At 33.6% G+C, this 57671-nt stretch carries 46 protein-coding genes, 4 tRNA genes, 1 other RNA gene and 1 pseudogene (2 of these 52 cut by a window edge); 18 read left to right on the top strand and 34 right to left on the bottom strand.

The genetic code is table 11. The features are described from left to right. The 4 genes from GCQ56_RS10245 to GCQ56_RS10260 form a co-directional block, all read right to left on the bottom strand. Positions 1-199 carry the start of a ComEA family DNA-binding protein gene (locus GCQ56_RS10245; protein WP_152734377.1) on the bottom strand. Its footprint begins 893 nt before the window's first position, so 199 of the gene's 1092 nt are visible here — the first part of the coding sequence; its start codon is at positions 197-199; its stop codon lies off the left edge, out of view. 63 nt (positions 200-262) lie between these two features. Then, positions 263-1630, bottom strand: a complete 1368-nt coding sequence (locus GCQ56_RS10250) for a sodium-dependent transporter (protein ID WP_152734378.1) — start codon at positions 1628-1630, stop codon at positions 263-265. 148 nt (positions 1631-1778) lie between these two features. Then, positions 1779-2855 carry a class II fructose-bisphosphate aldolase gene (fbaA, locus tag GCQ56_RS10255; protein ID WP_152734379.1) on the bottom strand — a complete coding sequence of 359 codons (1077 nt, stop codon included), beginning with the start codon at positions 2853-2855 and terminating at the stop codon, positions 1779-1781. Positions 2856-2982: 127 nt separating this feature from the next. After that, on the bottom strand, positions 2983-5373 hold the full coding sequence (locus GCQ56_RS10260) for a BamA/TamA family outer membrane protein (RefSeq protein WP_152734380.1): 2391 nt from the start codon (positions 5371-5373) through the stop codon (positions 2983-2985). Between the two features lie 106 nt (positions 5374-5479). On the opposite strand from GCQ56_RS10260, the gene GCQ56_RS10265 reads away from it, so the two are divergent. Next, positions 5480-6250, top strand: coding sequence for an RNA methyltransferase (locus GCQ56_RS10265; protein ID WP_299993536.1), 771 nt, complete (start codon positions 5480-5482; stop codon positions 6248-6250). Here GCQ56_RS10265 and GCQ56_RS10270 read toward each other — a convergent pair. The 4 genes from GCQ56_RS10270 to purL all read right to left on the bottom strand — a co-directional run bounded on the left by GCQ56_RS10270 (position 6247) and on the right by purL (position 11613). Further along, positions 6247-7821: an NAD(P)/FAD-dependent oxidoreductase gene (locus GCQ56_RS10270; protein ID WP_152734381.1), complete on the bottom strand. Its 1575-nt coding sequence runs from the start codon at positions 7819-7821 to the stop codon at positions 6247-6249. The genes GCQ56_RS10265 and GCQ56_RS10270 overlap by 4 nt on opposite strands. A 28-nt stretch (positions 7822-7849) precedes the next feature. Further along, entirely contained in the window at positions 7850-8554 is a 705-nt protein-coding gene (locus GCQ56_RS10275; protein ID WP_152734382.1) for a porin family protein, read from the bottom strand. Positions 8555-8597: 43 nt separating this feature from the next. Further along, on the bottom strand, positions 8598-9326 hold the full coding sequence (ubiE, locus tag GCQ56_RS10280; protein ID WP_299993533.1) for a bifunctional demethylmenaquinone methyltransferase/2-methoxy-6-polyprenyl-1,4-benzoquinol methylase UbiE: 729 nt from the start codon (positions 9324-9326) through the stop codon (positions 8598-8600). A 133-nt stretch (positions 9327-9459) separates the two neighbouring features. Beyond that, positions 9460-11613 carry a phosphoribosylformylglycinamidine synthase subunit PurL gene (gene purL, locus GCQ56_RS10285; RefSeq protein ID WP_152734383.1) on the bottom strand — a complete coding sequence of 718 codons (2154 nt, stop codon included), beginning with the start codon at positions 11611-11613 and terminating at the stop codon, positions 9460-9462. Between the two features lie 156 nt (positions 11614-11769). Here purL and GCQ56_RS10290 point away from each other — a divergent pair, with 156 nt between their 5' ends. After that, the gene (locus GCQ56_RS10290) at positions 11770-12528 is read left to right on the top strand and encodes an SDR family NAD(P)-dependent oxidoreductase (protein WP_152734384.1); all 759 of its coding nucleotides are present in this window, start codon (positions 11770-11772) and stop codon (positions 12526-12528) included. A 1-nt stretch (position 12529) separates the two neighbouring features. On the opposite strand, the gene GCQ56_RS10295 is transcribed toward GCQ56_RS10290, so the two are convergent. Together GCQ56_RS10295 and GCQ56_RS10300 are read right to left on the bottom strand one after the other, a co-directional pair. Continuing rightward, positions 12530-13180 (bottom strand): SDR family oxidoreductase, encoded by a 651-nt coding sequence (locus GCQ56_RS10295; protein ID WP_152734385.1) that lies wholly within the window; start codon positions 13178-13180, stop codon positions 12530-12532. Between the two features lie 23 nt (positions 13181-13203). Continuing rightward, on the bottom strand, positions 13204-16092 hold the full coding sequence (locus GCQ56_RS10300; RefSeq protein ID WP_152734386.1) for a PAS domain S-box protein: 2889 nt from the start codon (positions 16090-16092) through the stop codon (positions 13204-13206). 269 nt (positions 16093-16361) lie between these two features. Between GCQ56_RS10300 and GCQ56_RS10305 the strand changes: the two genes are divergently transcribed. Continuing rightward, positions 16362-16925, top strand: coding sequence for a hypothetical protein (locus tag GCQ56_RS10305; protein WP_152734387.1), 564 nt, complete (start codon positions 16362-16364; stop codon positions 16923-16925). Positions 16926-17190: 265 nt separating this feature from the next. On the opposite strand, the gene GCQ56_RS10310 is transcribed toward GCQ56_RS10305, so the two are convergent. Beyond that, entirely contained in the window at positions 17191-18927 is a 1737-nt protein-coding gene (locus GCQ56_RS10310) for a BamA/TamA family outer membrane protein (RefSeq protein WP_152734388.1), read from the bottom strand. A gap of 163 nt (positions 18928-19090) precedes the next feature. Here GCQ56_RS10310 and GCQ56_RS20615 point away from each other — a divergent pair, with 163 nt between their 5' ends. From GCQ56_RS20615 to miaA, 8 genes are all read left to right on the top strand, one after another. Then, positions 19091-19219: a hypothetical protein gene (locus GCQ56_RS20615; protein ID WP_255473193.1), complete on the top strand. Its 129-nt coding sequence runs from the start codon at positions 19091-19093 to the stop codon at positions 19217-19219. A 222-nt stretch (positions 19220-19441) separates the two neighbouring features. Next, positions 19442-20449 (top strand): type I glyceraldehyde-3-phosphate dehydrogenase, encoded by a 1008-nt coding sequence (gene gap, locus GCQ56_RS10315; RefSeq protein ID WP_152734389.1) that lies wholly within the window; start codon positions 19442-19444, stop codon positions 20447-20449. A gap of 187 nt (positions 20450-20636) precedes the next feature. Beyond that, positions 20637-23189 carry a bifunctional aconitate hydratase 2/2-methylisocitrate dehydratase gene (locus tag GCQ56_RS10320; protein WP_152734390.1) on the top strand — a complete coding sequence of 851 codons (2553 nt, stop codon included), beginning with the start codon at positions 20637-20639 and terminating at the stop codon, positions 23187-23189. Positions 23190-23309: 120 nt separating this feature from the next. Then, positions 23310-23996, top strand: coding sequence for a hypothetical protein (locus GCQ56_RS10325; protein ID WP_152734391.1), 687 nt, complete (start codon positions 23310-23312; stop codon positions 23994-23996). A gap of 63 nt (positions 23997-24059) precedes the next feature. Continuing rightward, positions 24060-24359 carry a DUF2752 domain-containing protein gene (locus tag GCQ56_RS20780; RefSeq protein WP_152734392.1) on the top strand — a complete coding sequence of 100 codons (300 nt, stop codon included), beginning with the start codon at positions 24060-24062 and terminating at the stop codon, positions 24357-24359. Positions 24360-24477: 118 nt separating this feature from the next. Further along, positions 24478-25551 carry an acyl-CoA reductase gene (locus tag GCQ56_RS10335; protein WP_152734393.1) on the top strand — a complete coding sequence of 358 codons (1074 nt, stop codon included), beginning with the start codon at positions 24478-24480 and terminating at the stop codon, positions 25549-25551. Between the two features lie 3 nt (positions 25552-25554). Next, positions 25555-26124: an IS1096 element passenger TnpR family protein gene (locus tag GCQ56_RS10340; protein WP_152734394.1), complete on the top strand. Its 570-nt coding sequence runs from the start codon at positions 25555-25557 to the stop codon at positions 26122-26124. An 83-nt stretch (positions 26125-26207) separates the two neighbouring features. Beyond that, on the top strand, positions 26208-27107 hold the full coding sequence (miaA, locus tag GCQ56_RS10345) for a tRNA (adenosine(37)-N6)-dimethylallyltransferase MiaA (protein ID WP_152734395.1): 900 nt from the start codon (positions 26208-26210) through the stop codon (positions 27105-27107). A 256-nt stretch (positions 27108-27363) separates the two neighbouring features. Here the strand turns inward: miaA and GCQ56_RS10350 are convergent. The 4 genes and pseudogenes from GCQ56_RS10350 to GCQ56_RS10365 all read right to left on the bottom strand — a co-directional run. Continuing rightward, positions 27364-28140 (bottom strand): annotated as a pseudogene (locus GCQ56_RS10350) (glycosyltransferase); the annotation flags it as partial. 2 nt (positions 28141-28142) lie between these two features. Beyond that, positions 28143-28919, bottom strand: coding sequence for a methyltransferase domain-containing protein (locus GCQ56_RS10355; RefSeq protein WP_370452665.1), 777 nt, complete (start codon positions 28917-28919; stop codon positions 28143-28145). A 52-nt stretch (positions 28920-28971) separates the two neighbouring features. Continuing rightward, positions 28972-29919, bottom strand: a complete 948-nt coding sequence (locus GCQ56_RS10360) for a glycosyltransferase family 2 protein (RefSeq protein ID WP_152734397.1) — start codon at positions 29917-29919, stop codon at positions 28972-28974. Between the two features lie 9 nt (positions 29920-29928). Next, positions 29929-30486 carry a DUF4199 domain-containing protein gene (locus tag GCQ56_RS10365; protein ID WP_152734398.1) on the bottom strand — a complete coding sequence of 186 codons (558 nt, stop codon included), beginning with the start codon at positions 30484-30486 and terminating at the stop codon, positions 29929-29931. Positions 30487-30741: 255 nt separating this feature from the next. Between GCQ56_RS10365 and ffs the strand changes: the two genes are divergently transcribed. The 7 genes from ffs (at position 30742) to GCQ56_RS10400 (ending at position 32854) form a co-directional block, all read left to right on the top strand. Continuing rightward, positions 30742-30840: signal recognition particle sRNA small type (gene ffs, locus GCQ56_RS10370), an RNA gene on the top strand. Positions 30841-30869: 29 nt separating this feature from the next. Beyond that, a tRNA-Thr gene (locus tag GCQ56_RS10375) sits at positions 30870-30943 on the top strand. A gap of 69 nt (positions 30944-31012) precedes the next feature. Further along, positions 31013-31086 (top strand) — tRNA-Thr (locus GCQ56_RS10380). 27 nt (positions 31087-31113) lie between these two features. Further along, positions 31114-31185 (top strand) — tRNA-Thr (locus GCQ56_RS10385). An 11-nt stretch (positions 31186-31196) separates the two neighbouring features. After that, positions 31197-31270 (top strand) — tRNA-Thr (locus GCQ56_RS10390). A gap of 139 nt (positions 31271-31409) precedes the next feature. Further along, a complete protein-coding gene (gene fsa / locus GCQ56_RS10395) occupies positions 31410-32066 on the top strand; it encodes a fructose-6-phosphate aldolase (protein WP_152734399.1) in 657 nt (218 codons plus the stop codon). A 176-nt stretch (positions 32067-32242) separates the two neighbouring features. Next, complete coding sequence (locus GCQ56_RS10400) at positions 32243-32854, top strand: L-threonylcarbamoyladenylate synthase (protein WP_152734400.1); 612 nt, start codon at positions 32243-32245, stop codon at positions 32852-32854. A gap of 72 nt (positions 32855-32926) precedes the next feature. Here GCQ56_RS10400 and GCQ56_RS10405 read toward each other — a convergent pair whose 3' ends face one another. The 19 genes from GCQ56_RS10405 to nifJ form a co-directional block, all read right to left on the bottom strand. Beyond that, entirely contained in the window at positions 32927-33202 is a 276-nt protein-coding gene (locus tag GCQ56_RS10405) for a hypothetical protein (RefSeq protein ID WP_152734401.1), read from the bottom strand. A gap of 285 nt (positions 33203-33487) precedes the next feature. Continuing rightward, the gene (locus GCQ56_RS10410; RefSeq protein ID WP_299993521.1) at positions 33488-34936 is read right to left on the bottom strand and encodes a TrkH family potassium uptake protein; all 1449 of its coding nucleotides are present in this window, start codon (positions 34934-34936) and stop codon (positions 33488-33490) included. A 59-nt stretch (positions 34937-34995) separates the two neighbouring features. After that, complete coding sequence (locus GCQ56_RS10415; RefSeq protein ID WP_152734402.1) at positions 34996-36444, bottom strand: TrkH family potassium uptake protein; 1449 nt, start codon at positions 36442-36444, stop codon at positions 34996-34998. 85 nt (positions 36445-36529) lie between these two features. Then, positions 36530-37870 (bottom strand): Trk system potassium transporter TrkA, encoded by a 1341-nt coding sequence (trkA, locus tag GCQ56_RS10420; protein WP_152734403.1) that lies wholly within the window; start codon positions 37868-37870, stop codon positions 36530-36532. Positions 37871-38041: 171 nt separating this feature from the next. Then, positions 38042-40117, bottom strand: a complete 2076-nt coding sequence (locus GCQ56_RS10425) for a ComEC/Rec2 family competence protein (protein ID WP_152734404.1) — start codon at positions 40115-40117, stop codon at positions 38042-38044. A 100-nt stretch (positions 40118-40217) separates the two neighbouring features. Beyond that, positions 40218-41240: a DUF6588 family protein gene (locus GCQ56_RS10430; RefSeq protein ID WP_152734405.1), complete on the bottom strand. Its 1023-nt coding sequence runs from the start codon at positions 41238-41240 to the stop codon at positions 40218-40220. A gap of 171 nt (positions 41241-41411) precedes the next feature. Continuing rightward, on the bottom strand, positions 41412-41966 hold the full coding sequence (gene def / locus GCQ56_RS10435; protein WP_152734406.1) for a peptide deformylase: 555 nt from the start codon (positions 41964-41966) through the stop codon (positions 41412-41414). A 28-nt stretch (positions 41967-41994) separates the two neighbouring features. Next, on the bottom strand, positions 41995-42417 hold the full coding sequence (gene ruvX / locus GCQ56_RS10440) for a Holliday junction resolvase RuvX (protein ID WP_152734407.1): 423 nt from the start codon (positions 42415-42417) through the stop codon (positions 41995-41997). 99 nt (positions 42418-42516) lie between these two features. After that, positions 42517-42804 (bottom strand): hypothetical protein, encoded by a 288-nt coding sequence (locus GCQ56_RS10445; RefSeq protein WP_152734408.1) that lies wholly within the window; start codon positions 42802-42804, stop codon positions 42517-42519. A 233-nt stretch (positions 42805-43037) separates the two neighbouring features. Continuing rightward, positions 43038-43586: a PepSY-associated TM helix domain-containing protein gene (locus GCQ56_RS10450; RefSeq protein ID WP_152734409.1), complete on the bottom strand. Its 549-nt coding sequence runs from the start codon at positions 43584-43586 to the stop codon at positions 43038-43040. A 1577-nt stretch (positions 43587-45163) separates the two neighbouring features. Then, on the bottom strand, positions 45164-47881 hold the full coding sequence (gene ppdK, locus GCQ56_RS10470; RefSeq protein ID WP_152734413.1) for a pyruvate, phosphate dikinase: 2718 nt from the start codon (positions 47879-47881) through the stop codon (positions 45164-45166). Positions 47882-48215: 334 nt separating this feature from the next. Continuing rightward, on the bottom strand, positions 48216-49229 hold the full coding sequence (locus tag GCQ56_RS10475) for a dihydroorotate dehydrogenase-like protein (protein WP_152734414.1): 1014 nt from the start codon (positions 49227-49229) through the stop codon (positions 48216-48218). Positions 49230-49481: 252 nt separating this feature from the next. Next, positions 49482-49916, bottom strand: coding sequence for a hypothetical protein (locus tag GCQ56_RS10480; protein WP_152734415.1), 435 nt, complete (start codon positions 49914-49916; stop codon positions 49482-49484). A gap of 533 nt (positions 49917-50449) precedes the next feature. Further along, on the bottom strand, positions 50450-51313 hold the full coding sequence (locus GCQ56_RS10485; protein ID WP_152734416.1) for a thiopeptide-type bacteriocin biosynthesis protein: 864 nt from the start codon (positions 51311-51313) through the stop codon (positions 50450-50452). Positions 51314-51322: 9 nt separating this feature from the next. After that, complete coding sequence (locus GCQ56_RS10490; protein ID WP_152734417.1) at positions 51323-53539, bottom strand: lantibiotic dehydratase family protein; 2217 nt, start codon at positions 53537-53539, stop codon at positions 51323-51325. A 57-nt stretch (positions 53540-53596) separates the two neighbouring features. Then, on the bottom strand, positions 53597-53812 hold the full coding sequence (locus GCQ56_RS10495) for a hypothetical protein (protein ID WP_152734418.1): 216 nt from the start codon (positions 53810-53812) through the stop codon (positions 53597-53599). A 51-nt stretch (positions 53813-53863) separates the two neighbouring features. After that, on the bottom strand, positions 53864-54991 hold the full coding sequence (locus GCQ56_RS10500; protein ID WP_193323764.1) for a lanthionine synthetase C family protein: 1128 nt from the start codon (positions 54989-54991) through the stop codon (positions 53864-53866). A gap of 236 nt (positions 54992-55227) precedes the next feature. Next, a complete protein-coding gene (locus GCQ56_RS10505) occupies positions 55228-55431 on the bottom strand; it encodes a hypothetical protein (RefSeq protein ID WP_152734420.1) in 204 nt (67 codons plus the stop codon). Positions 55432-56521: 1090 nt separating this feature from the next. Next, positions 56522-57671 carry the 3' end of a pyruvate:ferredoxin (flavodoxin) oxidoreductase gene (gene nifJ / locus GCQ56_RS10510; RefSeq protein WP_152734421.1) on the bottom strand. It continues 2390 nt past the right edge of the window, so only the last 1150 of its 3540 coding nucleotides appear in the window; its start codon lies beyond the right edge, outside the window; it ends in the stop codon at positions 56522-56524.

Genomic DNA, 57671 nt, shown 5'->3' on the forward strand with positions numbered 1-57671 from the left:
TTGATTGTTCGATAGAAGAAATTAAAGATTGAATCTCTTGCTGCTTATCCTTAACCAGAATTTTTGATTCAGAATTAGAAGAACTAAAAAAAACTGGCACAACATACACACCCAACAATACTATTACAAGGATTAACAATCCTCTTTTTTCAGATGCTGAGTATGAAAAATATTCCTTTATGATTTTCCTTATTTTCATAAATAAAAAAAAGTGTTATTTGAAAACAAATAACACTTAACAATATTATAAAAAAGATTACTCTTAGCCAAAATTAAGTACCTCAATACCATTCAAAAACACAATCGCTATCGCTACAGGTGCGATAAATCTTACCAAGAATATAAAAACAGTTAAAACTGGTTTAATCACAACCGATCCTTTTGATAACTCTTCCTGAATTTTATCTTTACCCAAATACCATCCAACAAACAAGGAAATAAACAAACCTCCTAATGGAAGGAGCATATTGGCTGAAATCCAATCGAGTAAATCAAAAAAGTTTAAATTAAAAAACTTGTATTCTCCTAAAATACCCATTGATAACGAACAGAAAAGCCCAACAATTGATATTAATACAGTACTAATAATTGTAGCAGTTCTTCTTTTAATTTTTAATTCTTCCTTAAAATAAGCAACAACTACCTCCAGTATAGAAATAGATGAAGTTAAAGCGGCTACTGTAAGCAACAAGAAAAATAGGATAGAAAAGAAATAACCGCCAGGCATTTGCTGAAATACATTGGGCAAGGTAATAAATACAAGACCTGCTCCTTTATCTGGCTCAATACCAAAGGCAAATACTGCAGGAAATATTGCAATTCCAGCAAGAATCGCAATAATTGTATCAGCAATTGTTACCTGTACAGCCGTTTTTGTGAGATTATTTTTATCACTCACATAAGAACCGTATGTAATTAAAGTTCCCATACCTAAACTTAAAGAAAAGAAAGCATGACCTAATGCACTCAATACACCTTCAGCCGTTAACTTTGAAAAATCAGGATAAAACAAAAATTTTAATCCTTCCGAAGCACCCTCCAATGTCACGGCCCTTAATCCCAAAACGATAATGATCAGGACGAGTAAAGGCATTAAAAATTTCGCATATTTTTCTATACCATCTTTAACACCAACAATTACAATTGCCATAGTTAAAATCATAAAGAACAATTGATACAAAACCGGTGTTAATGGCAATTCAGTAAAATTAACAAACATCGTCTCCAGCTCGCCTGGACTTTTAGATGCGAAACTATTCGACAGTGCTTTTATCACATAATCAATACTCCATCCAGCTACAACACCATAAAAAGCTAAAATCATAAATGCTGCTGCAACGCCAAGCATTCCAACAAATTTCCATGGAGATCCAGGAGCCAGTTTTTTAAAAGCACCAAAAGCGTTACTTCTAGCCCTACGCCCTATGCTAAATTCAGATAACATTACGGGCAATCCGATAAGTGCAATAAAGCCGAGATATACGAATAAAAATGCTCCACCTCCATACACACCAGTTATATATGGGAATTTCCATATATTTCCTAAACCTACAGCTGATCCTGCGGCTGCAGCAATTACTCCAAATTTACTAGCAAACAGATCACGAGCTTGTGTGGGCTTTTTATTCATACAAAACAATTTTTATTAGAAATTTTAGTGCAAGTCCAAATTTGCAAAATTAAAGTCCTATTTCCTAAAAGCTTCACAATTTTAGAACATCTATAAACAAAAAAGACCCGGATGATATCCGAGTCCTTTATAAAAATATTTTAATCGATTAGTTACGACCAACTGCGTTCAAATCGTTGAATGCTTGAACAAGACGATCCTTCATCGAAACTTCACCTGCACGCATCCAAACACGTGGGTCATAAAATTTCTTATTTGGCTTATCGTCTCCATCAGGGTTACCAATCTGACCTTGCAAATAATCATGGTTCTTAGCTTCGAACTCACGAATACCATTCCAACATGCCCACTGCGTATCTGTATCGATATTCATTTTAATAACACCGTAAGAAATAGCTTCACGAATTTCTTCTAGGCTTGAACCTGATCCACCGTGGAAAACAAAATCAACAGTATTGTTTGCTACTGAGTATTTTTCAGAAATAAATGACTGAGAATTCAATAATATTTTTGGAGTTAAAACAACGTTCCCTGGCTTATAAACACCATGAACATTACCAAAAGAAGCTGCAATAGTAAAACGTGAAGATACTTTTAATAAAGTTTCATAAGCTAAAGCTACATCTTCTGGCTGAGTATACAACAATGAATTGTCCATATCTGTATTATCAACACCATCTTCTTCACCACCAGTACAACCCAATTCAATTTCAATTGTCATACCGATTTTATCCATGCGCTCTAAATATTTTGCACATGTTCCGATGTTCTCCTCAAGAGATTCTTCAGATAAATCTAACATATGAGAACTAAACAAAGGCTTACCGCATTGAGCAAAAAATTCTTCACCAGCAGTCAACAATCCGTCGATCCAAGGTAATAATTTTTTTGCAGCATGATCGGTATGAAGAATTACTGGAATACCATAATGCTCCGCTACTGCATGTACATATTTAGCACCTGCAATTGCTCCAATAATAGCAGCGCTTTGTCCTTCTGCCTTCATTCCTTTACCTGCAAAAAATGAAGCCCCACCATTCGAGAACTGAATAATGATAGGAGAATTAACCTCTTTAGCAGCTTCTAAAGCAGCATTAATAGAGTTAGTTCCTACTACATTTACAGCTGGAATTGCAAAACCTTCTTCTTTAGCAACCTGAAATAATTTTTGCACATCATCACCGGTAACCACACCCGGTTTAACAACATCTAATACTCGTTTCATAATAATATAATTTATCGGATAGTTCTTAAAAAAATCTTTGGAAAGTTCAATTTTACCACGAAGTTAAAAAGAAATAATAGAATTTGCACCGTTTTGGCAATAAGAAAATTACGCAAACGAATGCAATTTAAAAAGGATAACCAATACCAATATTGAATGTCAGCTGAGAGAATTTAAATGGACGATTTGCTATGATCCATCTTTCGCTCTCACTTAAAGATGGATCACGTAATTTTAATCCTAAATCTAATCTAAAAAGAATAAAGTTTAAATCAACACGGGTACCAAAGCCTGTCCCTAAAGCAATTTCTTTATAAAATCGATTAAATTGAAAATCGGCTCCCCCTCTATCGTCCTTTTCCGAAATAGCCCAAATATTTCCTGCATCAAGAAATAGTGCACCTTCTAATGCCCAGAACAGTTTAAATCGATATTCAATATTCGCCTCCAACTTAAAGTCTGCCGTATTGTTTGGATAGGTTGCATCTTTGTCTATATACGAACCTGGACCTAATGAACGTACTTGCCAAGCTCGAATACCATTAGCCCCACCTGAAAAATAACTTTTTTCAAAAGGCAAAACTTTTAAATTTCCATAAGGATATCCAAGTCCGACAAATAAACGATATACCATTGTATTGGCACTATTAATATGCTTATTAAAACGGTATTCTATATCTCCTTTTAAATATTGTGCATATCTAATTCCTAAAAAGTCATGATAGGTTCCTTCCAATTCGCCATTTGAATTGTAATCATTTGTCTCCGATCTACCAAGCAAATTATCTATCGCTTTAAGGGAATTTCCCGCCACTTCAAAATTAAGCCTTAGGTAATTGTAATCTCTTGGTATATTTATATTCTGATCATTATAAGTGTAAGAATATCGAGTCGTTGCGATTACGTGATCTGTAAATGAATTCTGAATGTATAAATTATCGATATCATCCAAAAAATCATCACTTAAATCTTTTACATCCACAAAATTAAGCTCAACCAAATTTAAAGTATGTCTTGTATATTTTGATGATTTCCAAAAATACCCAAAACTCGCATCTGCAATAGTACGTGTATAATCTGGGCGCTTTTGATAATTATACGACATTGAGAATACCGTCCGTGGATTATATGATTTTCGAAATTTCTCAACATTAAAAAAGGGCATCAAAAATTTAGGAATACTTAATTTAGACTCAACACCATATTCAGAAGAATTAAAATCTGTTTGCTCATTTGCTTTTACAGTCTCTCTAGCTGTCGAAAATTGCACATCCAAAATTTCAGCTCCTCCAAACAAATTTTTATGCTGATAATTCAGATTTCCTGCAAATCCAATATTTCCAGAAGAATTTGTTCCTTCCAATTCAAATGAATAATACTGTAAATTATGTGGTGTTAACTGAATTATACAATTCAACTGACCATAAGTGCTATCAACATTATTCTTACTTTCTTCGAATTTTATATTTAAAAATTTAAATTGATTTAAAGACTGAAGCCTACTGTAAGTTTGCTCAACAGTAGTCAAATTATAAGTATCTTCCTTTTTAATCAATACTGATGATAAAAGAACTTCAGGTTTGATATTTAATTTTTTCCTGAATATAAAATCTACCCCTCTATGCGATAAAGTGTCTAATTCTAAAAGGTAAGTTGAATCATTCGTCAAAACCATTTTAGGGTCATATTCAGTAAATATTTGAACTTTGTTGATCTTATATTTTTTTCTTGCTTTTTCATCTTCAGGAGTCTTTAAACCAACAAAGACATCCATTTGTTGCTGCTTATTGGTACTATCCATCATAAAATGGATATACTCTCTTGAAAAATTAAAATACCCCTGATTCTTAAGAAGTTTAAAAATCCTCATTCTTTCTTCACCTAAAACATCAGAATCTACTTTTCCTCCAGTTTTTAATTCAGAATTTTCACTATCATCAGCAACATAATTTCGAATTAATGTCGAATCCGGCATCTCCTCTTCTTTTTGATGTGCAGTCAAGAAATTATATGGTACCTCTTCTGGCTTGTGATATACATTACGATATCGGTAGGGTTTGTTGGCTGTTATATTGTAATAAACTTTAGCTTTCTTTTTTCTAAAGGCTACAGAATCTGTTACAACTGCATTATAATATCCTTTTTTCTTAAGGTATAATTGTAACTGAGTTAATGACCTTTGCGTTTGAAAATCTTCATACACAACTGGTTCCTCACCAATCCTTTGCAACCACTTATTGAAGCCTTTTTCTTTATTTTTTCCTGATAAATTATACAATCCTAAATGAAAACGCCACATTCCCAAAATTTTCAAATTGGGTTTTTGCTTTACATTTCTCTTCAAATCACTTGTTGATATAGAATTATCATCTATTTTAACAACAACTTTATTTAACAGATATTCATTCTCGCCCACATACTTTGTGGTAGAACAAGAAGCAAAGCCAAGAAGCAGACTCAGCAATAAAATTAAAATCGGGAAATTATAACTACTTTTGTATTTTAAAATTGATTCCAAGAATATAGAGCGTATTTTCGTTTAAAATACCACAAAGATACTTAACTTCAGTGATATATTTTTGGACAAACCAGGCTTTCATTAACAAATTTTCAAATAAATTACCGTGCTGTCAAAAAATCAAATCAAGTTAATTAACAGTTTACAAAAGAAAAAATACCGAGATCAACATCAACTTTTCGTTGCAGAGGGAGATAAACTGGTTATTGATTTGTTGCAATCAGGTATTGAAGCAAATTTTCTAATCTATTCTAAAGATTGGAAAAACACACATTCAAGCACTCATTTTAAAAATATTGAGACAAGAATTGAAACAGATTCATCTCAACTTAAAAAAATTAGCACACTTAAAAACCCATCACCTGTATTAGGTGTATTTAATATACCTAAAATAGAACTGAATACTAAAACCATTTCAAATAGTTTATCAATTGTTTTAGATGACGTTCAAGATCCAGGAAATTTGGGAACTATTATTCGCATAGCTGATTGGTTTGGAATCAAAAATATCTTTTGTTCGCCCAATACCGTTGATCTTTACAATCCCAAAGTAATACAGGCGACTATGGGTGCGATTGCCCGAATTAAGCTGAGTTATACTCCTCTTGATGAACTCATCGCAAAATACAAATCAGATAATTTCCCAATTTATGGAACATTTCTGGAAGGTGAGACCATTTACAATTCCTCATTACAAAACAATGGATTCATTATAATGGGTAATGAAGGAAAAGGAATATCTGAAAACATTGCAAAACAAGTAAGCAATAAACTGTTCATTCCCAATTTTCCAGCTAACCAAGAAACTTCCGAATCATTAAATGTATCAGTTGCCACATCAATAATTTGCTCTGAATTTCGCCGAAGGGAGTTTTAATTCTGCTCTTCGAGATTTAGAAATCGGTCCACTGCATTTGCACACTGTTCTCCATCTATAGCTGCCGATACAATTCCTCCGGCATAACCAGCACCTTCTCCGCAAGGGAATAAACCCGCAATATTTATATGCTGTAAACTTTCTCTATCACGCGGAATTCTGACAGGAGAAGAAGTTCTCGATTCAACACCGAGTATAATCGCTTGATTTGTTAAATATCCATTCGATTTTTTCCCGAAAGCCTTAAATCCCTCCTGCAGTCGATATCGAATGTGATCTGGTAGCCATTTATGCATTTCGGATGATACAACACCTGGATGATAAGAAGTTTTTGGTAAGGAGTCACTTTTTCTATTTTCAACAAAATCAACCATACGTTGAGCTGGTGCTGTTAAATCTTCTCCTCCCTCGATAAATGACTGTTCTTCCAGATCTTCCTGAAATTTTAAACCTGCCAAATTTCCAAATTCAGAGTATTTTTCCAAATCTTCGGTGCGAATTTCAACCGCCATTCCCGAATTAGCATATGCTGTATTTCTATTTGAAGAAGACATACCATTTACAACTTGCTGCTTTTTCCCAGTAGCCGCTGGAACAATAACTCCACCCGGACACATGCAAAATGAATATACTCCTCTCTCATTTACCTGATGTACAAAACTATAACTTGCAGCAGGTAAATATTTACCTCTTCCATTAGGGTTGTGATATTGAATCTGATCGATTAGTTCTTGAGGATGCTCTATACGCACACCCATAGCAAACGATTTTGCTTCAATATCAATTCCCGATTCATCTAATTTCCGATAAACATCTCTCGCGGAATGACCTGTTGCTAAAATAACAGCAGAAGCCATAAGAGTATCTCCCGATTCTAATTTTACACCAACAATATTCTTCCCTTCAAGAACATAATCAACAACTTTTCTAGAGAAATAAACCTCTCCGCCTGCTTTAATAATACTCTTTCGAATATTTACAATTACTTTAGGAAGAACATCAGTACCAATATGCGGATGTGCATCAAACAAAATATCATCCTGTGCTCCGTGAAAATGAAGAACATTTAATATTTTTTTTAAGTTGCCTCTTTTTTTCGATCGGGTATATAATTTGCCATCAGAAAAAGTTCCAGCTCCACCCTCTCCAAAAGAATAGTTGGATTCTGGATCAATTTGACGTGATCTGTGAAGTTCACCCAAATCTTTTTTACGATCTTCAACACTTTTACCTCGTTCTAAAACAATCGGACAAAAGCCCAATTCAATTAAGCGAAGAGCCGCAAACAAACCTGCAGGTCCCGCACCAATCACAATAACTTTTCTCGAATTTTCACAATTTTCATAAACAAAATCAGATCCTTCAGAAGCAGTCATTTTTTCATCAATAGAAATTTTAAATCTCAAATTAACTTTGATATTTCTTCGTCTGGCATCAATAGATTTTCGTAGAATCTTAATTCCATTTATTCTTCCAGGTTTTACTTTCAATTTACTTGCCAATATTGGCTTATAAAAACACTCCTCAGAAGCCTCTTTAGGGCTCAACACAACATCAATCTCTGTAATCATTTCTGGAAAATTATAGGTCAAAAAAATTCTATTCGAAATGAAAAGAAAGAGTAATTATCTTAGAATTCATTCCTCGTATGGCATCGGTGTAGCCTTCGTAACCGGGGTTCTCTATGTCATATTTATGATTTAAAATATCTCTTAAACCAATTGCAAATTTCAATTCTGTTGCCAACTTAAAATATGGCAAATAAAAATCAACACCAGCACCTAGTTCCAAATAAAAATCGGTAGTATTCAATCGAATCAACATGTTATTATCCGGATCTAAAGCATCCTGAGACTGAACGTCAATTTTATAGCTAGCGCCACCAATTAAATAAGGACGATAATTATTTAGCCTTCGAGCTCGATACTTTAATAGTAATGGAAGATTAACTAATACAGATTCTACTGTTACTTCATCTTGAGGCAGGTTTGAATATTTTATTGTTCTTTCTCCGAACTCTAATCCTGGTAAAAATCGTAGCGACCAATTTTCATGCAAACGTAAATCTGATACTATCCCAACCGAAAAGCCAGGAGAAAATACTACTTGCTCAGCTCTAGCATTTGACAATCCAGAATTATACAGCGCAAAGTCCATATTATTTATCGCCAAAGTAAATCCAAAATGCAACCATTTCTGATCTACCTTTTGATAATTCAAGATACTTTCAGGATTATACCTGCTCTGCGAAAAGGCAGAAGACATGCTAATTACGCATAAGAGTATTAAGAGTATTTTTTTCAAGCCAGAGAATTTGGTTTTTATTATTAACCTAAAAAGACAAATTTTATTGTACAGGTTTCGTTCCTATATAAATTGATGCAATTCCAAAACTCAATTTAATTTGTTTTGTATCAATGAAGCCACACTCATTATATATCTTCAAAAAATCAGCTCCATCAGGAAAAGCATCCACTGATTCCGGCAAATAAGTATATGCCGAAGAATCCTTCGAAACCATTTTACCCCAAAAAGGTAATATTCTGAAAAAATAAAAATTATAGATTTGCTTTATTGGGAAATTTCTAGGTTTCGAAAATTCAAGAATCACAACTTTTCCACCAAGACGTACAACTCTATTCATTTCTTTCAATCCCTTTTCAAGATTCTCAAAATTACGTACACCAAAAGCCACTGTAATGGCATCAAAAGAGTTGTCTTCAAATTGAATATTTTCCGAATCACCTTCAAACAATTCGATCTTATCCGAAAGATTTTTCTTCGCAATCTTTTCTCTGCCCACTGCAAGCATTTCCGTAGAAATATCAATACCCACAACTTTATCAGGATTCAGTTTTAAATTTGCAAGCGCAAAATCTCCAGTTCCCGTAGCAATATCTAATATTCTCTTTGGTTGCAATGGCTTTAGCAGTTTCACTGCCTTTTTACGCCACAACTTATCAATTCCCATAGAAAGAACATGATTCAGAAAATCGTACTTTCTAGCAATATTATTAAACATCAAGGCAACTTGAGCCTTCTTTCCTTTATCTAACTCTTTATACGGATTTACCACGGGTAAATTTTAATCAGTTACTAAAAAAATAGCGATCGCGAATTCAATCACGACCGCACAAATATAATGAATGAAAAACAAAGAACCATTAATCAGTTCTTTGTTCTCTTATTAATCTGAAAACTAAAGTTAATTAGTTCGATGTATTCTTGTGGTAAATCTTTTTGTATTCATTAATGTAACCATAGGAAATATCATCAATTCTAAGTTCTCTCTTTGTTACATGACCTAAAGTTGAAAATGGTAATCCACTTTCCATCATGGCATCTACGAAATCATCTTCATTCTCCATCGAAACAGATACAACTACACGTCCTTGAGCTTCTCCAAACAAAAAGGCATCCTTTCTAACTTCTGCAGGCGATGTAATATCAAATCCCAGACCTAAAGGCATTGCAGATTCAATTAAATTAAAGAATAAACCACCTCTCTCAACGCTATGTGCTGAACAAACCAGCTTTAATGAAATCAATTTTTCCACAACCGCATTTATTGCTTTTTCTTCATTTAAATCAAAATGTGGCACTCCTACTTCACACTTTTTATGGAAAGAGCATAAATATTCAGAACCGGCTATATCATTCCTTGATTTTCCAATTATAAAAATCATATCACCTTTATTTCTAAAAATATAGGACATATGATTTTCTTTTGATGGCAATAGTCCCATCATGGCAATAACCGGAGTTGGGTTAATAGCTTTCCTTTTACCTAAAACAGAGCTTTCGTTATAAAAGCTAACATTACCTCCAACAACCGGAGTTTTAAAAGAACAACTTGCTTTGGTGATCCCTTTAATCGTTTCAACAAACTGAGAATAAACATCCTCTTCAAGAGGACTGCCAAAATTCAAGCAATCGTTAAAAGCCAAAGGTTTACCACCTGAACAAATGATTCTACGAACCGCTCTGGCAACATTTATTTGTGCTCCAACATATGGATCATTATAAGCATACACTGAATTTCCTGATACTGTAAAACAAATAGACTTATTATCCGATCCTAATGATGATACCTGGGCATCGGAAGGAGAATTATGACGTTCCTCAATCTGACCTTGGTAATGCTCTTTTACAACCAAATTGGCATTGTTGACCATCTTATTAATCACCTTCCAATAATTATCTGGTTCAGGTATATTTTCTAGATAATCAATTGATGAATCATTAGTTAAGGAATGATATTTTCGTTCCACTTGAGGAGCTCCATAATCCATCACTAAATTTTCACCAACAAGTTCTGCAACTACCTCCGAATTCTCAAAAATACGTATCGTTTTATTATCGGTCACGCATCCAATTTCTTCACATAAAATATTAAATTCTTTAAAGGTGGAAGAAACCAAATCAGCATGTTCCTTATCAATTACCAACAAAAGCCTTTCTTGTGTCCGAGACAGCAACACCTGCTCAATTCCCATTCCTTCCTGACTTAGAGGCACTTTATTCAAATCAATATCAAGTCCTGCTTTTGCAAAAGCACTTATCTTTGAACAGGCACTTACAATACCTGCCATATCCATATTTTCAATTCGAACAATAGCATCTTGTTTATTGAGCTTAACAATTGCCTCAATTAAGGAATTACCCAGACTAGGGTTTCCTTTTGGAATAGTAAAATTTTCTTCCTGTCCCATAACTCCTTCCGAACCGGTAGGAGTTCCCACAATAAAAATCAATTGACCATGGGTTATTTTCCTTTTATAGATTAATTTATCCTTACTAACAATACCAGCAACCATTACATTTACCAATGGATTTGTATCGTAAGTTGAATTATAAAAAATCTCACTTCCGATATCTTCCATATAAAGAACATTCGAATAATCATGAATTCCCTTTACAATTTCATCCATTAACCATTTAGTTCTATCCAAAGAGGCATCTCCAAATCGTAAAGAATTCATCACGACCATTGGTTTTGCACCAAGAGATACAACATCCCTACAAACATCTCCCACACACGTAGCAGCTCCCTGGTAAGGATCAATTCCTGATGGATGATTGTGAGTTCCCATTTTAAAAACACATAATTCACCATTACCTAAATCAACAACACCAGCACTAGATTCTCTCGCACCAGAAATTATGTGATCTCCCTGATTTGGTAATGAATTAAGCCATGCCGAAGAACTTTTATAAGATACATTCTCGGACCACATGACAGAGTAAATTTGTAACTCAAGTAAATTTGGGGCTCTCCCCAAACCTTCTGCTATAATTTCAAATGCGTCTTTTGTAATTCCAAGATCCTCTGCTAATTGAATTGAAACCTCCTGTTTTTCCATGGTGCAAGATTTTAGGTAATGAATATTTTAAATTTAAAAAAAATAAGATAGGAACACGAATTATCACCTTAGTTTTTACCTTTACTAAGCGAATTAAAATCAATTTGAAATTGATAAAATAGACTCAAACACATCATAAAAATCACAAAATACAAAATGAATAAAATTGCCTTTATAACTGGAGCAACAGCTGGCATTGGCGAGGCTTGTGCAATAAATCTTGCCAAAGCAGGATTCGATTTGATTATTTCTGGAAGAAGACAAGGAAATCTAGTTCAATTGGAAAAGAGACTTACTTCGGAAAATAATTGTAAGGTTTTTAGCTTAGTATTAGATGTTCGAAACCAAAATGAAGTAGATCAAAAAATAAATTCTCTTCCTGAAGTATGGAAAAATATTGATTTACTCGTTAATAATGCTGGTCTGGCTGTTGGTGTTACAGCAATTCAAGATGGAATTATTGATGATTGGGAACGAATGATTGACACCAACATTAAAGGATTACTATACATTACCCGTTCTGTAAGCCCATTAATGATTGAACGAAATCAAGGTCATATCATAAACATCACTTCAATTGCAGGAAAGGAAGTGTATCCTGGAGGAAATGTATATTGTGCAACCAAGCATGCTGTAGATGCCTTAACTAAAGGGATGAGAATAGACTTGCTTCCTCATAACATAAAAGTTTCTTCGATTGCTCCTGGTATGGTAGAGACGGAATTCTCTATTGTTCGATTTAAAGGTGATGAAGAGAAAGCGGATCAGGTTTACAAAGGATTTACTCCATTATATGCAAAAGATATTGCCGAAACTGTAGAATTTGTTGCCACTCGTCCGGCTCATGTAAATATTAATGATATTTTGATAATGCCTACGGCACAAGCTTCTTCTCGTGATGTATTAAAAAAGTAAACTATTTAATCTTGGCTATTTCTTCCGATTCAACAATCCAACGTCCAGGACAAAATTGCTTTGATTTCTGGTGAATTATTTTCGATAATTGTTTACCTGTAACGGCCACAATTCTATTTAATTTACCCACAAATAAAAATCTAAAATTTCGACTGATCCAGGCAGCAAAGCTCTCGAACAGTCGAAATTCTTTTCTACCTCCATATATAACTGATGGTCTGTAAATAACCACCGTTGGAAAATCAAGTGAATTAATGAAATTTTCAGCCTCTCCTTTTACCCTTTGATAGAAGAAATAAGATTCCGGATTTGCTCCAATTGCACTAATTAGCTGAAAACTTTTCACTTCCCTTAATTCGCAGAACTTAGCAAATCGAGTAATGTATTCAAAATCTACCTTATAAAAATTTTCTTTGCTTTGAGCCTTCTTTATTGTCGTTCCAAGACAACAATAAGCAATATCAATATTTTCTGGAATATCTATTGAATCTAAATGATCAAAATCTACAACAATTTGAATAAGTTTTTCATGTTTTACATTCAAATGTTTACGCACCAATGCATAAATTTGGGTACAATCATCATCGGCAATTAACCTTTTAAGTAATTTTTTACCTGTAAAACCTGTAGCGCCGCCTATAACTGCATTCATTTTATTGTTTTAAGTGATTCGATTTATAATTTTAAAAATAATTTGATTTTTTCAATTAATATGTCTTTTCGAATTGGTTTTGACACATAATCATCAAAACCTTGCTCTATCGCCTTATCTTTATCTCCATCCATGGCATAAGCAGTTTGTGCTATAATAGGTAAATTTGGGCGTATTTTTTTGATTTCTTTGGTAGCCTCCATACCATTCATTAAAGGCATTCGAATATCCATTAAAACCAAATCAATACTTGCATCCTCAGCACACATATTCATTGCCTCTTCTCCATTCTCTGCTCTAATAACCTTAAAATTATTTCTTTTTAAAATTGCCTGTATCAATCTATAATTTGAACTCTCATCTTCTGCAACTAAAATGGTTTTTTCCACCTTAACCTCATCCTTCTCATCATACATTTTATTTACTGTTTTTTCCGTTTTAGAAATCACACAATTCAAAACAACAGAAAACGTTGATCCCTCATTTTTATCAGATTCAACCTCAATGATTCCTCCCAACATATCTACTATTTTTTTTGAAATTGCCAAACCCATTCCCGTTCCTCCAAACGTTCTTGTTATTGAATCATCAGCTTGTCGAAACCGATCAAATATAACATCCTTCTTCTCCTTTTCAATTCCGACACCACTATCTTTTATATATAACTTAATCTGATCTCCTAACAACCTATAACCAAATTCCACAAAGCCTTCATTCGTGAACTTTAATCCGTTACCAAATAAATTCAACACAACTTGTAACAATCTTTGAAAATCCGTTTTTACCAAAATCCTATTGTAGTTGGGGTCAGGAGAAAATCTTAATTTTAATCTTTCTTTATTTTTCTGAATTTGCTTTTCTCGAGCCTGTTTTTTTATTTCTTCTAAAAAATTGATCATTAAAAATTCTTCTTCAACCAACTGCATACCACCACCTTCAATTAAGGTGAAACTTAAAATATCCTCAATAATTCCAAGCAACTGATTTCCACTTCTATTAATCAAATTTACAAACTCCATTAATTCTCCTATAGACATAGAATCATTACACAAATTGGAAAATCCAATTACAGCATTCAATGGTGTTCTTAATTCATGAGACATATTTGCCAAAAAGGCTGTCTTCAATCTATCCGATTCCTCTGCTTTATTTTTAGCCTCTAATAGATCCTTCTCAAATTTCTTACTCTTACTAATATCTTCTTTTATTGCCAAATAATGAGTAATATTTCCAAACTCATCATTTATTGCCGTAATGGATGCTCTCTCCCAATACAACTCTTTGTTCTTTCTAACATTTAAAAACTCTCCTGTCCACTCATTGCCTTTGCTAATGGTAGCCCACATCTTTTCATACACCTCGTTTGGTGTAAATCCTGATTTTAAAATTCTAGGATTTTTTCCTATTAATTCTTGAGAACTGTAGCCTGAAATTGAACAAAACTTTGGGTTTACATATTCAATATCACCATTAAGATCGGTAATGATGATTGAAGCAGGACTTTGCTCCATTGAACCATGAAGCATTTTTAATTCCAATTCACTTTTCTTTTTTATTACTCCTGCAGCCAATTGTTTCGATAATACTTCAAGTAATTCCAAACTTTCCTTATTTAATTTGGTTGAGTTTTTTAAAGAACACACTCCAAATACACCCAATATTAGCCCCTTATCAATCAAAGGAAACCCTAGCCACATTTTAGGACAAGTACTAATTTTTAATTTATTTAACGATACTGTTTCCTCAACTTTATCGTCTACAATACAGCACACTTCCTTCTCTTTAAGAACCGCATAACTCAATGACTCTCTAAATTGAATTTTTTTGTAATCATTTTCTCCTTGCTGGAAGGATCTAAAACCTTTTTTATTTGGAGAAATTAAATCCAAAAATAATTGTCCACTTCCTATAATCGGGGCTAATTGATCACCAATTTTATGAATCATTTCTATTGATGTGGATGCAGAATTTAATATTTCGGAAACCTCCAACATTATCTGTTGACGCTTTTGATTCCAAACCTGTTCTGATAAGTTTCGATATATGGCATGAACAGCGACCTGATTATCTCCCAAAAGAACTGGCTTACCCGAAACTTCTACGTGAATTTGTTTTCCAGATTTAGTCTGCCGAATTGTGGTAAGTTCAATTATCTTACCTTCTGCAGCATCTTTTGTAGCACCCTCTCCTTCACTTTTAAAATTTTCAGGCACTATTAAATCATTGATCAGTTTAGAATCAGCCTCTTCCCTGGTATACTCAAACAATCTCTCAAATTCACGATTTATTTTAATAACCCGATCTTTATTGTCTAAAATCACAATTGCATTCGGAGAATTTTCAAAAAGATTCTCAAAAAATGATTTCTGTAAATTTAATTCTTCGGTTGCTTTAATATTTTCCTTTATCTTTTCTTTCAAATCAAAAGTAGAATTCAATTGAGAAGATAAAATCTTAGTAAATCGGATAGCTCTATATTTATTAAGGTCAGCAATTTTTAACGTGATAGTATTATCATCTTTTAAATCATCTGTATCTAAAAAATACCCACCATACACAACAAATCCATATATTCTGTTCGTAAGGAAAACAGGCAAACAAACTACTCTTGCTCCAGTTGATGACTTTAGTTCAAAAACTTCTTGCTTTGTACATGCAGAATCGGTTGTATATATCTTTAATAACCCCTTAAATCCATCATCTAGTTGTTCTATAAGATTCAAATCGTTCAAATCAGCACGTTTAGGTGCTGTATTATCAGAATAATCAATAAAAACACATGAAGAATTACTTAAATATGCAAAATCAGAAATCATACCTTCCAAATCAATAGCAAGGTCTTCATTCAATGAGTATTGTAAATTAACTGGCTCAATTTCATGAACCGACATAGGGGATTTATCATTTATCATAGACAATGAAATGGTTTTTTTTATCAATGGTTTCAGATTACTTATACATTAAAAATGATGATTGAGTTATGCTTTTAGCTCATTTTTTTTGCCCGCTGTGCAAGTAAAAATATTATGCATATCAATAGGTAAAATTCAATTCATAAGCTTAATCCATTTTAAAGGAAACAATGCTAAATTCTCCTCACCTAATATCCTCATTATAATTCCAATTTTGAGACTGACTAAAAATTTAATATTTTTGAGTATAGTATAATATACTTATTCAGATGCATAAACTCATTGGTTTTAATATCAAACGAAACAAGAAACTCTTGGTTTCAGATATCATTAAGTTTTTCGAAGTAAGAGGCTACGAATTAACTGATGCTCATGCTGGGGGAATGACTTTTAAAAGAGGAAGTTTTCTAGGGAACATGACTTCGCTTACTCCTGAGAATTGGAAAACTAAGGTTGATCTCGAAATCATTAAGAAAGAACGCCTGGATTATAATATCTACGCAAATTATCATTTTAGTACATCCGGATTTTTCCGATCTAAGATGGAAGATAAGTATTATAATGAAGAAATTAATGCTTTTTCAAAAGCCATAGAAAACTTCGAAGTTGATTCAGAATATATTGAAGGTTTAGCTGTAAAAACAAATAAGAGCTATTTCAATCACATGGTCAGATCGCTAATATTTGGAATTCCTACAGCTTTTATTCTTGTATTTGCAATCAATCTATTAATAAATGAAAGATTGCCAATTGTGGCTGCATTTTGCATTTCTATTTTTTCGATTCTGGTCTATTATGTTGTTTTTTCCAAATTTAGCTCGCCGCAGCAGTAAACCAAAACCACCTTCCTTACTATATTCATGGATTTTAGCCTTCTACAAACAATACAGTATTCTCTTAATTTTAGTGCAAATATATATTATTTTCAAACGTTTGCACTATGTTTTTAAACTTATTTCAAACGTATGCGTAATTCAAACTTTATTGATAGTTTTGGGTAATCGATTAGAATCATAGTACTGATAAAAATCGCGACTAATAATTTGAAGTTTGATGTTTACAAAGACCGTTAGAACTCTGTTCTTCGGTCTTTTGTTATTAAAATCGACTTACAAAACCAAAGTGTATTTTTGCATTTTTAAAATCAAGATTTTGATTTTCTTGTTTACCCAATGCATAATTCATCGAAAAAATTCCTGATTTAGTAGCAAAATTTAACCCAAACCCTATTCCCCATGGCGTATCACTAGATGAGTTGTTTAAGATTTGACTTTTATAGTACGCTCCATCCCAAAACAAATAAAAACTTGTATTTTTTTCTGGTATAAATCTCAATTCATTAGACAAAACAGTATAAGTTGAAGCTAAAAATGAATTTTCATTAAACCCTCTTACTGTTGATAAACCACCAAGTTTAAATAAATCATTTGCGAACAAATCCGGGGCATCAATTATACCACCTCTATTTTTTAAACGATAACTTATTTTCTTGAATAAAGGAATATTGTACTCAAGATACCAATTGGCATTCACCAATGAACCCGATAAATCAAGATCATCGTATAAATTATCAGGAATTTTACTATTCTTTTTAATTTTATGCCTTCCAACTCCAAACTTTACATTCAGTACATGACCATCCTTAGGATTAAATGGATAATCCAATTTGTTCATTTCGAAACCAATTCCAAAAATTTTTGACTTAATATCAGCATAATCAGGTAACACAGTAATTCCACTCAAATGCTTAGTGGATATTAAAGACGATGAATTGGATTGATAATACAATCTCACAAAACTATTTCCTCGTTGTAAAACTCGTACTCCTAAATTTAAATCTGTTGTTAAATAAGTGCTATCCTGCTTTTTAATTCCCAAATCGAAATCAAATCCCATCTTCCCTATTAAATAGGGAAATCCAAATCCAAGATTTAAATCCTGACTTTCAGACTCATACTTTTTCCAATTTAATTTTAGTTGTTCGCCTGATCGTAATGTATTTTCCAAAAACAAATTGATTTCTCCGGTTAATTCTAATTTATCCTTCTTATCTGAATTATTCTGCAAACCTAAAATGCCATCAAACCTGTTTGATTTCTCTTTGTTTAAGTAGGCATATACTTTAGCTTTGTTTCCTATGAATTCAACCTCAGGAGATTTTAGTTCACTCATAAAATTTAAAGAATTAATCTTATCTGAAACAGAAGTGAGGGTTATCTCTTTGTAAGTTTTTCCTTTCGAAACTCCCAAAAATTTAGAAATAAACTTATAAGATATTTTAATATTTCCCTTCACCAAAATTGTATCCCAAACTACAGATTTTCCAGATTGCACATTCCACGAACTTTTAATACTTTTTCCATTAACATCTATACTATCAATTTCAATCTTGGCAAATGGATATCCATTATTATTATAATCTTTCAGAATCGATTCCTGAATTAACTTCACATCATCCAAATTCGAATGTCTTTCTTCAATTGATCTTTTAGTTATATAAGCAGATTCTTTTTCTTCCTGATCAAACTTCCAATAAGCTTCCATGTTGTATTTTTTACCAATATGCACAAATGCCAATAGGGTATCATTCTGAAGTTTTAGAGAATCAACATTGGCTTCCCAATAGCCTCTCTTCCGGATTTTTTCAATTTTACGATTTAAATGAAAACTTGCCTTAGTCTGATCCACATAATCATCATCCAACCTTTTAAAAACTTTTGTTACGGATTTTACTGGTTTATCGATACGAACATTCAGGTATATCTTTTTACCTTGCGAATAGCAATTCGCACTTATCGTTATCAAAAGGCAATACAAAAAGAATAATTTCCTCATATTATTAAATATCAATAACTTTTTTCTGTAAAATCAGTATTAACTTTTATTAATTGGCAATATTAGCTATTTCAAGCATTAATAGTTTACCATGAATTACTAGATTTTTTATATCTTTTCCGAAATTTTAAAATTTATTTCTTGATCCTTAATTTATTTACCCATGAAAAAAACACTTTATGCTTTGGCCGTAATTTTTCTTTTAGGAATTGTTGCAAGTTCATGTGCAGTTGATAAAAGATGTCCTGCATACACCAAATCAGATACAACAAGTACAAGCAAAAATGCTTAATCCTAATAAAAAAATCTCAAAAATTGAGATTTTTTTTTGTTTATGGAGGGCAATTGCAATCGTTTTAATCGACACCAACAAACTGTAATAGTGCCAATTAAACACACATATCACTTTGAAAATATCTTGATTTTTTTTCATTTTTTATATACAAAATATTTTTAAATTACATACTTTTGCCATTGAGAAACAAAGGGTTTAAACATTAAAACTTTATACACAATGTCAAAGATTAAAATTGGTATCAATGGATTTGGTCGTATCGGACGTTTCGTTTTCCGTCAGGCTGTAGCAAAAGGTAACATCGAAGTAGTTGCAATTAACGACCTTATTGATGTAGATTACATGGCTTACATGTTAAAATATGATTCTACTCACGGAAAATTCAACGGTACTGTTGAAGTTAAAGATGGTCAATTAGTTGTAAATGGTAACGTTGTTCGCGTTTCTGCTGAAAGAAATCCAGCTGATATTAACTGGGGTGCTGTAGAAGCTGAGTACGTTGTTGAGTCTACTGGTCTTTTCTTAACTAAAGAATCGGCTCAAGGTCACATCGATGCTGGTGCTAAAAAAGTTGTTATGTCTGCTCCTTCAAAAGACGATACTCCAATGTTCGTTATGGGTGTAAACAACAAAGAATACACTAACGATATGGCTTTCGTTTCTAATGCTTCTTGTACTACTAACTGTTTAGCTCCTGTTGCAAAAGTATTAAACGACAAATTCGGTATTATCGAAGGTTTAATGACCACTGTACACGCAACAACAGCTACTCAAAAAACTGTTGACGGTCCTTCTATGAAAGACTGGAGAGGTGGACGTGGTGCTGGACAAAACATTATTCCATCATCAACTGGTGCTGCTAAAGCTGTAGGTAAAGTAATTCCTGCATTGAATGGTAAATTAACTGGTATGTCTTTCCGTGTTCCAACTCCAGACGTATCTGTAGTTGACTTAACAGTTCGTTTAGAGAAAGAAACTTCTTACGAAGCTATTTGTGCTGCAATGAAGGAAGCTTCAGAAGGTGAATTAGCTGGTGTTCTTGGTTACACTGAAGATATGGTTGTATCTAACGATTTCACCGGCGATCCAAGAACTTCTATCTTCGATGCTAATGCAGGTATCCAATTATCTCCAACTTTCGTTAAAGTTGTATCATGGTACGATAACGAAATGGGATACTCTACTAAAGTATGTGAATTAGTTGAATATATGGATTCAGTAAAATAATCCTATCAAAATACATGCTAAAAGCTCTCTTATAGGGAGCTTTTTTTGTGCCCTAAAATATGATGTAAAACACATTCTTTTCTGTATCGCGTAAATAGAAAAGCTCTATGTTTGTTACGAATAAAGGAATAATTCTTTATTAATAATACACTAGTAACTTTTACGACAAAATCGTATCAACAAACCAATGATTGACGCATACTTAAAACACGAAGCAGCCCGCGCTACCAAAGGTATCCCGGCTTTGCCATTGAATGCAGAACAGACTGCAGAACTTTGCGAGTTATTGCAAAATCCTATCCAAGGGAAAGAGGATTTTCTATTGCATTTATTCAAGGAAAGAATCGCTCCTGGAGTTGATGATTCAACAAAAGTAAAAGCTGAATTTTTAGGACAGCTTTTAAAAGGCGAATTGAGTTCACCAATCATCTCAAAATCTGAAGCAATTAAGGTTTTAGGAACTATGATGGGTGGTTACAATGTGACCGTATTGGTTGAGGCTTTAAAAGATGAAGCTTTAGCTGAAGAGGCTGCAGAAGCTCTTAAAGGAATTATCCTTGTTTATGATGCTTTCGAAACTGTTGCAGAACTTTCTAAAAACAATGCTGCTGCTAAGAGTGTAATTGAATCTTGGGCAAATGCTGAGTGGTTTACTACTCGCGAAGAATTGCCTGAAGAAATCAAGCTTAAAGTTTATAAAGTAGAAGGTGAAATCAATACTGATGATTTCTCTCCTGCATCTCAGGCGTTTACTCGTCCTGATATTCCATTGCACGCTTTAGCTATGGGTGCTGGTCGTTTCGAAGATGGTATCGAAACTATTGCTGGATGGAGAAAAGAAGGTCACAAAGTTGCTTTCGTAGGTGACGTTGTAGGTACTGGTTCTTCACGTAAATCTGCTGCTAACTCATTGCTATGGCACATTGGTGAGGATATCCCATGCGTACCAAACAAGCGTACTGCTGGTGTGGTAATTGGTGGTGCTATCGCTCCAATTTTCTATAACACAACACAGGATTCAGGTGGATTACCAATCACAACTGATGTTTCTGTATTAAATACAGGTGATGAAATCATCATCAACAATGCTAAAGGTGAAATTACTCGCGATGGTAAAGTAATCTCTACTTATACTTTAGCTCCTGATACTTTAACTGATGAGTACAGAGCTGGTGGACGTATTCCATTGATTATTGGTAAAGCATTAACTGAGAAATCTCGTGCTTTATTAGGAATGCCTGCAACAGATATTTTTAAGGTTGCTAACAACCCACAGCCAAAGGCTAACCAAGGTTATACTATGGCTCAGAAAATGGTTGGAAAAGCTTGTGGTGTTGAAGGTGTATTGCCAGGAACATCATGTGCTCCAAAAATGACAACTGTCGGATCTCAGGATACAACTGGTCCTATGACTCGTGATGAGATTAAGGAGTTGGCATGTTTGAAGTTCGAAGCGCCAATGTTTATGCAGTCTTTCTGTCATACAGCTGCTTATCCTAAAGCAACTGACGTGGCAATGCACAAGTCTATGCCTAAGTTCATGTCTGAGCGTAAAGGTGTACCTTTGAAGCAAGGTGATGGTGTAATTCACTCATGGTTGAACCGTTTATTGGTTCCTGATACTGTTGGTACAGGTGGTGACTCACATACTCGTTTCCCATTGGGTATTTCTTTCCCAGCTGGTTCAGGTTTGGTTGCTTTTGCTGGTGCATTAGGTTTCATGCCATTGGATATGCCAGAATCTGTACTAATCAAATTTAAAGGTAAGCTTAACCCAGGTATCACTTTACGTGATGTGGTAAATGCTATTCCATATTTTGCGATTCAGAATGGACAATTAACTGTTCCTAAGAAAAACAAAATCAATATTTTCAACGGTAAGATTATCGAGATGGAAGGTCTTGAAGATATTACAGTTGAGCAAGCTTTCGAATTAACTGATGCGACTGCTGAGCGTTCTGCTGCTGCAGGTTGTATTAAGTTATCAGAAGAGCGTGTTATCGAGTACGTGAAGTCTAACGTTGCCTTGATGGAATCAATGATCAAGATGGGTTACGATGATGCTCAAACAATTCAGAACCGTATCGATGCATGTAACGAGTGGTTAGCTAACCCAGTGTTGCTTTCAAGAGACGAGAATGCTGAATATGCAGAGGTTATAGAAATTGATCTTGCGGATATTACTGAGCCGATTCTTTGTTGCCCTAACGATCCAGATGATGTAAAATTACTTTCTGATGTTCAGAATACTGAAATTCAGGATGTATTCATCGGTTCTTGTATGACAAATATTGGTCACTTCCGTGCTTGTGAAAAAGTTTGGAGTGGCTTAACACCATCTGATAAGGTAAGAACATATATGGCACCTCCAACTCGTATGGATGCAGCTGTATTGAAAGAAGAGGCTACTTTCTCTACTTTCTCTCAGTTAGGTGTTCGTATCGAGACTCCTGGATGTTCACTATGTATGGGTAACCAACTACGTGTGCCGGATAAGGTGAATGTATATTCTACTTCAACTCGTAACTTCAACAACCGTATGGGTACAGGTGCTCAGGTTTGGTTAGGATCTGCAGAGCTAGGTGCTATGGTATCAGTTCTAGGAAAACTACCTACTCCAGCTGAGTATATGGAAATTTACAATGAGAAAATTGCTGCCCACGAAGAGGAAGTATACAAATACATGCAGTTTGACGAAATGGATATGGAGGATGCTCTATATCAGAGAAGAGATCTGTAATTTAATATTATTACTATCTAAGCCGGTGCAAATGCACCGGCTTTTTTTATACAATTATTATTATATTGCAACAGGTAAGATCATATAAATCAGGATGTAAAATCCAAACACTTGAAAACTATGAATAAATTTAGCTTTATAATAATAACACTTTTCAGTTCAATATTTTTAAATTTGAATGTATATGGTCAAGGCGTTTCCCAATCACAATTAAAATTTAATAAGTATTGCGATAAATTAAATCCAGATATACTTTCTAAAACTTTTGAATTAGAGGGAGATTATTACTGGGATGAAAATTTTAAGCCCGGTCAGGTTAAACTTAAAGAAAATGACTCTCTCTTAGATTTAAACTTAAGATATTGCATATACAATCAAGAATTTCAATTTGTCTTAAATGGTGATACAGTGTCTCTAAATAGAATTGATAAAGTTGAATACATCACAATTAATAACAGTAAATTTATATACACAGAATCTCACATTAACAATAAGAAGTCGTGCTATGAAATACTTGTAGATGGAAGTTTTCAACTTTTAAAACACTACAAATGCAAACTTGTTAAAGGAAAAGAAAATGTATCAAGTTTCGAAGAAAAAATCCCTGATCATTATATCATAAAAACGAATTTATTTTTCAAGAAAAACAATCAAGACATATTAAAAATTCCTTCTAAAAAATCTAACTTTTATAAGATGTTTAACACGTCGAACGATAAGCTAATCAAGTTTGTAAACTCTAATAAATACAAACACAAAAAAGAAACTGACTTGATTAAAATATTTACTTACTACAATTCATTGTAATCTTAATGAATATCAAATTGTATGGTCCTAAAATCCTATCACTTATTCAATTATTAATAAAATATGTGGCAACAATTCATTAATTGGATTAGTAAAAATAACTCAACTTGTCCATTTCAAGAACATATTGGTATTTCTTGTCCTGGGTGTGGATTTCAAAGTTCACTTATAGCTTTATTAAAAGGAAACCTTATAGAATCTATAAAATTATATCCGGCACTTCTCCCAATATTGGCAACTTTATCATTACTTCTAGTCCATATAAATTTTAAGCTTAGTTGGGGAACCAAAGGAATAAAAATTCTATTTACTCTCTCAGTCATACTTATCCTTTTTAATTACTTCCATAAACTTTCTATTTAATTCATGGCTTTACTCTTAAACCTTGTTAATTCGTGTTTTAGTTCCGCACAATTTTTATCTTTGCCTGAAATTACAAATCATGATTCCGAAATTTATTCGGGACTAAGAGATTAGAAAAATGAATCTTGAACAAAGAAGTAAGGCATTTGTTGAATTGGGAGAATTTCTACATCAGTTTACAAGTGAAAGGCCAATTAAAATTGAGCACAAATTAAATTCTGCATTTTTTGAAAGCTTTGAGAGCTTACTAAGAAATGTAACAATTGAGAACGCTTGGTTTACACCAAAACATGTTCGCTGCTCAATAATTGGTGTTTGTGAACTTTTAAAAGAGGATAAAATTGCTGAATGGCTTGAGAAATATTCTGTTTCTGAAAAAAACACAAATGTAGCTGTTGTCGTTATAATGGCTGGTAATCTACCTATGGTTGGTTTTCACGATATGATGTGTGTTCTAATTTCAGGACATCGTTTTATTGGAAAACTTTCCTCAAAAGACAATCAACTTCTTGATTTCATCTCTAAACTTTTAATTGAGTTAAATCCTGAATTTAAAGAATTGATCCAATTTAAAACGGAAAGAATTAGTGGAAAAAATGATTTTGATGCGATAATTGCAACCGGGAGTAACAATTCTGCAAGATATTTCGACGCATATTTTTCTAAGTATCCTAATATCATTCGAAGAAATAGAAATTCTGTTGCCACAATTACTGGTAACGAATCTAAAGATGAAATTAAAGCTTTAGGAAAAGATATATTTCTCTATTTTGGATTAGGCTGTAGAAATGTTTCTAAAATTTACCTTCCTAAAGGCTATGATATAAAATTGCTTTTGGACGAATGGAATGGATTCGAATATTTAGCCAACCATTCTAAATATGCTAACAATTACGACTATCAACGTTCATTGTTGTTAATGAATAAGATCGATCATTTTGACAATGGCTTTTTACTACTACGTGAAAAAAATGATATTGCATCACCTGTTGGAGTTGTTTACTTTGAATATTATTCCGAAATTAAAGAGTTAGAGCAAACATTATTACTAAACTCAGATCTGATTCAATGCGTTGTTGGATCAGGAAACAACAATACAATTCCTTTTGGAAAGGCACAAGAACCACAATTGTGGGATTATGCTGATGATGTTGATACAATGAAATTTTTAACAGAACTAAAATCAAACTAAATAATGATATATCGATTTAAAATTACTTCATCAGAAGTAGAAGGATACGTGAGAGAGATTGAAATTGGACATGAGCAAACCTGGCTAGATTTGCACAATGCCATTCAGGAATCAAATAAATATGACAATTCTCAGATGGCTTCATTTTATCAAATTGGAGCAGATGGACAAAGAGGGGTGGAAATTGCACTTTTTGAAATGAATACCGAAGAAGACGATAATATGAACGTTTTTGCAATGGATGTTGCAATGATTCGTGAATTTTCGTCAAAAGAAAACGCAGATCTGATTTATGTATACGATTTTTTCTCAGATAGATATTTCAATATTGAGTTAGTTGAAAGAGGAATTTCTAAATCAACTTCTGCTTATCCAAAATGTATTGTTTCAAAAAATGAAGCTCCTCAACAAATAATGATGGATGCTGAAAGTTTTGAAGATATTGATTTAGGTTCGTTCGAATCGAAACCTGAAAAAGAAAAAACTGCTGACGATTATCTTGAAGGATTTGATGATGATTTAAAAGATGGTCCTGAGTTTGAAAGCCTGGACGACTATGAAGATATACTTTAATAAGTACTACAAAAAAATAAAAATGAGTAATATGAAAGTATTACTCATTTTAGTTTAAATAAATAACATCTAACTTTTATCTCATGTCTAAAACGCTCATCGTAATTCTTGGTCCCACAGGTGTTGGTAAAACTGATTTGAGTATCAGTATTGCAAAACATTTTAACACCGAAATATCTTCTTCCGACAGTCGACAGGTTTACAAAGAAATGAGAATTGGAACAGCTGTACCCGAAGAGGATCAATTGGCAGCAGTTAAGCATCATTTTATTCACACACATTCAATTCACGATTACTTTAGCTCGTGGGAGTGTGAAAAACAAACCCTTAAGCTTCTTGAAGATCTTTACAAAGAGAAAGATCAGATGCTATTAGTTGGTGGCAGCATGATGTACATCGATGCCGTTTGTAATGGTATTGATGAAATTCCAACTATTGATCCCCAGCTCAGAAAAGAGGTAATGGAGCAATATGAAAAAGATGGTTTGGAGTGCATGCGATTGCAGCTAAAACAGCTCGATCCGGTTTTTTACAATCAAGTTGATTTGAAAAATGCCAAACGAGTGCTGCATGCAATTGAAGTTTGCTTAATGTCGGGAAAACCTTATTCTGAACTTAGAACAAATTCGAAAAAACACCGGGATTTTAATATCGTTAAAATTGGATTAAATCGTGATAGAGCCGAATTATACGATAGAATAAACCGTAGAGTGGATATCATGATAAATGAAGGCTTGATTGAGGAAGCCAAATCCGTATTTGAGTTCAGACATTATAACTCCTTAAATACAGTAGGATACAAAGAACTGTTTGAGCATTTCGAAGGAAAAATTAGTCTGGAAGAAGCCATAGAACTGATAAAGCGCAATTCAAGACGATATGCCAAACGCCAATTATCATGGTTTCGCCGAGATGATGAGATTCAATGGTTCCACCCAGATCAGGAACAAGAGATATTGAATTATCTTGAAGAAAAAATTTAAAGAGGCTTAATGCCTCTTTTTTTTATTCATAAAATCCTTTTCCAAATACACCAAACTCATCTTTGCCCAATATTTTGTGCTTCCAAACTGCATCTATAAAACCAATTCCATAGGCAAACAATTGAACGAAACTAGCCGCCAAAGCTTTAATGGCAATTGTAATCGACTTGCTTTTACTTAATGCATCGGAAAACACAAGGAATGCATAAACAAGAACTGGAAATGCGAACATTCTATGCACACTTAAGCCTAACAATAATGCCCCAATGGTTCCCAATACAAACAGTGATGGAAACAAAAAGAAGATTTTAAATGTTTCAGGATAATGTTTTGATATGATATAACGGGTTTTACCGAATCCGAAAACTTGCTTATAGAATTTTTTGAATGATACTCTTCTCTTGTGAAAAACATAAGCCTCACTAATCAAACGAGTTTCAAATCCACGCTTAATAACCTCAATGGCAAAAACCATATCCTCGCCAGGATGCATGGTAGTTACAGGAAATCCGCCAGTATTTTCATATACAGCTTTCGAAAAGCCAAGGTTAAAACTTCGAGGATGAAATTTATGCACTTGCTTCTTCCCTCCTCTGATTCCGCCTGTTGTAAAGAAAGAAGTCATTGCATAGGATACAGCTTTCTGAAAATCAGAAAAATCATCCATAGCACCATCAGGTCCACCATAACAATCCACAAAATTATCGGTCAACTCTTTCTGAATGGTTTCCATATAATGAGCTGGAATAATACAATCGGAATCGAAAAACAAGTAATAATTCCCTTTGGCTCTTGCTAATCCGTAATTTCGACCAATACTAGGTCCCTCATTTTGCTTATAATAATAGGAGATATTGATTTTGTCGCCGTAGTCATTACAAAGTTCTTCACTCTTAATCGACGATCCATCTTCAACAACAACCAGCTCGAAATCCTTATATGTTTGCTCGGATAAACTATCCAGCAATTCTTTCATTTCATCAGGTCGGTTGTATACCGGCACAATTATCGAAAGTTTAATTTCCTTACTCATACTTAGATTTTTTGATTGAAATAGAAAATTTCATTCATTGGAAGACTATATTTAGAAGCTAAAGTAGCTTCGAATGATTTGGCATATTCAATCGAATTTACCTTAAAGCCAGCGTTCGATAATCGGTTAGCATAATCTAAACCATACAATCGCACATGATCTTTTTGGCGATACAAATGCTCTCTTTCCTTAGGATCGGTAACCGTTGGATCTTCCATTGTTTTTGGATTATCCGTATCCATAGGAACCTGCAAAATTGCAAAACCATTTGGCTTTAAAATACGATACATTTCCCTCATTGCTTTCGCATCATCATCAACATGTTCCAATACATGATTGCAAATTACAACATCAAAAGAAGCATCCTCAAAAGGTATTTCCTGTACATCGAAATGCACATCTGCAATCGGCGATTCCAAATCTCCCGTAGTATAATCAAGGTTTGGCAAAGCTTTAAATCGCTTGAAGAAACATTGTTCTGGAGCAATGTGCAATACCTTTAAATCATTTGTGAAAAAATCGGTTTCATCATTCAGATACAACCACATCAATCGGTGGCGCTCTAAGGACAGGCATTTAGGACAAAGTGCATTCTCTCTTCCTGTAGCTTTTGTATATCCGTAAGGAAGAAATTTTCTGAATTTACCTCCACAAACCGGGCATTCAACTTTATTCCCTATCAAAAAAATAGCTATTACACGATTAATTAGTAAGCTTAATCTAATTAGAAATGGACGAGGAAATATTTGAAGTAATAACCTAATTATACTTTTTATCACAACTACTAAATATTTAATGATTAAGGTTCAATGATTAATAATTTAACATTAATCAGATTTCTTTTTCTATATGGTAGGTATTTCGCTCGGGTGAACTACGACTTACCAACTCAGCAACAAATCCTGTTAAAAAAAGTTGAGTTCCTATAATCATTGTAGCTAAAGCAATAAAGAAATAAGGACTATCGGTAACCAATGGTGGCATTTCACCCTGACTCATACTGTAGATTTTTTGTAATCCAATCCATGCTGAAGCAAAGAAGCCAATTAAAAACATTAAAGTACCCAGTAAACCAAAAAAGTGCATTGGTTTTTTTCCAAACTTGCTAATAAACGTGATGGATAACAGATCTAAAAAGCCATTGATAAAGCGATTTAATCCAAATTTGGTAACACCATATTTACGTTCCTGATGTTGAACTACCTTCTCGGTAATTTTAACAAAACCAGCTTGTTTAGCTAAAATAGGAATGTAGCGATGCATTTCGCCATAAACCTCAATACTTTTAACCAATTTACTTTTGTAAGCCTTTAAGCCACAATTAAAGTCATTCAATTTAATTCCAGACATAGCTCTGGCAGTTCTATTGAAAAATTTACTTGGTATGGTTTTAGATATTGGATCGTATCGTTTTTGTTTCCATCCTGACACCAAGTCAAAACCATCTTCCTTAATTATTTTATAAAGCTCTGGTATTTCATCCGGAGAATCCTGAAGATCCGCATCCATAGTTATTATAACATCACCTCTTACTGCATCGAATCCACAAAACAATGCAGCAGATTTTCCATAATTACGTCTAAATCTTATGCCACGAACAGCCGAAAATTTTTCTCGCAAATCTTCAATCACATCCCAGGAGGTATCGGTACTACCATCATCAATCAGAAGAACTTCATGAGTAAAGTTATTTTTATTCATAACCCGATCAATCCAGGCTACCAATTCGGGAAGCGATTCCTCTTCATTATATAATGGAACTACAACAGAAATATCCATATGTGATTTTTATTGATTATTTGAACCGTTAAATTTATCAATAGAACGGTTATTAAACAAATTTCTATTTTGGCGAAAAAAGAAGGATACAATTAAAGAAAAGAAAATTCCCGCCAAAGCTTTTCCGAACCATTGTCCAAAAGAAAAAATTCCAGGTGTAATTTTTCTATATATAGACATTAATAATTCTACCTGATCATCTTCATACCCTATTTCAACAAGTCCTTTTTCTGTAAAGTCAATTGCCTCCTTCAGAATAGAAGAATCAAAATAACTGGTTAATACATATATAAAAAGTGCATAATAAGATGCAGCTATTCCAATTGTAATAATTCCACAAACCGATGCTCTTCGATAACTTATGACTCCAAATAAAACTTCATCGCGATATTTTTTCACACTGAAAAATACCCCTAGTACAATAAGAAATCTATTAACAAAAAGTAAAGTTGGATTGAAATTTATTGATACCTCTTTAAAATAAAATGTAAGAGCTGCTAAAATAAGAACCCCTCCTATTAACGAGCCAAACAAAAATGAATGCTTTAATAATGGTTTGTTGTACATTTTTTAAACTGTTGTTTTATAAATTGAGCACAAAGATATCCGTTTTTAATGGAAAGCCTGCTTTAAAAATCCTTAATTATTGTATTCATGGCAGCATGTTTTCTCTAACAATTCAAGTAATGAATAAAAAAGTGATTTTTTTTTGAAAAATTATTGTTCTGAAAATAAATCCTTTGACCTATGTTAGTCGAAAAAGACTTGAAGAAGTTTCATATTTTATTTGCGGGGAAACAACTTTTTTCTACTTTTGTCGTCGGGTAAGCACTACGCGACCAGCTCCTACTGAACTCCCCCAGGGTCGGAAGGCAGCAAGGGTAGGTGGTCGAAGCGGTGCGACGTAGCTGCTTACCCACTTTTTTATGACTTTAAGTTGTAAAAAAAATGCCGATGTAGCTCAGCTGGCTAGAGCAGCTGATTTGTAATCAGCAGGTCGTGGGTTCGAGTCCCTCCACCGGCTCATCAAATATCAAAAGAAAGTTTAACGACTTTCTTTCGTTCTTTAAAATGTTTTGCCAAAGTAACAATTGCCGATGTAGCTCAGCTGGCTAGAGCAGCTGATTTGTAATCAGCAGGTCGTGGGTTCGAGTCCCTCCACCGGCTCATCAATATAAAACAACATTGTTACTTGCCGTTGTAGCTCAGGGGTAGAGCGCTTCCTTGGTAAGGAAGAGGTCATGAGTTCAAATCTCATCAATGGCTCAAAAAAATTCGCCGATGTAGCTCAGCTGGCTAGAGCAGCTGATTTGTAATCAGCAGGTCGTGGGTTCGAGTCCCTCCATCGGCTCTTTTTTTATTCTCCCTCCAACTTTATTTTCAAGTTTATTATTTTAATTCATTAGTTTAAAACGCAATTATCTCTTTGTTCTTCAAAAGAAATTAGTGTATTTTCGTTTTTGACTTAAAAACAAACTAAAAATCGTAAAATGAAGTTTTTTATTGACACAGCTAATCTTGATCAGATTAAAGAAGCACAGGATTTAGGAGTTCTTGATGGTGTAACAACCAATCCATCTCTTATGGCTAAAGAGGGAATTAAAGGAACTAAAAACATCAAACAACACTATGTTGATATTTGCGGTATAGTTGATGGAGATGTAAGTGCTGAAGTTATTGCTACAGATTTTGAGGGTATGATTTCAGAAGGTGAAGAACTTGCTGCTCTTCATCCACAAATTGTTGTAAAAGTTCCATGCACAAAAGACGGTATTAAAGCCGTAAAATATTTAAGTTCCAAAAATATTAGAACCAATTGTACTCTAATATTCTCTGTTGGGCAAGCTCTATTAGCTGCTAAAGCTGGTGCTACCTATGTTTCTCCTTTTGTAGGAAGACTTGATGATATTTCAACTGACGGTATCGAATTAATACGTCAAATAGCAGACATGAATAGTTATTACGGATTCGAAACTCAAGTTTTAGCCGCATCTATTCGTCACACCATGCACATGATTCAATGTGTTGAAGTAGGTGCTGATGTTGCAACTTGTCCGTTAAGTGCAATCACAGGTCTTTTAAAGCATCCTCTTACTGATAAAGGATTGGAACAATTTTTAGCTGACTACAATAAGTTAAATGGGTAAAACTACTCGGAAAAAAATTTTAAAAAGGGATGTTTCGACATTCCTTTTTTTTATTGCAATACTATACAGAAATTAATAATATGTTGTGGATTGAAAATAAATAAGACAGAACAAGTTAACCTTACGCTCGAAACTTTTATCTTTATTTCCCGAAATAACCCCTAACCACTACAGTAATGCTTATAAAATTGTATCCTGATAACCCTAATCATAGGGAATTTCAGCGAATCGCAGATGTATTAAGAGATGGAGGCGTTGTTATATATCCCACAGATACGGTTTATGCAATCGGATGTGATATAACCAATAACAAAGCCATCCAAAAAATAGCTCGTTTAAAAGATATATCTGCTGATAAAGGAAACTTTTCGATTATTTGTAACAGCTTAAGCAATCTTTCTGAATATGCAAAGGTTGATAATGCATCGTTTAAAATAATGAAGAAAAACCTACCCGGTGCATTTACTTTTATTCTACAAGCGAGTAACAATGTTCCCAAGCTGTTTAAAAGTAAAAAGAAAACCGTTGGCATAAGAGTCCCCGATCACTACATTCCTTTAGGAATTGTTGAAGAGTTAGGAAACCCTATAATGACAACATCAATTCATGATCCCGACGAAGTTATTGAATACACTACCGATCCGGAACTGATACATGAAAAATACAATAAGGATGTGGATTTGATAATAGATGGTGGATATGGAAACAATACAGCATCAACAGTGATTGATTGCACAAATGGTGAGTTTGAAATTATCAGGCCAGGAATTGGAGAACTTACATATTAAACAAAATATTTGTATAAAAAAATGCCGATAAGAAAATTCTTACCGGCATTTTTCATATAAGTTTCTTCAGTACTATGCTACTTTTCCTGATGATTTTAATAAGCTTACACGTAACAGAATATGTCCTCCAGGTCGGTTTCCAATAAACTCTGGATGATATCCTGCATTCTCTAAATCAGTTTTTACCAAACGAATTAGTTCTGATGCAACATTTTCGAAATGATGTGTCGCGACTACCTTACCTTTGCTAAAACTTTTTTCAAATTTCGTCAATACTTTTTCTGACTCTCTTTTATATTTCGCGATTTCTTTTTCAATTAAATGATTGTACTTTTCAATGTTCTTCATGAGTTTAATTAAAGGTTGTTCAAAATGTAATAGACTGTAATATTAATAAATCTATTTACGGTAAACATTATAAAATGTTATATTTTCATGATAAAAGTTTTCATTTTACTGACTAAAAGAAAAAATCAATTATTTAAGGATTCTGAATAATAGACAGTTTCACTATTTTAAGTGATTTATTATTTTTAATTAAAATCGCAAAATGTGACCAGAACAATTTATTAAATATAAAAAAAGAGAACTCCAAAGTTCTCTCTCCTACTAATATTTAATTAAATATTTTAATTAATGTCTCCAAAATGAAGGCGAAAACAACACCAAAACCGTAAACAACTCCAATCGTCCTAACATCATTAAAAAAGCAAGAAACCATTTTGCCAAGTCAGGTAATTTATAAAAATTCTCCATCGGACCAACTTCACCAAAACCTGGTCCAATATTACCAAGTGTGGTAGCTACAGCACTAAAAGCTGAATAAATATCAGGAGTCCAAAGCGACATGAGAATTGATGATATCATGAAAATGATGACGTAAAAAACAAAAAAGGCCAAAATATTGGTTACAGTCTTCTGATCTACTACATGCTTATTATAACGAATTGGAATTACAGCATTAGGATGAACCAAACGTTTTAATTCATAAAAACTATTCTTGAATAAAAGTAAAATACGAACAACTTTCACTCCTCCTCCTGTTGACCCAGCAGATCCACCGACGAAAAACAATACAAAAATCAACATTCCCAGAAATGGTGTCCATAACAGGTAATCAGCGGTAGCATAACCTGTTGTTGTAATTATTGAGACAACTGTAAATAAACTATCTCGAAATGCCTGCTCTCCACTTATATTGCCTGCTGCAAATAAACCCACAGCTATTAACAAACTAAAAAGTAAAACAACAATTGTATAAAATCTAAACTCCTCATCTTTAAAAATTTTTGTTGCCTTTCCCGTAATAACAGCATACGACAATGTAAAATTTGTACCCGCAACAAACATGAAGAAAATTATAACATACTGAAGATAAGGAGAAGTAAAAAAGCCAACACTTGCTTGTTTTGTAGAGTATCCACCAGTTGCCATAGTTGTTAAGGAGTGATTAATGGCGTCGAAAAATGTCATTCCCCCTGCAAATAACAATATGGTCTGAATTAATGTAAACAACATGTACAATCCCCAAAGGTTACGTGCAGTCTCTTTAATTCTTGGCGTTAATTTATCAGGAGCAGGACCAGGAACTTCGGCAACAAATAGTTCTCGTCCTCCAATTCCTAATGTTGGTAATATTGCAAGGAACATCACAATTATCCCCATACCACCCATCCATTGGGTAAGTGAACGCCAAAAAAGAATACCATGTGGCAATTCCTCAATATTGTTTAAAATAGACGATCCGGTAGTGGTAAATCCTGACATAGTTTCGAAAAATGCATTTGTTACGTTAGGTATAGCACCACTAAACAAATACGGTAAACATCCGAATATCGAAAATACAACCCATACTAAACTAACAATAATATATCCCTCTCTTTTCCCAAGATCCTTCTTTACACCTTTCGAAGTAAGATAACTCAAAGAACCTACAACTAGAGTAATTAAACCAGCTTTTAAAAAAGCTAAGGAATCAGACTCACCATAAATTAAGGAAACAATTAAGGATAGAAATAAGAAGAAGCTTTCTCCAACTAGAAGCTTCCCTAAAATATTCAGAATAATTTTAAACTTGACCACTTTTATCGGCTTGAGATTTTATCCAAAGATATCATTCTAAGGACTGAAAAAAAATTAAGTTATTGATTCTTCCAAAAAGATGGAACAAAAATAATTAAAAAGGTGAATAACTCTAATCGCCCCAATAACATTAGGAATGATAATATCCATTTGCCGGCATCTGGAACTTGCGCAAAATTATTCATTGGACCAACCGTTCCCAAGCCTGGACCTATTCCTCCCATTGTAGTAGCAACTGCACCCAAAGCTGAGATGAAATCTAAACCGACTAGTGTCATTGCAAAACATCCAATAAAAAACACCATAAAATACAGGATAACGAAAGCGAGAATTTTCGAAATAATGTCTTGTCCAACCATGTCGTTATTGTACCGAACAGGTAAGACTGCCGAAGGGTGTATTAGGCGCTTAAATTCTAAAAGACTATTTTTAAAAAGTAACAAATGACGAAGAATTTTCACCCCTCCAGAAGTGCTACCAACGCATGCTCCTGTAAACATTAATCCAAAAATAAGAAATAGAAGATACGGATGCCATAATGTATAATCAGCACTCACGAAACCTGTACTAGTGATAACTGAAGTTACCTGAAAAAGAGCATCTCTAAATGATTTCTCAAATGATCCATGATCCAAATAAACAAGGGTGACTGTAATAACAGAAGTTACAAATAGAATTAATGCTACATAAACTTTAAATTCATGGTTCTGAACTATTTTTTTAACATTCCCTTTTATAGCAAAATAGTGTAAAGTGAAATTGGTTCCTGCTAAAAACATGAAAACAATAAGCACATATTGAATGTAAGGTGAATAATTAACAATACTTTCATTTTGCGTTGAAAATCCGCCTGATGCTAAAGTTCCAAATGAATGGCAAATAGCATCGAAAATCCCCATCCCTCCCAATGCTAAAAATATAGTTTCCAATGCGATTAATAGCATGTATATTCCCCATAAACGTTGAGCTGTTTCTTTAATTCTTGGATGCAATTTCTCAGGAGTAATTCCTGCAGCTTCTGCATTGAACATCGCCATACCTCCAAATCCAAAAATTGGTAAAATAGCAATTGTCAATACCAAAATTCCCATTCCACCCAATAAATGGGTTAAAGATCGCCAAAATAAAATTCCATGAGGTAATGCTTCAATATTAGATATAACAGAAGCACCTGTAGTAGTGAATCCCGATATTGTCTCAAAAAAAGCATTTGTAAATCCATCAACATAGCCACCTAGAAGAAATGGCATTGCACCAAAAATTGAAAATATAACCCAAACGAAACTTACTATAATAAAAGCTTCACGCTTACCAATATCCTTTTTACATTGGTAAGTAGAAAAGTAAGTAATTGTACCAATAATCAAACTAATAGATGCCGATTGTACAAATGTGTAAAAATCACCATCTCCATAAAAAAATGCAACTGCCGAGCTAATCATCAGGAAAAAACTTTCCACGACCATTATTATCGACATCACGTAAAAAACAAATTTCCAGTTAAGCATTACAACCAGGTTTTATTTCTACTATGTCAATTAAAAATTAACAGAAAATAAGAAGCCAAATTCAGCGAATTTGGCTTTGGGAAGTCTATTTAAAAAACTTTTCGACTTTTTTAATTGCAGAAGGTAAAGTAAAAACAACTACTTTATCATTCACTTGAATTTGAACATCACCTGTAGCGATTATCGATTCATCGCCACGAATGACACCACCAACATTAGCATCATCAGGAAAATTAATTTCACTCAATCTACCTTTTGTAATTTTCGAACCTTCCTTCGCTGACAATTCCATTACCTCAGCTTCTGAAACAGTTAACCACTTGCAATGCTGAACATCTGCATCCATAGTAAAACGATAAATGTAACTTGCTGCCAATAGCTTTTTATTAATCATGGTTCCTACACCAATATTGTCAGCCAAATCGATATAATCGATATTTTCTACCTCGGCAATTGTACGCTTAACGCCCATTTTCTTTGCTAAAAGGCAAGCCAAAATATTTGTTTCTGAGTTTCCAGTTACCGCAACAAAAGCATCCATTTTATGAATTCCTTCTTCTTTTAGTAACTCCTTGTCTCTACCATCTCCATTAATCACGAGAGTATCTTGAAGACGATCTGCCAATTTCAGACTCTTCTCTTTATCAATCTCAAGTAATTTAAGGTTCATTTTTTTACCTAATTCCATTGCGGTTTTTTGTCCTATACGACTTCCGCCCAAAATCATGGCATTTTTAATTTCGTATTTTTGCTTACCCGCCAAAAGCATCACCTTTTCAATACTTTCCGGTTTACTAATTACAAAAACTAAATCTCCTCTTGAAAATCGATTATGACCGCGAGGAATAATGGTTGTATCTTCTCGTTTTATTGCTACAGCTCTAAAATCAACATCAGCAGTCATTTCCGCAACTTCTGCCATGGTTTTGTCCATCAATATTGATTTACTGCTAATTTTTATTCCATATAGCAACAATCTACCACCAGAGAACTCATACATCTGCCTAGTTCCTGATCTTGAGAGATAACTGATCACCTCTTTGGCCGCTAATTTCTCTGGATAAATTAACTCATCAATTCCCAAACTTTGAAGATATTCTTTATTCTCAGGAATTAAATACTCTTGATTATCAATTCTTGCAATGGTTTTAATCGCACCAAGTTTCTTTGCCAGAATTGTTGAAGTAATATTTGTCGTTTCAGATTGCGTAACGGCAATAAATAGATCAGCTTTCTTTACACTAGCTTCTCTCAAGTCTTTTAAAGAAGCACTCGAACCAACTATGGTTAATAAATCTAGATGGGAATCGATCTCCTTCAACTTCTCTTCATCATTATCAAGTAAAATAATATCATGATCCTGATGACTCAACATCTTCGCCAAATGAGTTCCTACAGCTCCCGCTCCGGCAATAACAATCTTCATAACTTTATTCCGTTAACATTAATTGGAAAAATTCGTCGGCAAATTAACACATTATCGAGCAAATTAGATAGCAATTTGTTAAAAAACATTAAAAGCCAAGCTCTCTAAATTACCAAAACAGATTTAGAATACAAAGGCGCTATTTGAATGATTATCTTTTATTGGTTAATCTTATTTCTTTGTAGATAAGATGTAAATTAATGCTCCTGATTCCCTTACATTATGCACATTATCTATTTCGTTCGCATTAATATTATCCAATTTATCTAAGTCATTTTTATAAACTGATGCATCAAAAACAGTCAATCTTTCTCCAATTTGTTTTGTTAAGATATCCTTTGATTTCAATGCGCCTTTTCTACAGACAACTATATCGGCATTCAAACTATCTAAAACTGCAGTAATATTTCCTATTCTCCTACCAATAAACACAATATTTTTCCCTCCAATTTCTCTACAATCAATATCTTGTATTGTATCAATTTCAATATTTGTGATTTCTTTATGCAAAAAATAAGACTTTGTCAATCGTTCTCTTTTTTGTTCATCAAGTTTCTCATCCAATAATAGAATTGCTCTATTATTATCACAAAAACCAACTAAACTATTTCTTCCTGCATTAAATACAACAAGCTCTGTTTCAACGTTATTAAATTTCGAAATTAATCCAGGTAATTGATATAATACTAAAACCATTAACAAAGTAAAAACTGCTTTTTTCCTTTTTAAAAAGAGAATAAAAATTAGACTGAATAGTAAGAAATAAAGCAGAGTTACCTGATAACTGGAGAATGTACAATCCCGAATAACAGCTCCTGGCAATTCTTGAATCTTAACAATCAACCAATTCACTCCTTCTACCGAATGCTGAAGAATCCAGGCTAGTGGATTCGAAATCCATTCTACATTTGCAAAAATTAATAATAGTGCTGATAAATAAATTAGCAAGCCTGCCATTAATATGACCACATATCCCGAGAGTAAAAAGTAGGTAGGAAATTGATTAAAATAATATATAGCTAAAGGGAAAGTAGCTATTTGTGCAGATATTGCCACTGTTGTTAGTTGCCAAAATTTTCGTAATATGAAATTTTCTATATAAATCATTTTATCAAATCGAGGCTGAAAAAATACAATTCCCGCCACAGCCAGGTACGAAAATTGAAACCCAACGGTAAATAAGAGATACGGATCAAACAATAGTAAAAAACAGGCTGATGCAGCCAAAGAATTAAAAATTCCACCTTTACGATTTAAAATCCCTCCCACTATAATAAAACTAAACATACAGGCTGCTCTCATTACAGATGGTGACATTCCTGTTAACAATGCATACATCCATAAACACGCCAGTAATAAAAATCCTTTAAGCCAATTCCCACCTCGCATTTTTGTAAGAAATCCCAAAAGATAATTCATCACCAAAAAGATAATGCCTACATGCAGTCCCGAAACTGCAAGAACATGCATTGCACCAGCATCAGCCCAAGCACGTTTTAATTCCGGGTCAAGATTTGTTTTAGAACCTAGTGTAAGAGCTGCCAGAATATCATAACTTTCATTTACAATACCCTTATCTCTATAAATATTTAGCAAATTGCTTCGCCACTTTAATGCAAGTAACCTTAAGCTTTTCGAAGTGGTACCATCAATTAACAACCAAGAATTCGAATCCAGATAAGATGAATACAAAATATGCTGTGTTTTCAAATATCCAGCATAATCGAACTCGTAGGGGTTGCCTGCATTTATAACTTTATTCAATTTGGTATTAATCAGCAACTGATCACCTGGTTTCAATAGAAACGCATTAGAATCTTTTTGCAGATATAAAATACCCTTGGCTGTTTCTTGATTGATATTGTTTAAGCTTATGGCTTCTTTAATCCTAACCACACAAGCAAAAGATTTCGTCTTTTCCGAAGGAGTATCAAGTAGTTCTACCCTATAATACTGACAAGAATCACAACTTTGTATGTGCATTGCCTTATCTATAGTATTCATTCGAAATGCTGATAATCCTACCAATAGGATAGATAAAAACAAACCAAAAAATACTCCATATGAATATGATTTTCTAAAGCTCGGAATCGAAATTATTGTAAGAATACCAAGAAATCCCAGAAGCAAGAAGAATTCCCAAATAAATGCCTGTATAGTGACTGAATTGGCGAAACTAATCCCAATTATTAAAGGCAATAATATACGTAAGAAAGGATGCTGACGAATGAGTTCCCGAAATGACATCACAAATACATTAATGGTTCATTCAATTTAACAATTCTCTAGGTAAAAACAAAGCCCTTACTTTTTAAGTAAGGGCTTGACTAACTAATGTTCAGATATATTACCTAAAACTAAAGGCAATACCTCCAGTAATTGTATTGTATTCTTGTATTGTATAATCACCAAATATTTTAAAGAATCCTAAGTTGAATCTTGTTCCAATTGTTGCTCTAACACCACTGGCATCAAAATCAACTGAAACTGGATCGGTAACGGTTTCTTTTATTGTTGAACCTGTTCCTTCTAATGTATATTCCAAATCGTAGGTTCCCTTAATATCAACATCCATTTTAGCTGTATTAAACCCAACAGCACCATAAAACTCAATAAGTTTTAAATTAACCGAAGCAATCGCCTGAAATGTATAAGCATTCGTAGTAAATTCCATTTTTTGACCACTTCCGCTCAAATCTGATTCTTCCTGAATATCATATTCTGCAGTTAATTGAGTAAATGCCACTAACGCAGAAATATCAACAGGAGTTTTGTCAATCTTCAGCATCTTAGATAAACTTTTTTGCAGACCAACACCAAACATTCCAACTTCCAAATCGGAACCACCAACTTTAGGTAAATATCTAACTTTTAAATCCGAATTGATTCCAGGAATACCGATTCCAACCTGTAATGTTGCCGATGGAACGGCATTCATTGGTAAATCGTCGCCAATACCATCGGGCATTGTGAAATTTGTCAACTTAAAATCACCCATATCTGTTTCAATTCTGGCAGCTAAGGTGGTATTATTATCTCCTCCCATTAAAGTTTGAATTTCGGAAGATCCATTCACTAATGTGATATTCGAATAATCGCTAGCGACAAATTGAAATACTTCATCAGAACCAGGTACTTGCGCTAAATTGGCAACAAGAGTAATATCAAAACCCAATTTTTTATGAGTTCGACCGGTTGAGTACCAACCATTGTTTAATCCGTACATAAATCCTTTCGCAACAGGATTTACATAATTCTTAGTCAGTTTCGAAGCATCTTCAGTTCCTGCCAATAAAAATTGCTCTATATCCTGGGATTTTCCCATGAAAGGAACAAGTAAAATAAGTAGTAGAGTAAGTCTTTTCATCATATTTAGATTTTAATTAGAGTACATAGAGTATCAGCTAATACGCGAACAATTAAAATTTGTTTAATTATTTTTAAATGATTTCAAATCTTAAATTCCAATTTAAATCAAATAAAAGATATAATAAAACCGTATATCAATAAAAAAACCCTACCAAATTGGTAGGGTTTGAAATTATTTAGCCAGATTAAATCTGTACTTTGCTTTAAACTTTCCTTTTGTGATTCCAGCAAGTTTACCTTTAAGTAAACGCTTTTTAATAGGCGCACAATGATCGGTAAACATGATTCCTTCCAAGTGATCGTACTCGTGCTGAATTACACGTGCTGCATATCCCGAATACTCTTCTTCATGAAATTCCCAATTCTCATCGTAATATTCAATTTTAATCGATTCCGGACGCTTAACATCTTCATTTAAACCAGGAATACTTAAACAGCCTTCAGACATTACCCATTCGTCACCGGTTCTTTCAGTAATTTTAGCGTTAATGAACATCTTTTTGAAACCCTCCAATTCTGGTTCTTCTTCGGCAAAAGATGAACAATCGATAACAAACATACGAATTGAACGACCAACTTGTGGTGCAGCCAACCCAACTCCATCGGCAAAATACATAGTTTGCCACATGTCATCCTTAAATTTTTCCAATTCAGGATAATCTTTATCAATATCTTTGGCAACCTTTCTTAAAACAGGATGACCATAAATAGTAATCGGTAATATCATTTCTTGTTGTTTTTTTGCTGAAATAAACTTAAAACATGTTGCGTTTAGCTTCCATGTACGATTGCAAAATAATAGTAGCACTTACCTTATCAACTAATGCTTTATTCTGACGTTGTTTTTTCTTTAAACCTCCATCAATCATGGTTTGAAAAGCAATTTTTGAAGTAAATCGTTCATCAACCATTTCTATTGGAATATCAGGAAATTTATTCTTCAATTTTCCCAAAAATGGTTTAATATATCTCATCGATTCGCTGTCCTCGTTGTTCAATTGTTTAGGATATCCAACAACAAAACACTCAACTGGTTCAGTTTGTACGTATTTCATCAAATAGTCTAATACATCCTTTGCTGCAACAGTATCCAAACCATTTGCTATTATTTGCATAGGATCAGTAACTGCCAAGCCTACTCGTTTTCTTCCGTAATCAATTGCTAGTAATCGTGCCAATTCTCTTATTTATACTTAATTTGAATTGCAAAGATATAAAATCCAAACAGATTTTATCATTTTAACTTGAAATTGAAAAGGAATATGAGTGCGAAGTAATTAGTTTTCCTGAAAAATGGTTTTAAGTTCTTCCACCATCTCTACGCGATCAAGGGTTAAAGTGCAGAATGTATTGTAAACAGATAGAAAACAATCTTCCCCTAAAGTTAATCCTAATTGATTTAATTCATCAGTAATACTAGCATTTAAAAGAGGTGTTTCTTTAATTACAATGGGAGATATATCTAACTCTCCTTTATGAAGTATAAATAAACCTGGTCTGTTTTTTATTTCATCAAGATTTTTGAAAGGTCCGCGAAAAGAGAATCGTCCGATATGCAGTGCCATTACAGTCATTTATTTAAACAAAAAATCAGGAGAATCTCCTGATCTTGAATGTAAGCATTATAAGTCAAACCAGCTTTATTTTTTTTTAGAAAAATATTTACTATTGATTTTATACAATTGCTATCTACTATAAAAATCAGGAAGAATAAAGTTAAAGGTTATTTGCTCTTAATTCTTTAAACAACAAAGGTTGCTTCTATCGATGTAGCCTTCGTAATTGAAATAGTATTATTTTATAGGAAAAACCATAACACAGTTGGGATAACAACTCCAATAAGAGCCAACTTCCAACCGCGCTTTTTAAAACCATTTTTTCCTTTTGTAATAATTAATCCAGTTACACATATCAGCAATACACAAATTGCAAAAATATCGGAATACCAAACCCAAACATCGCTTGCCGATTTATGCAAATCAACCATTTGCCCAAGTACAGGTCTGGTTCGAAAACTTTCTATTTGACCTTCGCCTGTAAAAGGATTGATATATGCATATGCATTCTCGAAATACAAATTGTACCCTCCCCTACGCCAAGCTGTTCCATTCAATTCTAATTCAATATCCTGCTTTTTTAATGCGACCCGAAAAAACTCATCTGTAATTGCTTCTTTATCCTTAGGCAGATCAAATTTCACATCAATAGTATCATATACATAGTCTCTTGGATCCCAAGATTGTCTATGATTTAGAGCGATTCCGGATATAGAAAAAGCGATTAGTAGACCAGCATAAAAATAAGAGAAGTCTCTATGCCAGTTTCTTAGTTTCAGATTCCAATTCATATTCTTTATTTTTCTTTATGTAAGTCAATTATCTGATAAACGAAGCACAAAGAAATAAAAAATGATTGCTTTTTGGAAAAGGAATTTATCCCAGTTTGAATATTTAACATTTCGGAAACAAAAAAAGGCTGCCTTAAAGACAGCCTTTTGAGTTTATATTACCATAATATCATTTCGGGTAATAAATCATTGTTCATATTTAAGAGAATTAACCCTTATTAGCCTTCTTTTCTCTTTTCGCGGCTTTTTTTTCCTTAGCTGTTTTAGCTGGCTCTTTTTTTACATTCTTCTTCGAATCTTGAGATTTTGCCATGACTTTATATTTTTAATATTGGTTTTTAATTCAATTGACTCTATTAGCCCTTATCTCATAAAATTACATATTTATCTTTAGTTTAATAATTATATCGAAACATTAGTTTTAATTTATCATTGATGATAACTCACATTAGATTGCTAGATTGATAACTGATATAAAACACAAAAGGCTGCCCCGGGGGACAGCCTTTCTATATATTGAGAATATAATTCTCTTAGTTTTGCTTCAAGTTTGCTTGAGCAGCAGCTTATCTCCTGTAAAAGGTGAACTGATAATGCCGATCGATATTTTAAAATAAATTGCAAACGAAGTGAAGTAATTTATTATTAAAATACATATCGGTATAAACGTGCGATAGGCACACGGAAAGGAGAACATGAAACATACTCCATACCAACTTCGTTACAGAACTCAACTGATGATGGCTCACCCAAAAGTTATTGCGCTTACGCAGATACCTAATTACGCTATAACTTCAAACCCAATCATCTAGTTGTGAAATTTCACTCAAGCCGTAAGGCTTTTACTTTTCTCCTTAAATGAGAAAAGTAAACAAAAGAATCAAGTCAATCGGATACTGTTCGGTTTTTCAAATCACCCTAGTGGCTCGAATCGCGTCCGATTGACGGCTCCCGTTCAAAGAATATCACCTTATAGTTAATACTTGCACAATAATATATAACACAAAAGGCTGCCCCGAGGGACTGCCTTTCTATATATTGAGAATGTAATTCTCTTAGTTTTGCTTCAAGTTTGTTTGAGCAGCAGCTTATCTCCTGTAAAAGGTGAACTGATAATGCCGATCGATATTTTAAAATAAATTGCAAACGAAGTGAAGTAATTTATTATTAAAATACATATCGGTATAAACGTGCGATAGACACACGTAAAGGAGAACATGAAACATACTCCATACCAACTTCGTTACAGAACTCAACTGATGATGGCTCACCCAAAAGTCGTTGCGCTTACGCAGATACCTAATTACGCTATAACTTCAAACCCAATCATCTAATTGTGAAATTTCACTCAAGCCGTAAGGCTTTTACTTTTCTCCTTAGATGAGAAAAGTAAACAAAAGAATCAAGTCAATCGGATACTGCTCACCATTCCAAATTAACCAAGTAGCTCGAATCGCGTCCGATTGACGGCTCCCGTTCAAAGAATATCACCTTATAGTTAATACTTGCACAATAATATATAACACAAAAGGCTGCCCCGAGGGACAGCCTTTCTATATATTGAGAATGTAATTCTCTTAGTTTTGCTTCAAGTTTGCTTGAGCAGCAGCTAAACGTGCGATAGGCACACGGAAAGGAGAACATGACACGTACTCCATACCAACTGAGTTACAGAACTCAACTGATGATGGCTCACCACCGTGCTCACCACAGATACCTAATTTGATATCTTTACGTGTAGAACGTCCTTTTTCACAACCCATACGAACTAATTGTCCGATACCTTCCTGGTCAAGAACCTGGAATGGATCATTCTTAAGGATACCTTTCTCAATGTAGATAGGTAAGAATTTACCAGCATCATCACGAGAATAACCGAATCCCATTTGAGTCAAGTCATTTGTTCCGAATGAGAAGAATTCAGCATACTCAGCGATTTGATCAGCAGTCAATGCAGCACGAGGAATCTCGATCATTGTACCTACTAAGAAATCAACTTCGATACCTTTTTCAGCGAATACTGCAGCAGCAGTTTCTCTGATGATACCTTCTTGCATTTGGAATTCTTTCAATGTTCCGATCAATGGAACCATGATCTCTGGCTTAGGATTCTTTCCTGCAGCTTTCAAATCACAAGCAGCTTCGATAATAGCGCGAGCTTGCATCTCTGTAATCTCTGGGTAAGTGTTACCTAGACGACATCCACGGTGTCCCAACATTGGGTTAAACTCGTGAAGAGACTCAACTTTAGCTTTAACGACAGATACATCGATACCTAATTTTTCAGCCATCTCAGCTTGAGAAGCGTCATCATTAGGAGTAAACTCGTGCAATGGTGGATCCAGTAGACGGATAGTTACACCAAAACCGTCCATAGCTTCAAGAATTCCAGAGAAGTCTTCGCGCTGAACAGGAAGTAATTTAGCTAAAGCAGCTTTACGACCTTCAACATCTTCTGCAAGAATCATTTCACGCATCTTCCAGATCTTATCGCCTTCGAAGAACATGTGCTCTGTACGACATAGACCAATACCCTTAGCACCGAATTCACGAGCAGCTTGAGCATCAGCTGGAGTATCAGCATTTGTACGAACATACATGCGAGTGTTACGCTCAGCCATGTCCATTACTTTACCGAAATCACCATCTAATGAAGGAGTGATAGTAGCAACTTTACCTTCGTAAACAACACCAGTAGTACCGTTCAATGAGATGAAATCACCTTCTTTGTACTCAACACCGTTAATAGTCATTGAAGAACCAGTAACTAAAGTGTTAGCAGCAGAAGAGATACAACATTTACCCATACCACGAGCAACTACAGCAGCGTGAGAAGTCATACCACCACGCTCAGTAAGAATACCTTCAGCAGCGTACATACCTTTCAAATCTTCAGGAGAAGTTTCGCGACGTACTAAAATTACTTTTTTACCAGCAGCAGCCCACTCTTCAGCAGCTTCTGCAGAGAATACGATTTGACCTGTAGCAGCACCTGGAGAAGCAGGAAGACCTTTAGAAAGCTCTTTAGCAGCCTCTAGAGCTGATTTCTCGAATACTGGGTGAAGTAACTCATCTAATTTGTTAGGCTCTTGACGAAGAATAGCAGTATTCTCATCAATCATACCTTGCTCTAACATATCTACAGCCATCTTAACCATAGCAGCACCAGTACGCTTACCAGAACGAGTTTGCAACATCCACAATTTACCTTGCTGGATAGTGAACTCCATATCCTGCATGTCAGAATAGTGATCTTCAAGCTTCTGCTGGATAGTATCAAGTTCTTTGTAAAGCTCAGGCATTGCTTCTTCCATTGAAAGGAAATCAGCTTTACGAGCTTCTTCAGAAACACCACCACGTTCAGCCCAACGCTTAGAACCTACTAAAGTAATTTCAAGTGGAGTACGAACACCAGCAACAACGTCTTCACCCTGTGCGTTGATCAAATACTCACCGTTGAATTGGTCTTCACCAGTTGCAGCATCACGAGAGAAACAAACTCCTGTAGCAGAAGTCTCACCCATGTTACCATATACCATAGCCTGTACGTTAACAGCAGTACCCCAATCGTCAGGAATACCTTCCATTCTACGGTAAAGGATAGCTCTTTCAGTATCCCATGAATCAAATACAGCACATACAGAACCCCAAAGTTGCTCCCAAGGACAAGTAGGGAAGTCAACACCAGCGTGCTCACGTACAACTGCTTTGTAACCTTCAACAAGCTCTTTAAGATCTTCAACTGTAAGTTCAGTATCTAATTTGTATCCTTTAGCTTCTTTCAACTCATCAAGAACAACCTCAAATGGGTTATGCTGTCCTTCTTCAGCCTCAACACCCATAACTACGTCACCGTACATGTGGATGAAACGACGATATGAATCGTAAGCAAATTTCTCGTTTCCTGATTGTTCAGCAACAATTTTTACTGTATCATCATTCATACCTAAGTTAAGAACAGTGTTCATCATACCTGGCATAGAAGCACGAGCACCAGAACGAACTGATAACAACAAAGGAAATCCTTCTTTTGCATCAAATTTTGCGTTCATTGCTTTTTCAGTGTCAGCTACAGCAGCCTCAACTTGCTCTTTGATCATTGCTACAACAGCATCTTTTCCAAGCTTGTTGTAATCAGTACAAACTTCAGTAGTGATAGTGAAACCAGCAGGAACTGGAACACCGATTAGATTCATTTCAGCAAGGTTAGCACCCTTACCTCCAAGCAAATTTTTCATGTCTGCTTTACCTTCGGCTTTACCGTCACCAAAAGTATAAACGTACTTAGTACTCATAATTATCGCTTTTTAGTTTTACACGTTAAAGTCCCACACAACAGGATCTTTAACAACAATTATATTATTAGTTCTTATTTATTTAAAACAATAAATGTAAAGGGATTAAGCATGATATTTGTCATGCAGAAATACGCACACAAAAGTAGCTTTCTTTTTTTAATTTTAAAAATATAATTGCGTGATTTAAGACGCTTTTCATTAGAAATTTTAGATGGTCGTACACTTTTCTTTTTCAAACGTTTGCGAAAAATTAAACTAAGAAAATCCAACTCAAAATCACACGATAAAAGTCTGTCGATTGACAGACTTTTATGTTCGATATTAACTAAAATTATCTCATAGGATATTTGTTCACTATCTCTTCAGGATTGAGTAGATAATCAAGATATTGAGCTCTGTAATAAATATCAGATGCTTTCAATTCACTATCTGATAATTTCCCTCTAAATTCATCAATAGATTTGTATCCTTTCTTATCCATCCATTCCTCTAACTCAGAAAGAACTTGTGCGATATAAGAAGGCATATTTTTATACAATGCGCTTACCATTTGAACAGTATTTGCTCCACTTAATAGCATTTGAACAACATCTTCGTATGTATAAATACCATTTGTACCACACAAACCACCTTCAATTTTCTTATACATTAAGCCTACATAGCGTAATCCTAATTTGAAATCGCCCTGATTGCTCAGATTAAAATTTGTAACATGACTTTCTGTATGGATATCAATTTCAGGTTGGAATAATCGATTAAATAATACAAATGCAGAAGCACCAGCCTGATCCAATCTATTCACAAAATTAAGAGTATTAGTATAATAAGGACTCAGCTTAATACAAAAAGGAATAGATAATCTTTCTTTAAGAATCTTTACTATTTTCACTTTCTCATCTTCCAATTGCTCCGCTGTTTTATCAACATCGCCAGGCATCTGATAAAAATTTAATTCCAATGCATCTACTCCAACATCTTCTAATTGTTTCGCATAATCGAACCAGGTTACATCGTATAAACAATTCAAACTAGCAATAACAGGAATATTAACATTCTTTTTTACCTCAGATAACTTTAGAATATGAGCTTTTGGTCCTGCGTGTTCCAAGGTTGGAAACAAAGATGTCATTTCTGCATTTCTATCAGCATACTCATCTAACTCATCGGAAAGTTGAGCTCGCTCCATTTGAATTTGTTCTTCGAACAATGATTTGTAAACAATTGCAGCTGCGCCAGAACGTTCCAATTCCTGTGCACCTTCAACTGTTGCGGAAAGGGTACAAGCCCCGACTATAATGGGATTTTTTAAGCTTAATCCCATAAACTCTACGTTTAAATTTGCCATATGATTTTGGATTAAAATATTTCAGGTAATACTAAATTTAATAAATGAACTTGATATATTCAACCAAAATCACATTTTAATCATTTGTATATCAATGCAAAATAGCTACAAGTCGCTAATTAAAGGACTTTCGAGTCTTTATTTTTTTTCATATGAAAGGCAGAATAAAAAGATCCACCAACTTATTATTCTGCCTTTTCGATCCGGAGTTATTCTGATAGGATCGATTAAATTATTTAGTTTTCTATTCATCTAAGGATCTGTAAGGATAATTATATATCCCATATTAGGGTGGACTGAACATTGATAATAGAGCATATCAGGATGGTTAGAATTGGGCGTAAAACTTAAAGTCCCATTTGTAGTCATGCCACCTGTTACACCATCAGTTATTTCTCCTTCTCCTTCACCTGTATCATTGGTACTAATATAAAATGGATGGCTTGGTGTATTGATATCAAAAACATATGTTGTACCTCGCGTCAAATTAAGTGTGACACCTTCGTTTCCATTTATGGTAAAAGCTACCGAATGACCTTGATTTGCCCAAGGATGGTTAGCTGTTTTCGTTGCCGCGCGAACAGTAAAATCAGCCACTGGATCTGGCTCAGGGCTTGGTGACATACCATCATCATCTCCTCCACTACTACAAGAGTAGATGGCAAAAGAGAATAAAATCGCGAACATGTAAATTAATTTCTTCATCTTCCTAAATTCTAATACCTACCATTTCACAATAAAAGATAAAGCTTAATACACGAAATAATTGTCGCATAAATGACATTAGCGCATAAAAAAAGGGATTCCAAAATTGGAATCCCTGTATTTTATATAGTGTCCCGTCCTGAAATAAGTTGACAGAAAATCGATTTATTTATGAAAGCAGCAGCAAATGATTCTTTTGTTTGAAAGAAATTCGAACTCCTTATTATTCATCCCAACACTTTCTAAAGCCTTGGCAAGATTAAAAAAACACACCCATGGGTTATTTACAACTTATCATGTAGCGACTGATTTATATTAAACATTAAGTGAAAAATTGTTATAGTAATAATATTAAATATACTTATATTAAGAGTCTACACCGAATGTTACACTATTACATAGAACATGATAGAATACATTATACAACAATTCATTCTTTGAATAAAATAAAGATAGTATCCTACTTCACTACACGCAAAATGTAATTTAGGATTACACGTTAAACTAAAAAATTATTACTTGTTTATCAATTCAAGATTTGATTTCTTCTTTAAATTACTTTTTAACATTTTTATCATTAATCCATAAATAACAAACTCACTCAACCTTTGCTTAGATCTAAACAGTCTGTTAATTGCCATATGGCAAAGACTATTAATAATAGAAATTTTCTCCTTTTTACTTAAAGAGTTAATCATCAATTCATTAACGCCACTACGTATCTCTTTAGTGTATAAATCCAACATATTCCGAAAGTTTTCAGGCCACATAGAATTATCAAAGAGTAAGTCAATCTCCTTACGCATTTTCCTAAACTTCTTATCCAATTGAATCTTCAAATTTCTATCATAACCAAACTCTTTTCCTAAACCATTAAACCACAGTTCTAAAAATTCAATTTTGTCCTTATCGCTTAACTTAAACTCAGATAAAAAAGTATCAATAATTCGAATACCTAAATATGGCAAATATCGCTCCTCTAGCAATTCTTTCAAAAACCTGAGAATAAAACTACTATCTACATAAAAAATATCTTCATAAATAGGAAAGCAATTTGCTCCATACCTTTCAAGTTCTCTTTTGTAGGAATCTAGTTTAATATCCCATATTATATCATCCTCAATTAAACTCTTTAAAGATAGATTTATCTCACTAACAACGACTCCAAAATTGGATATATTTGACAATAAAAATCGGACTCTTAGATGCTCATCTGGATCGGCATATCTAATAAAAAACCACTTTTTAATTATTTTAAGATCGGTAAGTTTTTTACTAAGAGGAAGAATATAATTAATTAGAATATTATCAGAACTTTTAACTCCTGTATAAATTTTGTAATAAACCCACTCTTCACCAGGTACAAATAATCTTTTCATTCCAATAAATTATAATTTATCTTTTACTAGAGTAAATACCAACTGACTTCTATAGGATCCACAAATTGTATTTTCTAAAGCTCGTTTTTCAGAAAAATACAACTCCACTAATCTAATATGTTTTTTTCTTCTCACAATTTCTATAAAAAGTTTTATGCTGTTTGTATTTTTAAAATCAAAATATAACTCGTTATCCCCTTCCACTAATAATAATTCATCAGGCATATTATTTCGCTCCAAAAAAGAACTCATTTGATTTCCCAATAAACTCTCATTCTTCTCATTAACAATTTTTTTTAGGTCATCACCAGATATTGACCAGGAAGCAAAACTTAAAATTATATTCTTATACTTTACTCTTGGTAAAAATTTGTATAAAGATTCTAAACCTCTCCAGTTAAAACCAACTCCATTTCTTAGATTATTAGTTTGCATATGACAAAGAAATTCATAGATGGGTAAAGATCTATTCATATAATTATGAGCAGTATCCAATCTAGGAATAATTTCCTTTCCATACTTTTTTGATTTTAAAATAATATACTTACCATATTTAACCGATATTGTTATATCGTCTAATTCAATCACTTTGTCAGACTCTACACTTGAATTAGCCAAAAAAGGTATTTCAAAACTTCTAATCTTTGACCTTTGTAAAATATTTCCAGTTCTGGATTCAGGTATATGAACTATACTAGCAATAATTTTGCCTTCATTCAAACTTTCTTCGGTATTTGCTATAGATTCAACATGCTTCCTAATATCTGGATTACTCGCTGTAAATCTTCCTAATAAGTTTACTCCACTTGAACCTCCAATATTATTCATAAAGATCTCCATATCATCATCTTTTCTATATAATTCAACCATTGTTGACATCGAGTCTGGCAGGTCATGATAATCGTATTTTAGATTATTTAAGTCGGAATCAGTTAAAATTATTTCTATTTGGTTAGTTTTATTAGCAACAGTAATTTTATTCTGCAACAATAAACTACAATCATTAATTTGTATCTCATTTCCATTATTTATTCCCAAATTAAGATCTATGTCGTCAACTAATGGATTAAGATCACTTACTGATGAATTCCCATTTTGAATAAAATTAATCCCGATATCAGTATCCAAAACATGAAGAAGTGGCATCTCCCTTTCCTCATATCTCTGATAAAATTTATTTTTAAATTCTTCTAATTTTTTATTCTTAGAGTTACTGCTCAATTTTGCTAAAACCTTAAACCCCTCAAGAATTTGCTCCTTAAGTATTTTATTTAATGTACAGTTAAAACTTTTTAATTTTAAATCTGTTTGATATAAATATTGACTATCAAAAGGTATGTTTAAGGACTTTATCTTATCTGAAATTGCAGTATAGCAAGCCAAATCAATACCAATAGTTTGTTTGTCAATTTTATCTAATAATACTATTATCTCCGATACCATCTCACCAAGAGTGTTTTTCTCAACTCTTTTCAATACTTTAGTGAGCATTATAAGAAATTCTTCTCCTGTTAGAGATAATTCCAATTCTGAAATCAAAATCTGATTATCAATTAATAATTCAATATAATTTACTGCTTCTTCTTGACTATAATCTTCTTCTGTCACCAATGACACTAGCTCTTTAAATGAAATATAACTTCTGGAGTTATTAAATAGTTTTTCAAATAAAAAATTACCTTCTATACCAATTAATCTATGCTTACGTTTTGTTCCGGAAAGAGTATATTCTATATAACGCCAATCTGAACCAAATCGATAAAGACTAGAATTCACCTGAAATTTTAAATTCTCTCTTATGCTCTTGTTTTTTTGAGCAGCAAGAAAAATTTCAAATAAGTATTGCGTATCCAATCTGGTTGAGCTCCTAAACTGATCTATGGGAGCCATTTCAATGCTTGATACATTTGAAAATGAACCATAACAACAGCCTGCAAATAAACCAAATGGCGTAGATCTAGATGAAATTCTAATTAAATACTTTAGTAAAGAGGTAAGTAATTTATTTTTTTTCTTTTCCGATAGTGTTGGATTGCCTTTGTACTTTCTTATTTGGGAGATTAGATCTGGAGAAGCTATAAAAATTGCCTCTTGAATTACTTTATCCGCACATATATCTATTATCCTATCTAATGAATAATCTTTAAATATATCTTCAATAAAATTAAATGGTAGTAAATGACGACGATACACAAAACCGTCCACAACTTTGTATGGGTTATTCATCTTAATAAAAATAAAAAGAGAGTGATTTACACTCTCTTAATTTTAACGATCAACAAATTAAATCAATCCAGAACCAGTATTAGGAGTATGCCCACAATTATCATGACATATACTCCACCTTGTTGCAGGCGGCTCTCCACAATTTTTTCCTGTTTCTGTAGCTGGAGGTTTCCCAACACATTCATCAGTTTGAACATATGCACCACCTGTAACATTAGTCAATTCTAAATCTGAAATAACCTCTTTCTTAAGTGTTAATTTTACTTTCTTCATTTTTTTTATTTTATATTACACCTACTCTAAAAGCTTTTCGGCATACGCTTTCTAACTAATCAATAGTACTGAATCCCAGTCTGGTTCAATATTTGAAATCGCTGAAATTAAGACCAAACCTATTCCAGAAATCCCTTCTAAAAAACCAAATTCTTTAACTGTGCCATTTGGTTTATAAGCCAAATAATTTGCTGATTTATTGGTTTCTTTTGAAAAGTTGAGTGTTACATCCACCCAATATTCAGCTGCTTTCCTTAATTCAGCATTATTTGTATAATTATAGGCTCGCAAAAATATATGCGCTAAGCCTGCAGAGCCATGACAAAGACCAGCATCTCTTACTATTTCAACATCTACATTTGTTCGTGTTGTTGAATACGTTAAAATTGAAACTGATTTTTTCACAAGCTCTTGATCTCCTAAGGTCATACCTGCTTTTAATAGAGCCATAGCAACTCCCATATCTCCATAACACCAAGCTAATCTGCTTTTATGCTTATTTGTATCAACACCCAAATAAAGAGGAAAATAAGAGCCCACAACCGAGGGATTTTGAACATTGGAAAGAATAAAATCGACTAAAATTTTCACTATTTCTTTCGATTCTTTTCTTTTTACATGCAGCTTACATAAATCAGTAGTAATACTAATTATACTAGGTAAACCATGGGACAAACCAAAATTTGATACCATTTGCCCATTTCTACTATCTTGTGTTGGTAGTAATAAACCATTTTGAATACCTAGATTCAACTTGGCATATATAATTGATACTAATTCTTCTAAATAAGGTTTTGTAAAAGCTGGTTCCAAAACTAATTTCATGCAATAACCTAATCCTCCATGCAGGTAGTCATAGTTATTATCCAACAAACATCTTTTCATCTTCTGATATAAATAATTATCAAAAGGCCTAAACATTTCATCTTTATTGAAATCAATACCCAATTTTTCATGAAGAACATCTAAAGTATAGAGTATACCCGAAATTCCGCTTGCAAATGTACCTAACTTACCACCATGATTAATATATTCAAAATCCTCAAGCATTAATTCCTGTGATTTATTGAGATATTTACTATCTCCTGTATATTGATAATAATAATACATGAATAAAGCTATTCCTGAATTACCTCCCATTAAACCAGGACCAAAATAATTTGAATCTTTCTGATACAATTCATCAGCTATAAGTTTTAACTTTCTCTTTACCCTATCTTTATCTAAACCTTCTAAACAATTCCACATTTCCTACAAAATTCTACTTATTAAGGCTTACTTATCTTATAAAGTCACCCTCCACATTTAAAATATCTGTAATCCACATAAACTATGAATTCTTCTCTATACAAAACTAAAATCCCTCCCTGCCAAAAATGGCAGGGAGGGATTTTCTTAAAAATTAATCTGATTACTTATATTTTAATTAAAAAATAAGATTTTAAAGATCTAGAGTACTTAATAGGCCAACCAATATCCTTCAAGTACTCCAATATTCGAAACAAATTCCTTTGGGATACTCCCATCATATTTGCTAACTGTAATGGTGTTCCTGTAGCTTTTCTTTCTACAAGCTGAAGTACTCTCTCTATAATTTCGGGATGTTCTGTAATTTTCATATAATATCATTCAGTTAAATAAAGTACTCCTTTATTCCTGAAATAATAAAAAAGTAACCCTGAAAACTGTTAAAATATATGAATATATTTATTTCTTATGTTGCAATTAATTCATCTCGTAATAATAATTAACTGCATTTTACCCTCACAGCATTATTCTAGTAAATATATGAAATCCGGAAATTTGTCCCGAATACTCAAACTGCATCTGTAAAAAATAAATTTAAAAAGACCCACGTAAATATCTTATATATATAGAAGTTTAATGAGAATCATTTCATTCGAGATATCAGTTCACCTACAAGTCCCGACACTTTTTATATTCTCCCGACAGTAAAGCCCATTCCTTAGACTAAATAAACCATTCCAAAAATGCACACGATCCGTTTAGTTGTTTTCAAAAGGTTGCTTGCTATCATTTATTATACTACTATGATACAATCCTCTATGTCTAGAGTAATTCTAAAACACAAATTTACTTACATTACGAATTACATCCATAACTCACTTCAAATAATTATAGCCTCTGTCATGCATTACCAATTCTTTTTTTAGTTTTTCATTTTTCTCCCAAAAGCATTCTGATATCTAACTAAATGCTTTACCAAGATCGTTCAAATTGAAATATTATACTTCCAAAGGTTTTATATTATTTTTTCCTAAATTGGCAAGAAGTAATAAATCAGTTGCCATATCGAAATAAGAGTTCCCTTCTACAGTATTTTTCAACTTCATTTAAGTTTCTCTTCCTTCTTAAAGACCTATCAACAATAGTATTATAATTCATCCCAAATCAAATGAGTCTATCCAACATATTTCAAACCTTACTTCAATTTTTCTACTCAGATAAGATGCTTTAATTCAATCAACTAGAATACTATAGAGAATATTATAATTGAGCTCATAATTCAATGCCTATTCCAATCACTTATGCCAATTTTTCCTTTGAACTAAAAACAGGACTTCGCAAAAATAATATTACTTTACTTACACACTTTATGCGATACTACTAAGAATTAATATCATTATCGGATTAAAAAAAACGCCCAACTTTTTCGAGTTGGGCGTTTCCATATTTATTGTAATTGATTTACTTTTCTGAATAATCCAAGGCAGCTTGACGCTTGTATGTCTTATATCTCCATTTTGCATTCTCTTCAGCAGCAGCAAATAATTCTTTTGCTTGCTCAGGGAATGATTTTTGTAATGAAGTATAACGTACTTCACCCAATAAGAAGTCCTGGAAATTCTCCCACTTAGGCTCTTTTGAATCAAGAGTGAATGGGTTCTTTCCTTCGTTCTCTAATGCTGGGTTGTTACGATACATTTGCCAGTATCCAGCTTCAACAGCTTTCTTCTCTTCAGCTTGTGATTTACCCATAGATGCTTTCAATCCGTGAGAAATACATGGAGAATAAGCGATGATCAATGATGGTCCTGGATAAGCCTCAGCTTCTTTGATAGCTTTCATGTATTGTGCTTGGTTTGCTCCCATTGCAACTTGAGCTACATAAACATATCCGTAAGAAATAGCGATCATACCTAGATCTTTCTTTCTGATACGCTTACCTGCAGCAGCAAATTTAGCAACAGCACCAACTGGAGTAGCTTTAGAAGCCTGTCCACCAGTGTTAGAGTAAATCTCAGTATCCATTACCAAAACATTTACATCTTCACCAGAAGCTAATACGTGATCTAATCCACCGAATCCGATGTCATAAGCCCAACCGTCACCACCGAAGATCCACTGTGACTTCTTGATTAAGTAACTCTTAAGACTAAGAATCTCTTTAGCAACAGCATGTGTTTCGTTAGCTAATACAGCTTCAACTTTAGCAGATGCTTCAACAGAAGCTTCACCGTTATCTTTATTTTCTAACCACTCAGTAAATGCAGCTTTAGATTCAGCGTTCACTGCGTCCATAGCACCTTCCATGCGAAGAGCAATACGGTCACGCATCTTGCGAACACCTTCGTTCATACCGAAACCAAACTCAGCGTTGTCTTCGAATAATGAATTAGCCCAAGCTGGACCTTTACCACTCTTATCGTTCTTACAGTATGGAGTTGCAGGAGCAGATCCACCGTAAATAGAAGAACAACCTGTTGCATTTGCAACCATCATTCTCTCGCCGAATAATTGAGTGATTAATTTGATATATGGAGTCTCACCACAACCAGCACAAGCTCCAGAGAACTCAAATAATGGCTGAGCAAATTGTGAGTTCTTCACATTGTTT

This window comes from Marinifilum sp. N1E240, assembly GCF_009295825.1.
Taxonomy (GTDB): Bacteria; Bacteroidota; Bacteroidia; order Bacteroidales; family Marinifilaceae; genus Marinifilum_A; species Marinifilum_A sediminis.

Bases quoted from the DNA above. Each gene is read 5' to 3' on its own strand.
- GCQ56_RS10250 (WP_152734378.1), bottom strand. From the start codon at position 1,630: ATGAATAAAAAGCCCACACAAGCTCGTGATCTGTTTGCTAGTAAATTT.
- fbaA (WP_152734379.1), bottom strand. From the start codon at position 2,855: ATGAAACGAGTATTAGATGTTGTTAAACCGGGTGTGGTTACCGGTGAT.
- GCQ56_RS10270 (WP_152734381.1), bottom strand. From the start codon at position 7,821: ATGATTACAGAGATTGATGTTGTGTTGAGCCCTAAAGAGGCTTCTGAG.
- purL (WP_152734383.1), bottom strand. From the start codon at position 11,613: ATGGAAAAACAGGAGGTTTCAATTCAATTAGCAGAGGATCTTGGAATT.
- GCQ56_RS10290 (WP_152734384.1), top strand. From the start codon at position 11,770: ATGAATAAAATTGCCTTTATAACTGGAGCAACAGCTGGCATTGGCGAG.
- GCQ56_RS10295 (WP_152734385.1), bottom strand. From the start codon at position 13,180: ATGAATGCAGTTATAGGCGGCGCTACAGGTTTTACAGGTAAAAAATTA.
- GCQ56_RS10300 (WP_152734386.1), bottom strand. From the start codon at position 16,092: ATGATAAATGATAAATCCCCTATGTCGGTTCATGAAATTGAGCCAGTT.
- GCQ56_RS10305 (WP_152734387.1), top strand. From the start codon at position 16,362: ATGCATAAACTCATTGGTTTTAATATCAAACGAAACAAGAAACTCTTG.
- GCQ56_RS10310 (WP_152734388.1), bottom strand. From the start codon at position 18,927: ATGAGGAAATTATTCTTTTTGTATTGCCTTTTGATAACGATAAGTGCG.
- GCQ56_RS20615 (WP_255473193.1), top strand. From the start codon at position 19,091: ATGAAAAAAACACTTTATGCTTTGGCCGTAATTTTTCTTTTAGGAATT.
- gap (WP_152734389.1), top strand. From the start codon at position 19,442: ATGTCAAAGATTAAAATTGGTATCAATGGATTTGGTCGTATCGGACGT.
- GCQ56_RS10320 (WP_152734390.1), top strand. From the start codon at position 20,637: ATGATTGACGCATACTTAAAACACGAAGCAGCCCGCGCTACCAAAGGT.
- GCQ56_RS10325 (WP_152734391.1), top strand. From the start codon at position 23,310: ATGAATAAATTTAGCTTTATAATAATAACACTTTTCAGTTCAATATTT.
- GCQ56_RS20780 (WP_152734392.1), top strand. From the start codon at position 24,060: ATGTGGCAACAATTCATTAATTGGATTAGTAAAAATAACTCAACTTGT.
- GCQ56_RS10335 (WP_152734393.1), top strand. From the start codon at position 24,478: ATGAATCTTGAACAAAGAAGTAAGGCATTTGTTGAATTGGGAGAATTT.
- GCQ56_RS10340 (WP_152734394.1), top strand. From the start codon at position 25,555: ATGATATATCGATTTAAAATTACTTCATCAGAAGTAGAAGGATACGTG.
- miaA (WP_152734395.1), top strand. From the start codon at position 26,208: ATGTCTAAAACGCTCATCGTAATTCTTGGTCCCACAGGTGTTGGTAAA.
- GCQ56_RS10360 (WP_152734397.1), bottom strand. From the start codon at position 29,919: ATGGATATTTCTGTTGTAGTTCCATTATATAATGAAGAGGAATCGCTT.
- GCQ56_RS10365 (WP_152734398.1), bottom strand. From the start codon at position 30,486: ATGTACAACAAACCATTATTAAAGCATTCATTTTTGTTTGGCTCGTTA.
- fsa (WP_152734399.1), top strand. From the start codon at position 31,410: ATGAAGTTTTTTATTGACACAGCTAATCTTGATCAGATTAAAGAAGCA.
- GCQ56_RS10400 (WP_152734400.1), top strand. From the start codon at position 32,243: ATGCTTATAAAATTGTATCCTGATAACCCTAATCATAGGGAATTTCAG.
- GCQ56_RS10405 (WP_152734401.1), bottom strand. From the start codon at position 33,202: ATGAAGAACATTGAAAAGTACAATCATTTAATTGAAAAAGAAATCGCG.
- GCQ56_RS10415 (WP_152734402.1), bottom strand. From the start codon at position 36,444: ATGCTTAACTGGAAATTTGTTTTTTACGTGATGTCGATAATAATGGTC.
- trkA (WP_152734403.1), bottom strand. From the start codon at position 37,870: ATGAAGATTGTTATTGCCGGAGCGGGAGCTGTAGGAACTCATTTGGCG.
- GCQ56_RS10425 (WP_152734404.1), bottom strand. From the start codon at position 40,117: ATGTCATTTCGGGAACTCATTCGTCAGCATCCTTTCTTACGTATATTA.
- GCQ56_RS10430 (WP_152734405.1), bottom strand. From the start codon at position 41,240: ATGATGAAAAGACTTACTCTACTACTTATTTTACTTGTTCCTTTCATG.
- def (WP_152734406.1), bottom strand. From the start codon at position 41,966: ATGATATTACCGATTACTATTTATGGTCATCCTGTTTTAAGAAAGGTT.
- GCQ56_RS10445 (WP_152734408.1), bottom strand. From the start codon at position 42,804: ATGGCACTGCATATCGGACGATTCTCTTTTCGCGGACCTTTCAAAAAT.
- GCQ56_RS10450 (WP_152734409.1), bottom strand. From the start codon at position 43,586: ATGAATTGGAATCTGAAACTAAGAAACTGGCATAGAGACTTCTCTTAT.
- ppdK (WP_152734413.1), bottom strand. From the start codon at position 47,881: ATGAGTACTAAGTACGTTTATACTTTTGGTGACGGTAAAGCCGAAGGT.
- GCQ56_RS10475 (WP_152734414.1), bottom strand. From the start codon at position 49,229: ATGGCAAATTTAAACGTAGAGTTTATGGGATTAAGCTTAAAAAATCCC.
- GCQ56_RS10480 (WP_152734415.1), bottom strand. From the start codon at position 49,916: ATGTTCGCGATTTTATTCTCTTTTGCCATCTACTCTTGTAGTAGTGGA.
- GCQ56_RS10485 (WP_152734416.1), bottom strand. From the start codon at position 51,313: ATGAAAAGATTATTTGTACCTGGTGAAGAGTGGGTTTATTACAAAATT.
- GCQ56_RS10490 (WP_152734417.1), bottom strand. From the start codon at position 53,539: ATGAATAACCCATACAAAGTTGTGGACGGTTTTGTGTATCGTCGTCAT.
- GCQ56_RS10495 (WP_152734418.1), bottom strand. From the start codon at position 53,812: ATGAAGAAAGTAAAATTAACACTTAAGAAAGAGGTTATTTCAGATTTA.
- GCQ56_RS10505 (WP_152734420.1), bottom strand. From the start codon at position 55,431: ATGAAAATTACAGAACATCCCGAAATTATAGAGAGAGTACTTCAGCTT.